At 67.7% G+C, this 57,202-nt stretch carries 48 protein-coding genes, 1 pseudogene and 1 riboswitch (2 of these 50 only partly in view); of the genes and pseudogenes, 22 read left to right on the top strand and 27 right to left on the bottom strand.

All coding sequences use genetic code 11. The features are described from left to right. Both BKE09_RS17395 and BKE09_RS17390 read left to right on the top strand, forming a co-directional pair. Positions 1-13, top strand: partial view of a murein L,D-transpeptidase gene (locus BKE09_RS17395; RefSeq protein ID WP_075676922.1) — the end only. The gene continues 944 nt to the left of window position 1, outside the view; the window shows 13 of its 957 coding nt (coding positions 945-957); the start codon falls outside the window, past its left edge; its stop codon occupies positions 11-13. A 4-nt stretch (positions 14-17) separates the two neighbouring features. Then, positions 18-698: a M23 family metallopeptidase gene (locus BKE09_RS17390; protein ID WP_075676920.1), complete on the top strand. Its 681-nt coding sequence runs from the start codon at positions 18-20 to the stop codon at positions 696-698. Here the strand turns inward: BKE09_RS17390 and BKE09_RS17385 are convergent. The 5 genes from BKE09_RS17385 to hflK form a co-directional block, all read right to left on the bottom strand. Then, on the bottom strand, positions 628-1,290 hold the full coding sequence (locus tag BKE09_RS17385; protein WP_075676918.1) for a hypothetical protein: 663 nt from the start codon (positions 1,288-1,290) through the stop codon (positions 628-630). The two genes, BKE09_RS17390 and BKE09_RS17385, sit on opposite strands and share 71 nt — an antisense overlap. A gap of 117 nt (positions 1,291-1,407) precedes the next feature. Then, positions 1,408-2,700: an adenylosuccinate synthase gene (locus BKE09_RS17380; RefSeq protein WP_075676916.1), complete on the bottom strand. Its 1,293-nt coding sequence runs from the start codon at positions 2,698-2,700 to the stop codon at positions 1,408-1,410. A gap of 293 nt (positions 2,701-2,993) precedes the next feature. Then, on the bottom strand, positions 2,994-3,179 hold the full coding sequence (locus BKE09_RS17375; protein ID WP_075676914.1) for a DUF2065 family protein: 186 nt from the start codon (positions 3,177-3,179) through the stop codon (positions 2,994-2,996). A gap of 67 nt (positions 3,180-3,246) precedes the next feature. Next, on the bottom strand, positions 3,247-4,110 hold the full coding sequence (locus BKE09_RS17370; protein WP_010482785.1) for a protease modulator HflC: 864 nt from the start codon (positions 4,108-4,110) through the stop codon (positions 3,247-3,249). Beyond that, positions 4,107-5,240 carry an FtsH protease activity modulator HflK gene (gene hflK, locus BKE09_RS17365; RefSeq protein ID WP_032127819.1) on the bottom strand — a complete coding sequence of 378 codons (1,134 nt, stop codon included), beginning with the start codon at positions 5,238-5,240 and terminating at the stop codon, positions 4,107-4,109. Before hflK ends, BKE09_RS17370 begins: the two co-directional genes overlap by 4 nt. 153 nt (positions 5,241-5,393) lie before the next feature. Between hflK and BKE09_RS17360 the strand changes: the two genes are divergently transcribed. Then, entirely contained in the window at positions 5,394-6,389 is a 996-nt protein-coding gene (locus tag BKE09_RS17360) for a YhdH/YhfP family quinone oxidoreductase (RefSeq protein ID WP_075676912.1), read from the top strand. Between the two features lie 88 nt (positions 6,390-6,477). Next, on the top strand, positions 6,478-6,849 hold the full coding sequence (pilH, locus tag BKE09_RS17355; protein WP_005410644.1) for a twitching motility response regulator PilH: 372 nt from the start codon (positions 6,478-6,480) through the stop codon (positions 6,847-6,849). Positions 6,850-6,947: 98 nt separating this feature from the next. On the opposite strand, the gene BKE09_RS17350 is transcribed toward pilH, so the two are convergent. Continuing rightward, complete coding sequence (locus BKE09_RS17350) at positions 6,948-7,835, bottom strand: DnaJ C-terminal domain-containing protein (protein ID WP_014038123.1); 888 nt, start codon at positions 7,833-7,835, stop codon at positions 6,948-6,950. Between the two features lie 261 nt (positions 7,836-8,096). Between BKE09_RS17350 and BKE09_RS17345 the strand changes: the two genes are divergently transcribed. Both BKE09_RS17345 and BKE09_RS17340 read left to right on the top strand, forming a co-directional pair. Then, positions 8,097-8,579, top strand: a complete 483-nt coding sequence (locus BKE09_RS17345) for a peroxiredoxin (RefSeq protein WP_075676910.1) — start codon at positions 8,097-8,099, stop codon at positions 8,577-8,579. A 29-nt stretch (positions 8,580-8,608) separates the two neighbouring features. Beyond that, the gene (locus BKE09_RS17340) at positions 8,609-9,184 is read left to right on the top strand and encodes a ferritin-like domain-containing protein (RefSeq protein WP_049443020.1); all 576 of its coding nucleotides are present in this window, start codon (positions 8,609-8,611) and stop codon (positions 9,182-9,184) included. 84 nt (positions 9,185-9,268) lie between these two features. On the opposite strand, the gene pbpC is transcribed toward BKE09_RS17340, so the two are convergent. From pbpC to prpB, 9 genes are all read right to left on the bottom strand, one after another. Continuing rightward, positions 9,269-11,650 carry a penicillin-binding protein 1C gene (gene pbpC, locus BKE09_RS17335; RefSeq protein ID WP_075676908.1) on the bottom strand — a complete coding sequence of 794 codons (2,382 nt, stop codon included), beginning with the start codon at positions 11,648-11,650 and terminating at the stop codon, positions 9,269-9,271. 64 nt (positions 11,651-11,714) lie between these two features. Beyond that, positions 11,715-16,622, bottom strand: a complete 4,908-nt coding sequence (locus tag BKE09_RS17330) for an alpha-2-macroglobulin (RefSeq protein WP_075676906.1) — start codon at positions 16,620-16,622, stop codon at positions 11,715-11,717. Positions 16,623-16,783: 161 nt separating this feature from the next. After that, positions 16,784-18,244 (bottom strand): bifunctional 2-methylcitrate dehydratase/aconitate hydratase, encoded by a 1,461-nt coding sequence (locus BKE09_RS17325; protein ID WP_075676905.1) that lies wholly within the window; start codon positions 18,242-18,244, stop codon positions 16,784-16,786. Between the two features lie 71 nt (positions 18,245-18,315). Next, positions 18,316-19,494 (bottom strand): 2-methylaconitate cis-trans isomerase PrpF, encoded by a 1,179-nt coding sequence (gene prpF / locus BKE09_RS17320; protein ID WP_075677357.1) that lies wholly within the window; start codon positions 19,492-19,494, stop codon positions 18,316-18,318. 23 nt (positions 19,495-19,517) lie between these two features. After that, entirely contained in the window at positions 19,518-19,844 is a 327-nt protein-coding gene (locus BKE09_RS17315) for a type II toxin-antitoxin system RelE/ParE family toxin (protein ID WP_075676903.1), read from the bottom strand. Beyond that, the gene (locus BKE09_RS17310) at positions 19,831-20,088 is read right to left on the bottom strand and encodes a type II toxin-antitoxin system ParD family antitoxin (protein ID WP_032127809.1); all 258 of its coding nucleotides are present in this window, start codon (positions 20,086-20,088) and stop codon (positions 19,831-19,833) included. Before BKE09_RS17310 ends, BKE09_RS17315 begins: the two co-directional genes overlap by 14 nt. Before the next feature lie 100 nt (positions 20,089-20,188). Then, positions 20,189-22,807, bottom strand: a complete 2,619-nt coding sequence (gene acnD / locus BKE09_RS17305) for a Fe/S-dependent 2-methylisocitrate dehydratase AcnD (RefSeq protein WP_075676901.1) — start codon at positions 22,805-22,807, stop codon at positions 20,189-20,191. 97 nt (positions 22,808-22,904) lie between these two features. Continuing rightward, positions 22,905-24,062, bottom strand: coding sequence for a 2-methylcitrate synthase (prpC, locus tag BKE09_RS17300; RefSeq protein ID WP_014038133.1), 1,158 nt, complete (start codon positions 24,060-24,062; stop codon positions 22,905-22,907). A gap of 36 nt (positions 24,063-24,098) precedes the next feature. Next, on the bottom strand, positions 24,099-24,992 hold the full coding sequence (prpB, locus tag BKE09_RS17295) for a methylisocitrate lyase (protein WP_075677355.1): 894 nt from the start codon (positions 24,990-24,992) through the stop codon (positions 24,099-24,101). Between the two features lie 154 nt (positions 24,993-25,146). On the opposite strand from prpB, the gene prpR reads away from it, so the two are divergent. After that, positions 25,147-26,730, top strand: coding sequence for a propionate catabolism operon regulatory protein PrpR (gene prpR / locus BKE09_RS17290; protein ID WP_075676899.1), 1,584 nt, complete (start codon positions 25,147-25,149; stop codon positions 26,728-26,730). Between the two features lie 47 nt (positions 26,731-26,777). On the opposite strand, the gene BKE09_RS17285 is transcribed toward prpR, so the two are convergent. The 3 genes from BKE09_RS17285 to pdxH all read right to left on the bottom strand — a co-directional run bounded on the left by BKE09_RS17285 (position 26,778) and on the right by pdxH (position 28,381). After that, complete coding sequence (locus BKE09_RS17285; RefSeq protein WP_075676897.1) at positions 26,778-27,251, bottom strand: DoxX family protein; 474 nt, start codon at positions 27,249-27,251, stop codon at positions 26,778-26,780. A 161-nt stretch (positions 27,252-27,412) separates the two neighbouring features. Beyond that, on the bottom strand, positions 27,413-27,772 hold the full coding sequence (locus BKE09_RS17280; RefSeq protein ID WP_075676895.1) for a hypothetical protein: 360 nt from the start codon (positions 27,770-27,772) through the stop codon (positions 27,413-27,415). Positions 27,773-27,781: 9 nt separating this feature from the next. Beyond that, positions 27,782-28,381, bottom strand: coding sequence for a pyridoxamine 5'-phosphate oxidase (pdxH, locus tag BKE09_RS17275; RefSeq protein ID WP_075676893.1), 600 nt, complete (start codon positions 28,379-28,381; stop codon positions 27,782-27,784). A gap of 40 nt (positions 28,382-28,421) precedes the next feature. On the opposite strand from pdxH, the gene BKE09_RS17270 reads away from it, so the two are divergent. Beyond that, positions 28,422-29,249, top strand: a complete 828-nt coding sequence (locus BKE09_RS17270; RefSeq protein ID WP_075676891.1) for a kinase — start codon at positions 28,422-28,424, stop codon at positions 29,247-29,249. A gap of 6 nt (positions 29,250-29,255) precedes the next feature. Here BKE09_RS17270 and BKE09_RS17265 read toward each other — a convergent pair whose 3' ends face one another. Further along, positions 29,256-29,459, bottom strand: coding sequence for a dodecin family protein (locus BKE09_RS17265; protein WP_075676889.1), 204 nt, complete (start codon positions 29,457-29,459; stop codon positions 29,256-29,258). Positions 29,460-29,557: 98 nt separating this feature from the next. On the opposite strand from BKE09_RS17265, the gene BKE09_RS17260 reads away from it, so the two are divergent. From BKE09_RS17260 to mdtD, 5 genes are all read left to right on the top strand, one after another. Then, the gene (locus BKE09_RS17260) at positions 29,558-30,100 is read left to right on the top strand and encodes a shikimate kinase (RefSeq protein ID WP_075676887.1); all 543 of its coding nucleotides are present in this window, start codon (positions 29,558-29,560) and stop codon (positions 30,098-30,100) included. Beyond that, on the top strand, positions 30,097-31,209 hold the full coding sequence (gene aroB, locus BKE09_RS17255; RefSeq protein WP_075676885.1) for a 3-dehydroquinate synthase: 1,113 nt from the start codon (positions 30,097-30,099) through the stop codon (positions 31,207-31,209). The genes BKE09_RS17260 and aroB overlap by 4 nt, the downstream gene beginning before the upstream one ends. Positions 31,210-31,351: 142 nt before the next feature. Next, the gene (locus BKE09_RS17250) at positions 31,352-31,591 is read left to right on the top strand and encodes a WGR domain-containing protein (protein WP_014038141.1); all 240 of its coding nucleotides are present in this window, start codon (positions 31,352-31,354) and stop codon (positions 31,589-31,591) included. 25 nt (positions 31,592-31,616) lie between these two features. After that, positions 31,617-32,699, top strand: coding sequence for a uroporphyrinogen decarboxylase (gene hemE, locus BKE09_RS17245; protein ID WP_014038142.1), 1,083 nt, complete (start codon positions 31,617-31,619; stop codon positions 32,697-32,699). Between the two features lie 92 nt (positions 32,700-32,791). Continuing rightward, positions 32,792-34,201 (top strand): multidrug transporter subunit MdtD, encoded by a 1,410-nt coding sequence (gene mdtD / locus BKE09_RS17240; protein ID WP_101766438.1) that lies wholly within the window; start codon positions 32,792-32,794, stop codon positions 34,199-34,201. 586 nt (positions 34,202-34,787) lie between these two features. On the opposite strand, the gene BKE09_RS17235 is transcribed toward mdtD, so the two are convergent. After that, on the bottom strand, positions 34,788-38,315 hold the full coding sequence (locus BKE09_RS17235; RefSeq protein WP_075676882.1) for a hybrid sensor histidine kinase/response regulator: 3,528 nt from the start codon (positions 38,313-38,315) through the stop codon (positions 34,788-34,790). 96 nt (positions 38,316-38,411) lie between these two features. After that, positions 38,412-41,958, bottom strand: a pseudogene (locus tag BKE09_RS17230) (ATP-binding protein). A 164-nt stretch (positions 41,959-42,122) separates the two neighbouring features. Here BKE09_RS17230 and BKE09_RS17225 point away from each other — a divergent pair. The 3 genes from BKE09_RS17225 to BKE09_RS17215 are packed head-to-tail and all read left to right on the top strand — an operon-like array spanning position 42,123 to position 43,912. Further along, positions 42,123-42,767 (top strand): YceI family protein, encoded by a 645-nt coding sequence (locus BKE09_RS17225; RefSeq protein WP_014038146.1) that lies wholly within the window; start codon positions 42,123-42,125, stop codon positions 42,765-42,767. Next, on the top strand, positions 42,764-43,336 hold the full coding sequence (locus BKE09_RS17220; protein ID WP_005418388.1) for a cytochrome b: 573 nt from the start codon (positions 42,764-42,766) through the stop codon (positions 43,334-43,336). The genes BKE09_RS17225 and BKE09_RS17220 overlap by 4 nt, the downstream gene beginning before the upstream one ends. Positions 43,337-43,339: 3 nt before the next feature. After that, the gene (locus tag BKE09_RS17215) at positions 43,340-43,912 is read left to right on the top strand and encodes a YceI family protein (RefSeq protein WP_014038147.1); all 573 of its coding nucleotides are present in this window, start codon (positions 43,340-43,342) and stop codon (positions 43,910-43,912) included. Between the two features lie 33 nt (positions 43,913-43,945). Here the strand turns inward: BKE09_RS17215 and BKE09_RS17210 are convergent, their stop codons facing one another. Next, positions 43,946-44,221, bottom strand: coding sequence for a glutaredoxin family protein (locus tag BKE09_RS17210; RefSeq protein WP_075676880.1), 276 nt, complete (start codon positions 44,219-44,221; stop codon positions 43,946-43,948). Positions 44,222-44,317: 96 nt separating this feature from the next. Between BKE09_RS17210 and BKE09_RS17205 the strand changes: the two genes are divergently transcribed. Continuing rightward, the gene (locus tag BKE09_RS17205; protein ID WP_049456519.1) at positions 44,318-45,700 is read left to right on the top strand and encodes an L-serine ammonia-lyase; all 1,383 of its coding nucleotides are present in this window, start codon (positions 44,318-44,320) and stop codon (positions 45,698-45,700) included. 127 nt (positions 45,701-45,827) lie between these two features. Next, positions 45,828-46,823 carry an alpha/beta hydrolase gene (locus BKE09_RS17200; RefSeq protein ID WP_075676878.1) on the top strand — a complete coding sequence of 332 codons (996 nt, stop codon included), beginning with the start codon at positions 45,828-45,830 and terminating at the stop codon, positions 46,821-46,823. Between the two features lie 56 nt (positions 46,824-46,879). Here the strand turns inward: BKE09_RS17200 and BKE09_RS17195 are convergent, their stop codons facing one another. From BKE09_RS17195 to BKE09_RS17185, 3 genes are read right to left on the bottom strand one after another with little or no spacing between them, the layout of a single operon-like run. Then, positions 46,880-47,947 carry a homoserine dehydrogenase gene (locus BKE09_RS17195; RefSeq protein ID WP_075676876.1) on the bottom strand — a complete coding sequence of 356 codons (1,068 nt, stop codon included), beginning with the start codon at positions 47,945-47,947 and terminating at the stop codon, positions 46,880-46,882. Further along, complete coding sequence (locus BKE09_RS17190; protein ID WP_075676874.1) at positions 47,944-49,179, bottom strand: O-succinylhomoserine (thiol)-lyase; 1,236 nt, start codon at positions 49,177-49,179, stop codon at positions 47,944-47,946. The genes BKE09_RS17195 and BKE09_RS17190 overlap by 4 nt, the downstream gene beginning before the upstream one ends. Continuing rightward, entirely contained in the window at positions 49,176-50,207 is a 1,032-nt protein-coding gene (locus tag BKE09_RS17185; RefSeq protein ID WP_075676872.1) for a homoserine O-succinyltransferase, read from the bottom strand. The genes BKE09_RS17190 and BKE09_RS17185 overlap by 4 nt, the downstream gene beginning before the upstream one ends. Positions 50,208-50,284: 77 nt before the next feature. Then, a riboswitch (SAM riboswitch) is annotated at positions 50,285-50,403 on the bottom strand. Between the two features lie 148 nt (positions 50,404-50,551). Between BKE09_RS17185 and BKE09_RS17180 the strand changes: the two genes are divergently transcribed. From BKE09_RS17180 to BKE09_RS17165, 4 genes are all read left to right on the top strand, one after another. Continuing rightward, positions 50,552-51,436, top strand: coding sequence for a M23 family metallopeptidase (locus BKE09_RS17180; RefSeq protein ID WP_075676870.1), 885 nt, complete (start codon positions 50,552-50,554; stop codon positions 51,434-51,436). A gap of 66 nt (positions 51,437-51,502) precedes the next feature. Next, positions 51,503-53,107, top strand: coding sequence for a peptide chain release factor 3 (locus BKE09_RS17175; RefSeq protein ID WP_014038155.1), 1,605 nt, complete (start codon positions 51,503-51,505; stop codon positions 53,105-53,107). A 177-nt stretch (positions 53,108-53,284) separates the two neighbouring features. Then, entirely contained in the window at positions 53,285-53,923 is a 639-nt protein-coding gene (locus tag BKE09_RS17170) for a hemolysin III family protein (protein ID WP_014038156.1), read from the top strand. Between the two features lie 82 nt (positions 53,924-54,005). Then, complete coding sequence (locus BKE09_RS17165) at positions 54,006-55,979, top strand: AsmA family protein (RefSeq protein ID WP_075676868.1); 1,974 nt, start codon at positions 54,006-54,008, stop codon at positions 55,977-55,979. A gap of 489 nt (positions 55,980-56,468) precedes the next feature. Here the strand turns inward: BKE09_RS17165 and BKE09_RS17160 are convergent, their stop codons facing one another. Both BKE09_RS17160 and BKE09_RS17155 read right to left on the bottom strand, forming a co-directional pair. After that, the gene (locus BKE09_RS17160) at positions 56,469-56,900 is read right to left on the bottom strand and encodes a CBS domain-containing protein (protein WP_075676866.1); all 432 of its coding nucleotides are present in this window, start codon (positions 56,898-56,900) and stop codon (positions 56,469-56,471) included. Beyond that, on the bottom strand, positions 56,860-57,202 hold the end of the coding sequence (locus tag BKE09_RS17155) for a glycosyltransferase family 2 protein (protein ID WP_075676864.1). It continues 677 nt past the right edge of the window; 343 of the gene's 1,020 nt are visible here — the last part of the coding sequence; its start codon lies beyond the right edge, outside the window — the gene reads right to left on this strand; the stop codon is at positions 56,860-56,862. The genes BKE09_RS17160 and BKE09_RS17155 overlap by 41 nt, the downstream gene beginning before the upstream one ends.

The following is a 57,202-nucleotide window of genomic DNA, read 5'->3' as shown; positions in this document are numbered from 1 at the left end:
GATGCAGGAGTGAGCCTATGCGTCTTTCGCAACTGATCGTGCTGGGTGTTCTGCTGGGGTTGGGTGCTGGTTGGTGGCTGCACCGCGGTGTGGATGAGCCGGTGGCCGCCTCGCTGCCGGCAGCGCCATCGACGGTAGCCACTGCGCCGGCGAAGGAATCTGTAGCGCCACCCGCAACCGCGCCTCCCGCCATCGCCGCGCCGTCAGCCTCGCAGGCTGCGGCTGCACCGCCCGGCCTGCTGTTGCCGGTGCAGGGCATCCAGGCCTCCCAGCTGCGCGATACCTTCACCGATGCACGCAGCCAGGGCCGCGTGCACGATGCCATCGACATCATGGCCGATGCCGGTACGCCGGTACTCGCGGTGGCTGATGGCACGGTGGAGAAGCTGTTCGACAGCGAGCGCGGTGGCCTGACGATCTACCAGTTCGAGCCCAGTGGACGCTGGTGCTACTACTACGCGCATCTGCAGCGCTATGCCGATGGCCTGGCCGAGAAGCAGGTCATCAAGCGCGGAGAGGTGATCGGTTACGTGGGCAGCACCGGCAACGCCAGTGCCGATGCGCCGCATCTGCATTTCGAAGTACACGTGCTGGGAGCGGAAAAACAGTGGTGGAAGGGAGAGTCGATCAATCCCTATCCCCTGCTGAAGTCGGCGGCGCTGATGCCCGGCGCTGCCAGCGCCGCAAAACCAGAGTGAAGACAGCCAACGCGGCCCCTGGAATCAGCAGGAACAGCGCCGCCATCTTCCAGAAGAAGAACGGCCACAGCCAGATGTAATCCAGGTCGGTCAGCTTCAGCAGGTCCAGCGGTGGCTGCAGCTCGATGTCTGCCGCGTGCCCGGCCAGGGCCGGGTCCACCTCCAGCACGGTTACCCGTAGCCATGAGCGGCCGCGTGGCAATGCGTCACCGCGGCCGTAGCCAAAGTAGAACGCCGTGAGGCCGCTGGACTCAACCGAAGCCAGCGCGCGATTGATGCCCTGCCCGGCCACTCCCGAACGTTCCCCTGCACGGAAGTCTCCCTGATCGGTCGGAGTTTCGATGCGCAGCAGCACCTCGGGGTCAGCCTCCGTACCGTCCGCGGCATAGCGCAGGCGCAGCCGCAGTTGGTCATCGATGAGGCGGTAGACGGTGATCTGGGCGGTTGCGCCAGGACTCAGCACCAGCGGCACCGTCTGCGTGCGCGAAGCCAGGGTATTGGCAGCCGCACCCAGCAGCAGTACCAGACAGGCGATGCCCCACAGGCTCCACAGCACCCACAGGGTGATCCGCACGACCGTCTCGCCCTTCACGCTGACATCCTGGTCATTGCGTCGCTTCCCCGCTGGCCCTGGCGACACAGTAACGAAAAAGCCCCGCTTGGGCGGGGCTTTTCCTGTCACCTACGCCGGGCAGCGCCCGGCGCTACCTCAGGCGAACGGATCCTGCAGGACCATGGTGTGGTCGCGGTCCGGGCCGGTGGAGACGATGCTGATCGGGCAGCCGGCCAGCTCCTCCAGCGAACGCAGGTAGGCACGAGCGGCCGGCGGCAGGTCGTCCCAGTTGGTGATGCCGTGGGTGTTCTCGCTCCAGCCCGGGAACTCCAGGTACACCGGGGTGCAGTCTTCCCAGCCCTGCGCGTCCAGCGGCGCGTACTCGGTACGCTTGCCGTTGTATTCGTAGGCGATGCAGACCTTCAGCTTTTCCATGCCATCGAGCACGTCCAGCTTGGTGATGCACAGGCCGCTGATGCCGTTGATGGCCACGGCGCGCTTCAGCGCGACGATGTCCATCCAGCCGCAACGACGCGGACGGCCGGTCGAGGCACCGTACTCGGCGCCGCGGTCACGGATGCCCTGGCCGACTTCGTCGTCCAGCTCGGTCGGGAACGGGCCGCCGCCGACGCGGGTGGCGTAGGCCTTGGCGATGCCCAGCACGTAGTCGATCGAATCGGCGCCGACGCCGGAACCGGCCAGCGCACCACCAACAGTGGTGTTGGAGCTGGTGACGTACGGGTAGGTGCCGTGGTCGATGTCCAGCAGTGCGCCCTGCGCACCTTCGAACAGCACGCGCTTACCCTGCTTGCGCAGGTCGTGCAGGATGCCGGCCACGTCGGACTTCATCGGCTGCACGTATTCGCCGAAGGCCAGCGCTTCGTCGAAGGTCTTCTGGAAATCGACCGCATCGGTGTTCAGATACTTGGTCAGCACGAAGTTGTGGTAATCCAGCGCGGTGCGCAGGAGCTCTTCCAGCTGCTTCGGGTAATGCAGGTCGGCGATGCGGATGCCGCGACGCGCCACCTTGTCTTCGTAGGCCGGGCCGATGCCTCGGCCGGTGGTGCCGATCGCCTTGCCACCGGCAGCGCGCTCGCGCGCCTGGTCCAGGGCGATGTGGTACGGCATGATCAGCGGCGCGGCCGGGGAGATCTTCAGGCGCGAACGCACTTCCACGCCGGAGGTTTCCAGCTCGGCGATTTCCTTCTGCAGCGCGGCCGGCGAGATCACCACGCCGTTGCCGATCAGGCACAGCGCGTCGTCACGCAGGATGCCCGACGGGATCAGGTGCAGGACGGTCTTCTTACCGTTGATGACCAGGGTGTGGCCGGCGTTGTGGCCGCCCTGGAAGCGCACGACGGCGCCGATTTCCTCAGTGAGCAGATCGACGATCTTGCCCTTGCCTTCATCGCCCCACTGGGCACCCAACACTACGACAGACTGACCCATGACGGGCTCCTCGATTTGTTGCGGCCATCGGGGCCGCGGACGGGTAAACCGTGGCGGGGCTGGCCAGCACCTGCAAGGCGGCTCCAAACGGGGAGCGGCCGGCGATGGAAGGCCCAGACACGGAAAAAGCCGAACGGGGAGGCCCGTCCGGCTTTTGTGCATTATCCGGGTTTCCGGGGTCCGCTGCCACCTTTCCGACGGACGGCTTCACCGGCCGGTCAGCCGCCCCGCCCGGTAGTGCCGGCCGCTGGCCGGCAATCCCGGGTTGCCGGCCAGCGGCCGGCACTACCCTTCTAGTGGCGCACCCACCACAGCAGGCTCAGGCCGGCCAGCAGCACCAGTCCGCCGAAGCTGCGCAGGGCCGGGCTGGGCAGGTCCAGCAGGCGTTCGGCCATGCGCTTCCAGGCGAGCGGCGCGACGAACAGGAACAGGCCTTCCAGCACCGCGACCAGGCAGACGGCGGCGAACAGATCTTTCATGGGGAACTCCGGAAAAAGCACGGGGCCCGGCAACTGGCCGGGCCCCGTGGGGTACTGCCCTGCGACCTCAGCGGTCGTTCTTCAGGTACTGCAGGAACGGGTCGTTCTTGTCGAGCACGATCACGCCGTTGCCGTCGGTCATGGAGCCTCGGTAGGCCTCCAGGCTGCGGTAGAACGCATAGAACGACGGGTCGGCAGAGCCGGCCTTGCCGTAGATGCGGGCCGCATCGGCATCGCCTTCACCACGCAGGCGCTGTGCATCACGCTCGGCCTCGGCGATCAGCACGGTGCTGTCACGGTCGGCCTGGGCACGGATGGTCAGCGACTGCTCCTCGCCCTCCGCACGCAGCTTGGCGGCTTCCTGCTTGCGCTGGGCGCGCATGCGCTCGTACACGTCGTTGATCACCTGGCTGTCGGTCGGCAGGTCCACCTGCTTGATGCGCAGGTCGATCATCTGCATGCCGAGGCCAGCCACCGCTTCGTTGATCCCCTTCAGCTGCTCGGCGATCAGCTCGCTGCGGTCGCCGGAGACCAGCTGCTGCAGGGTGCGCGAGTTGATCTGGTTGCGCAGCGAGTCGGTGATGATCGGTGCCAGGCGGGCGTTGGCGATGCGCGGATCGCCGCCGGTGGCACGGAAGTAGTCACCCACGTTGGAGATGTAGCCGATGGCGAAGAAGTCGACGCTGACGTCCTTCTGCTCGGCGGTGAAGTAGCGCGCCGGCGCGGTGTCGAGCACCTGGAAGCGGCGGTCGAAGACCTTCACCGTTTCCACCACCGGCACCTTGAAGTGCAGGCCCGGCTTGATGTCCGAACGCACCACCTTGCCCAGGTTCAGCACCATGGCGGTCTGGTCCTCACGGACCACGTACACCGAGCCGAGCAGGCCCAGCACCACCGCCACGATCACGGCGATCCAGATAGGACTCTTCATCGGCTGCCCTCCTCACGGCCGCTCGGTCGCCCGGTCGGGCGGCCCACCGGCCGGCCCGGATCACGGGAAGCTTCCACCGCTGCACCCGGCAGCGACGGCATCACCACGTCCGGGTTCGCCACTGCGGCCGGGGCCGAGGTGGTGGGACGGGTGTCGCCGGTCATCGGCACGTAGATCAGCTGGCGGCCATCGCCACCGATCACCTTGCGGTTCTCGCTCAGCACCTGCTGCACGGTCTCCAGCCACAGGCGCTTGCGGGTCACTTCCGGGGCGTCCTTGTACTGGGCCTGCAACAGGCTGAAGCGCTGCGCGTCACCCTCGGCCTTGGAGACCACAGCCTGCTTGTAGCCTTCGGCGGTGGTACGGGCGCGCGAGGCCTGGCCTCGGGCTTCCGGCACGACCTTGGCGGCGTAGGCCTGGGCTTCGTTGATCAGGCGTTCCTTGACCTGCTGCGCACCGTTGACCTCGTCGAAGGCCGGCTTCACTTCCTCCGGCGGACGGGCGTCCTGCAGGGTCAGACCGGTCACGGTCAGGCCGGTCTTGAACGCCTTCAGCAGCGCCTGCAGGCGCTCCTCGGCGGCCACGGCCAGCGGGCCACGGTTGTTCAGCACCGCGTTGAGGTCGGCGCGGCCGACTTCCTCGCGCACCGCACTCTGCGCCGACTGCTCCAGCACCTGGTTGGCATCAACCGTGCCGAACAGGTACTGCTGCGGGTCGTCGATGCGGTACTGGACGTTCAGCGAGACGTTGACGATGTTCTCGTCGCGGGTCAGCACCGGCACCTGGATCGAGAAGGTCTTGATCTCGGTGGCGTTGACCTTGGTGACCGATTCAATCGGCCACGGCAGCTTGAAGTTCGGGCCGGGCTGCAGGATGCGCGAGAACTGGCCGAAGCGCAGCACCACGCCACGCTGCTGTTCGCCGATCAGCTGGAAGCTGGAGAACAGCACCAGCAGCACCACGGCTGCCACCACCCAACGCATGATGCCGCCGTCGAACAGGTCCTTCAGCGGCCCGGGCAGTCCGCCCCAGCCACCACCATTGCCACCGCCGCGCGACCCGAACGGCCCGCGTCGATTGTCCTCGGGGCCTTGTCCGCCCTTGTTGCCGCCGGGTGTATTCCAGGCCATGCACGCTCCATCAAGATGTGGGCTGCGGCGCGGGCCCTTCCCGCGGCGCCAGCCGTGAAACCATTACCGATCATACAAGATGGGGCGGATCGGCAGGATCGAAAGGGGGGCGACGGGGTAAGGTGGCGTTTTCCTCGAAGTCAGGCAACGCCGATGGCCCCCACCACCCCGTTCACCGCCTTCCGCATCGAAAACGACGACGCCGGCTACCGCAGCGGCCTGGCCCAGCTCAGGGTGGACGACCTCAACCCTGGACAGGTGCTGATCCGCGCCCACTGGTCCTCGGTCAACTACAAGGACGCCCTGGCCGGCACCGGCAAAGGGAAGATCCTGCGCCGCTTCCCGCTGGTGGGTGGCATCGACGTGGCCGGCACCGTGGTCGCCAGCACCGACCCGGACTGGCGTGAAGGCGACGCGGTGCTGGCCACCGGCTGTGGCCTCAGCGAGACCCGTGACGGCGGTTACAGCCAGTATGTGCGGCTGGAGTCGCGTGCGGTGATTGCCCAGCCGGCCGGGCTGAGCCCGCGCGAGGCGATGGTGCTGGGCACCGCCGGCTTCACGGCCGCGCTGGCCCTGCTGCGCATGCAGGACAACCGGCAGACCCCGGAGCTCGGCCCGCTGGCGGTCACCGGCGCCAGTGGGGGTGTCGGCGCACTGGCGCTGTCGATCTTCAGCCGTGCCGGCTACGCCGTGCACGCGGTCAGTGGCAAGCCGGACCAGACCGGCTTCCTGCGCACCATCGGTGCCAGCGAGGTGCTGCCGCGCGAGGCGCTGGCCGACACCGGCCCGCTGCAGTCGGCGCGCTTCGGCGGGGGCCTCGACAATGCCGGCGGCGCCATGCTCGCCAGCCTGCTGGCGCAGACCGTGCCCTACGGCAGCGTGGTCAGCGCAGGCCTGGCGGCCAGCCCGACGCTGGACATGACGGTGATGCCGTTCATCCTGCGTGGTGTGTCGCTGCTCGGAGTGTCTTCGGCCAATGCACCGCGCCAGCTGCGCGAAGAAGTGTGGTCGCGCCTGGGCACTGAGTGGAAGCCGCAGCACCTGGACCGCATCTGCACCGCCGAGGTTGGCCTTGATGGCCTGCCGGCAGTGTTCGAGCGGATGCTGGCGGGTGGATCGCTCGGCCGCACCGTGGTGCGGATCGACTGAACGTCGCAGGCAGGCGACGGACGGCAGATGCCCCCCTCCCGCCGGTAATGAGCCCGCACTACACTGCGGGCATTACATGGGGAACAACATGGCACGCATTCTGATCGTCGACGACTCACCGTCGCAGCTGTTGGGGATACAGCGCATCGTCGAGAAGCTCGGGCACCAGATCCTGACCGCGACCGATGGCGCCGCCGGGGTCGAAACCGCCAAGGCCGAGCTGCCCGACCTGGTCCTGATGGACGTGGTGATGCCCAACCTCAACGGCTTCCAGGCCACCCGTACCCTCGCCCGCGACGAGGCGACCCGGCATATCCCGGTGATCCTGGTGACCACCAAGGACCAGGACACCGACCGCATGTGGGGCATGCGCCAGGGCGCCAAGGCCTACATCACCAAGCCGTTCTCGGAAGACGAGCTGTCCGAGGTGCTGGAGCGGGTGTTCGCCGGGCAGGGCTGAGATGCGCGCGGTAGTGCCGGCCGCTGGCCGGCAACCACGCATCACCGTTCCGGGTCATGAAATTGCCGGCCAGCGGCCGGCACTACCGCAAGGCGTGCTCAGATTGACTCGCCAAACGCCTTGGCCAGATTCCGGTACGCCTTCTTCTGCGCCTCGTCGGTCGCAGCCGGGGCCACGATCTCGATCTCGACGATCTGGTCGCCGTCCGGGCTGCCCGGCAGGCCACGGCCACGCAGGCGCAGCTTGCGGCCGGCATCGGAGTCGGCGGGAATCTTCAGCTCCACCGTGCCACCCAGCGTCGGGACGCTCAGGCTGGTGCCCAGCGCGGCCTGCCACGGCGTCACCGGCAACGTATAGAGGATGTTGCGGCCATCGACCTCGAACTGCGGGTGGGCGGCGTACTCGACTTCCAGCAGCAGGTTGCCGCCATGGTTGCCCTGCCCGGCCAGGCGGATCACCTGGCCCGGACGGATGCCCTTGGGCACGCGCACGTCCAGCTGCTTGCCGTTGACGGTAATGCGCAGGCTGTCGCCGCTGTAGGCCGCTTCCAGCGGTACCGACAGCTTGGCGCGGGTGTCGCGGTTGGGTGCGTGGCCCTGGCTGCTGAAGCCCGGGCCCGGACCGCCACCGCCACGCTGGCGCGCGAACAGGCTTTCGAAGAAGTCGCTGAAGCCGCCGTTGGGTCCACCACCGCCGAACACTTCCTCGAAATTGAAACCACCGGCGCCACCGTAGTTCGGTGGCACGTTGAACTCCTCGCCCGGGCGATAGCCCTGCGCGCGCAGCTGGTCGTAGGCCGCGCGCTTTTCCGGATCGCGCAGTGCCTCGTAGGCCTCGTTGACCGCCTTGAACTTGTCTTCCGCCCCGGCCTCCTTGCTGACGTCCGGGTGGTACTTGCGTGCCAGCCGGCGGTAGGCGGTCTTGATCTCCGCCTCGCCCGCGCTCGGTTCCACCCCCAGGGTGGCGTAGTAATCCTTGAATTCCATCCAGCTACCTCGATCTGCTTCGGCCGCGCCGGTGGCGCCGCCCCGGGTTCATTCTACGCGCCGGCGATGCTACGCCGCCCCTCGTGCGGCCCCGGTGAGGCCGACTGATCCTGCGCAATGCGGCTGCCATCCCGATGCCCCAGGCTGTGGCTGGAAGCCCCCGCCGCAAAGCCTGAAGATGGGGCCTGCACACGGGTTTTCCAATGTCTTGACGCCCCTGTCCCATCCGGCCCACTAGCCTGCCCCAGCAAGGAGTTCCCCATGACCATCCATGTCGGCGACCGCATTCCGGAAGTGACCCTCAAGCGCATCCGCGAGGGCATCGAAACGCTCGATACGCATTCGCTGTTCGACGCGCGCAAGGTGGTGCTGTTCGCCGTGCCCGGCGCGTTCACCCCGACCTGTTCGGCGCGCCACCTGCCCGGCTACGTCGAGAAGTTCCAGGCGTTCCGCCAGCGCGGTATCGACGTCTACTGCATGGCCGTCAACGACCCGTTCGTGATGAAGGCCTGGGCTGCCGACCAGAGCGTGCCCGACGGCCTGCTGATGCTGTCCGACGGCAATGCCGAACTGACCCGCGCGCTCGGCCTGGAGCTCGACGCCAGCACCTCGGGCATGGGCATCCGCTCGCGGCGCTTCGCGCTGTACGTGGTCGATGGCGTGGTGCGTGCGGCCTGGATCGAGCAGCCGGGCCAGTTCGAGGTGTCTTCGGCCGAGTACGTGCTGGAGCACCTGCCTACCTGATTCCCCACCGCAAGAGGAAACGGCCAGCCATGTCCAGCAAGCCAGCCAAAGCCGCAAAGCCCGCCGCCAGGGTTCCCGGCATCAGCGACCGCAAGACCCTGCGCGAACGCGCCCGGCGCAACATCGAAGACGGTGCTATCACCGACAGCTACAGCGCCGACCGCAAGGTGGTGATCAAGCTGCTCAACGATGCACTGGCCACCGAGTACGTATGCGTGCTGCGCTACTACCGGCATTACTTCATGGCCAAGGGCATGCTGGCCGACGCGGTCAAGGCCGAGTTCCTCGAGCATGCACAGCAGGAGCAGGCGCACGCCGGCAAGCTGGCCGAGCGCATCGTCCAGCTTGGCGGCGAGCCCGACCTCAACCCGGATACGCTGACCGCGCGCTCGCATGCCGAATACAAGGAAGGCAGCGACCTGCGCGACATGGTCCGCGAGAACCTGGTGGCCGAACGGATTGCCATCGACAGCTACCGCGAGATGATCAACTTCATCGGCGACCGTGATACCACCACCAAGCGCATCCTTGAAGAGATCCTGGCGCAGGAAGAGGAACACGCCGACGAGTTCGCCGACCTGCTGGACGGGTGGATCGGGGAATAGGCTTGTAACGCTCCCTGTAGAATCGAGCCATGCTCGACTCGGGAGAAGCAGTCGAGCATGGCTCGACTCTACAAGGGCCTGGCGCTAGCGGAGGACATTGAACTGCACCTGCGTCCACGCGCCATCTGCCGCCAGCGCGGTAAGGGTGTGTGCGCCCGGCTCGGCGAATTCGCGCTGCATCAGCTGCGCGCCGTGGGTCTGCGCGATCCAGCGTCCGTCCAGCAACCAGTCCACTGCCTGCTCGCTGCCCAGCGCGCGCAGTTGCAGGCGCACGCCATGCTCCGAATTCGGCGCACGCGCCAGCGTGGCGCCATCATTGAGGCCGTCCACATGCAGCGCGACACTGGCCTCGCGCCCATCGTCGCGGCAGTCCGGTGACAGCGCCGGCAACTGCGAAGCCTCGCGCGTGGCCTTGGGCAGCCACGGGGACAACAACGCCGGCCAGCGCGCGATCTCTCGCGCGACTTCCTCATGCGGCAAACGGCAATCAGCGGATACACGCAGACCGGTTCGCGCGTCGGCTAGGTAACGCTGCCGCCCCGGCTGCCAGCGCCGCGCCTCGCGCTCGGGGAAGGTCGGCGGCGCCGCGCCGTCCAGCAGATAGGCCGACATCCGACGTTGGCACAGCGCCGCCGGCAGGCCCTCGGCGCGTTCGCCGGTGGGCCAGCAGATGTCTTCCTGGCTGACACTGGCCGGCATCGGTGCGGCCGCAGAATCGCCGCGCTGGCGCGGCAGGCTGTCCACCACCTCGAACATCAGCGGCAGTGCGGTGACCGCGCCGTACTGGCCCGGCAACGGCGTGCCGTCCGGCCGGCCCACCCACACGCCCACGGTGTAATGGCGGGTACTGCCGATCGCCCACGCATCGCGATAGCCATAGCTGGTGCCGGTCTTCCACGCCACGCGCGGGCGGCCACCGACATCGAAGGTGCCGACGCTGTAGCCCGGGCGCGGGTTCGATTCCAGCATCTCGCGCACGATCCAGCTAGCGCCCGGCGAGGCCAGGCGCCGCTCGATCATCGGCTCGTCGTCGGTGTAGCGCACGCGGCCGGCAATGCCGTTGCGGTTGAGCGCGGCGAAGGCGCCGACCAGGTCCTCCAGGCGCGCACCGGTGCCACCCAGGATCAGCGACAGGTTGGGCGTGCTGCCCGGTGGGAAGCGCAGCTGGATGCCGGAGTGCGAAAGCCGCGCAGCAAAGCGCGCGGCCCCAACCCGCTGCAGCAGGTCCACCGAGGGCACGTTGAGCGACAGCCGCAATGCGCTGGAGGCGCCAATCGGCCCGTTGAAGGCCATGTCGAAGTTGCCGGGGCGGTAGCTGCCGAAACTCTGCGGCGCATCAACCAGCAGGCTTTCCGAATGGATCAGGCCATCGTCCAGCGCCATTGCATACAGGAACGGCTTGAGCGTGGAGCCCGGCGAACGCCAGGCCTGCACCATGTCCACGTGGCCCAGCCGCTGGCGGTCACCGAACGCCAAGGTGCCGACATAGGCACGCGCCTGCAGGGTCCGGTTGTCGACCACCAGCAAGGCGGCCGAGGTGCGCTCGGGCAGCGTCGAGAAATAGCTGGCCACGCGTTCTTCCAGCGTGCGCTGCAGGCCGATGTCGATGCTGCTCTGGATGCGTGCCTGGCCGGGGTACGCCGAGTGCAGTCGCTGCGCCAGCAGTGCGGCATGCAGTGGCGGCCGCAGCGAGCGCGCCACCACGTTCTCGATGCGCGCATCCTCCACTTCCTCCGGCGTCCACGCGCCCAGTTCGGCCATGCGTGACAGCACCTTGTCGCGCGCCTTCTGCGCGGCTTCCGGATGGCGGTCCGGGCGCAGCCGGCTCGGCGCCTGTGGCAGCACCGCCAGCAACGCGGCTTCGGCATGCGACAGCTGCGCCGCCGGCTTGCCCAGATAGGCCCAGCTGGCCGCTTCCACGCCCTCGATGGTGCCGCCATACGGCGCGCGCTCCAGATACAGGGCCAGGATCTGCTGCTTGCTCAGGTGCACTTCCAGCTGCACCGCGCGCAGCATCTGCTTGAGCTTTCCCCAGGGCGTGCGCGTATGCGGGTCGAGGATGCGGGCGACCTGCATGGTCAGGGTCGAGCCACCGGAAACAATGCGGCCGCCGCGCAGCAGCTGGCCGCTGGCACGCAGGATCGCCAGCGGGTTGATGCCCGGATGACGCCAGAACCAGCGGTCTTCGTAGGTCAGCAGCGCCTGCAGGTACAGCGGCGAGACACTGTCGATCGATGCCGGGTAGCGCCACACGCCCTCGGCATCGGCAAACGCGCGCAATGGCGTGCCGTCGGCAGCCACCACCAGGGTGCTGGTATCGCGCTGCTTCGGCAGCGGCGGCGGGAAGGCGAAATCCAGCACCAGCAGCAGCGCCAGCGCGGCGGCCGTGCCCCAGCGCAGCCACGGCCACAGCGGCCGCAGCCGGCGGCGCAGGGCCGCCAGCCGGGTCGTCGTCGTGTTTCTCATTGCAGCGTGCCGGATTGGAGCTTGCCAGCGGGACGGGCCGCGCCGTCGCGGCCCGTCCGCGCGGTCACGGCTGCACCACCGTGATCGTGGTCGGGTTGCTGCGGCCGACGCCACGCAGCTGCGGCCGGTACATGTCCTCCACCAGCGGCGGCGGCACCGAGTAGGTTCCCGGCGTCACCGCACGCACCAGGTAGAACACGTTGGCCTTGCTGCCACGCGAGAGCTTCAGCGCGGCCACGTAGCGGTCGTCGCGGAACTCCTCGTGCTTGGTATCGGCAGCTTCTCCGCGGTCGCTGATGGTGATGCCATCGACCACCACGTCGGCCCACTGCTTGGCGTCGCCCAGGTTGAAGTTCTCGATCTCCAGGCCGGCCGGCAGCAGGTCGGTCAGCAGTGCATCGGGCATCGTGGTGTCGGCGGTTACGGTCACGCGCACGATCAGTGCTTCGCCTTCCTTCAGCGGGCGCGGCGACCACGGCTTGCCATCGGTGCCGTAGTAGCTGCGTTCGACACCCAGCACACTGTTGTCCGGCGCCGGTGCGCTGCGCGGGATGCCCGCCACGTCGATGCTGGCGAACATCGGCGGCTGGCCCTGCGGGGTGAAGCGTACGCCGCTGGCCAGTTCGCTGGCGCTGAAGTTGCGGCCGAACAGCTTGCGCTCGCCGATGGCTTCGGTGTTGCCACCAATCACCAGCTCACCGGCCACCAGCGCCTTCTGGTTGGCGGCGAGCGCCTTGCCGAGGCGGGCAATCGCCACCTGTTCCTGCGTGCTCAGCCACATCCAGCCGGCATTGCGGCGGGCATCCAGGCCACGGCCGAGATCGACCGCACGCGCGTCCCACGCGGGCTTGGCCAGCTTGTTTTCGTGGGTCAGCGCGATCATCAGCGCGTCATCACGGATCGCACTGCCGTAGTCGCCGAAGTACGACGGGCGTTCGCTGCTGGACTTGGCGAAGGCCGCCGCCAGCGCGGCCTGGCCACGCTTGGCATCGCCCTGCAACGACAGCGCCACGCCCAGATGGACCAGCGACAGGCCACCGACCGCCTTGCTGCGCTCGTTGTCGTACAGCGTGCGCAGGGTACCCAGCGGCGCACGGTTGACCCGGGCCAGCACGTAGCCCGAATACGCCTGGTTGGCGAACTTCAGCTTCTCGCGGTCGTCCTGGCCGTAGAACTGGTTGCCACCGGACAGCAGGTCCTCGCTGAGCCGGTTCAGTGCCTTCTGCAGCACGTTGTCCGGCACCGCGAAACCGGCGTCCTTGGCATCGAGCAGGAACTCGGTGATGTACGGGGTCAGCCACGGGTTCACGTAGCCGTCGTCACCCCACATCGAGAAGTTGCCGTTGGCCACCTGCATCGACGCCAGGCGACCGAACGCACCTTCCATGCGTTCGCGACGGGTCTTGGCATCCAGGCCGTCGGCACCGAGCATCGACGATGTCGCCTGGTCCAGGATCAGCGCGGCGTAGCCCTTGCTGGTGGTCTGCTCGGCACAGCCGTACGGGTAGTTCAGCGCGCCCTGCAGCGCACTGGCGAACGGGATCGGCGGCAGCGGGCTGACCAGCAGGCGGGCATTCACCGACTCGGACATCAGGCCATCGGTCAGGCTGTTGTCGAGGCTGACCGCGGCCAGCGGATCGAGCGTGCGCACCTGCGAACGCAGCACCTGCGGCCACGCCGCACGCACCGGCAGGTCGTAGCGGCGATCGGCCTTGAAGCCGTTGCCATCCACCCGCACGCGCACCTTGGCCACGCTGTGGCCCTCGCGCGCCGACAGCGGGAAGCTCAGCGTGGTCTTGGCATCGGCATTCAACTGCACGCTGCGGCTGCCCTCGCCCAGATTCAACGGGCCTTCGCTTTCCACCTTCACGTTGAACTGGCCCGGCTTGCCGGTGAAGTTCTGCACGTCCAGGGTCACCGTGCTGCGGTCGCCCGGGGCCAGCACGCGCGGCATGCTGGCTTCGGCCAGGATCGGCGCGCGCACAATGGTTTCCACGTCGCGCTTGCCGTACTGGTCATCGCTGTAGACCAGCGCCGACACGCGCAGGGTGCCATTGAAGTCCGGCACCTTCAGGCGGATGCGGGCATTGCCCTTGGCATCGAGCTGCACCGGGCCGGAGAACAGGTCCACGGTCTGCACGCGCGCGGTGGGGCGCTTGGCCTGCGGCAATGCCTGCAGGGCCATGTCACCGCCGAACTTCAGCTTGCCCGCGCCACCGTCGAAGCTCTCGATCACCCGGCTGTAGATGTCGTAGGCATCAATGCCGAGACGACGCTGCGCGAAGAAGTGCGCGCCGGCGTCCGGCACCGGGAAGCGGGTGATGTTGAGGATGCCCACGTCCACCGCCGACACGGTGACGTGTGCGGTCTTGCCCGCCAGCTGCGGTGCGCTGACCGTTACCGGCAGGTCCTGCTCCGGGCGCATCTGCTTGGGCGCGACCAGGCCGACGGCCACGGTGCGGCCCTTGCGGTCCATCGGCACATGCACCACACCCACGGCACGGGCCGGAGTGATCTTGCTCGGCGCACTGCCGCCACGGAACACCAGCGCGGTGATGTAGACGTCGTGGCGTTCCCAGTCGGCGGTGACCGGAATCTTGAAGGTCGAGCCCGGCTTGGCCTCGATGTCCTGCACGTACAGCATGCGGTCGGTCTCGACCATCAGGATGCCCTTGCCGGCGTGCGGCGGGGTCACCGTCACCTCCAGGGTGTCACCGGCCTTGTAGCCGGTCTTGTCCAGGCCCAGCTTGACCTTGTCCGGGCGTGCATCCAGGCCACGGTTGTCATCGCCCCAGCTCCAGCCGGCGCGGAACGGGTAGCGGCTGGTCAGGCCGGTGGACGGATCGAACACGTCCACCCGGTACTCGCCCCACTCCACCGGGAAATCAAAGGCGACCGCGCTGCTGCCGGCATCGACGGTGCGGGTTTCCTTGTTCTCGAAACGGCGGGTGAAATCGTAATCCCAGCGATTGTCGTTGAAGGTCCAGTGGTAGTCGCGCAGTTCGCGTACCAGGGTGATCTTCAGGCCCTTGGCCGGTTGCGGTGTGCCGGCGGCATCCACGCGCATCAGTTCGAAGCGTGCGTTGCCATTGGAATCAGCACCATCGTCGGGGTTGAACAGCGGCCGCACGCCGACCAGCGCATTGGCCGGCCACATCACCCGCTTCAGGGTACGGGTGACAGTGCGGCCACCGGTTTCATACAGGCTGCCGGACAGCACCACGGCGATCGGTGCCTTGGCCTTGGCCGCCTCTTCCGGCAACGCCACGTCCTCACGCAGCTGGCCATTGGCCGGCAGCGTGGTATCGATCACGTCCTTGGCCTCGCGCGGCAGCTGCAGGGTCGGGTCACCGAAGAAATAGCCCGGCAGGCCGTCCACCGGCTTCTGCTCGGCGGCCACCGCCATGCGCGCGGTGAAGCGGTTGCCATCGGCCGGCGCGCCATACAGATAGGCGCCATTGGCCTGCAGGCGCAGGTCCTCACCCGGCTTCAGCGTCTTCTGCGCGCTGTCCAGGTCCAGCTTCATGCGCTCGGGCAGGAACTCCTCGATGCGCAGGGTCATGCCCTGGATCGCTTCCTTGCTGGCCGGGTCGGTGCGGAACTCGACCTGCCAGCGCCCGGTCGGCGCCTCGGCGGGGATCACCTGCTCGAAGTTGATGTAGCCCTGGTCACCCGGCTGCAGGCGGGTCTCGCGGAAGGTCTTGCCATCGGGCTGCTTCAGGCGCAGGAACACCGGCTGAGCCTTGACCGGCTTGCCGTCGTTGTCGCGCAGCAGCGCGGACAGGCGCACGGTTTCGCCCGGCCGGTACAGGTCGCGCCCGGACCAGGCATAGACGTCGAACCAGGCATTGTCACGGCCGGCCACGGCGAATTCGCTCAGGTCCAGCGCCGGCTGGTTGAACGGCAGGAAGCTGGTGTCCTTGCCACTGCTGGCGACCAGCACGTGGGTGGCATCCAGGGTGTAGTTCAGCAGTGCGTTGCCATTGCCGTCGGTGCTGCCCTTCAGTACCACCTCGCCCTTGGCGTCGAGCACGCGCAGGTCGATGCCCTTCAGCGGCGCACCGTCCTTGAGGCCGGCGGTGTGCACGAACAGCTTGTCCTTGTAGGCGCGGGTATGCAGGCCGATGTCGCTGACCGAGAAGAACGCGGTATCGAACTCGCCTTCGTAGTCACCGGTGCGCTTGAGCAGGGCGAAGTACAGGCCCGGCTCCTGCAGTTCCTTGATGTCCTGGGTCGGCAGGTAGGTCAGCACCCGCTCGTTCTTCTTGCCGCCGAGGATGAAGCGGTTGACGTAGACCGGCTCGGCCAGCTTGTTGATCGGGCTGCGTTCGTAGTCGCTGCTCAGTTCCCAGCTGCCACGGCGGCCGCCGCGCTGGTACTGGCTGAAGAAGGTCGGCAGGTCCTTCTCGCGCACGCGCAGGAATTCGACGTCGACTTCCGGCACGTTCACCGAGACCACGGGCAGGCCGCGGCTGTCCTTGGCCGGCAGCACGCTGCCCTGCGACGCGAAACCAACCACCGGCTTCAGTTCGCCGCTGAACACCTTCTGCTTCAGCTCCTTGCCCAGGCGGCTGCCATCGGCGGCCAGCAGGTCCGGCGAGACCACCAGGCTGAACTCCTTGCCGGCCTCTACGAACGGGTAACGCAGGGTCAGGCCGTCATCGGACAGCGTCCAGCTGCTGTCGTCGGTGCCGACCTTCTCCTCGAAGCGCACCAGTTTGTCGAAATCCTGGGTGCCGACCAGCGGGCGCGAGAACTCCAGCGCCAGCGACAGGCCGTCATTCTTCTGGTCCGGGTAGGCGCGCAGCAGGGTGAACTCCTTCACCTGCTCGGCCTTGGTGGTGATGGCTTCACCACTGGCCTTGGGCAGCTGCCCGCTGTCGTTGCGGCAGCCGGCCAGGCCCAGCAACAGACCTCCTGCCAGTATCGCCGCCGCCCATCCCCACCGCTTCCGCCGTGCCGGACCGCTCATGTCGTCACTCCTTGATCGAGGCGGCCATTATAGGCAGGCCGCGTCAAGGTGTTGACGCGAATCCGGCAATTGCCCGGGACGGGTAGTGCCGGCCGCTGGCCGGCAACCGGCATGGCAGGTTGAATGGAATTGCCGGCCAGCGGCCGGCACTACCGATTGCCTCACCCCGGCAGGTACAGGTCCACGTAGTCGGTCACCGGCATTGCCGCCAGCGCCACCGGGTCCAGCGATGCGGCCAGGATGCGCTGCTGCTGGGCGGTCGGGAAGCGGTGGGCCAGGTGCCGGCGGAACTTGTCCATCAGCAGTGGAATGCCTTCCTCGCGGCGTCGAGCGTGGCCGAGTGGGTACTCCACCAACACCTCCGGCAGCTCGGTGCCATCGGCGAAGCGCACGCTCAGGCCGTTGGCGATGCTGCGCTTGCCCGGGTCCAGGTAGTCGGCGCTGAGCTGCGGATCCTCATGGCAGGCCATCTTTGCGCGCAGTGCGTCGATGCGTGGATCCGCCGCCACGTCGTCCTCATAGTCCTCGGCCACCAGCCGCCCATGCAGCAGCGCGATGGCGACCATGTACTGCACGCAGTGGTCGCGGTCGGCCGGGTTGTGCAGCGGCCCCTGCTTGTCGATGATGCGGATGCAGGCTTCCTGGGTGCGGATCGCGATGTGCGCGATGTCCTCGACCCGCCGCCCCGTCGCACGCAGCTGCTGGTGCAGCGCGATCGCTGCCTCCACTGCGGTCTGGCCGTGGAACTCGGCCGGGTAGCTGATCTTGAACAGCACGTTCTCCATCACGTAGCTGCCCAGCGGTCGCCCCAGCGTCAGCCTCTGGCCACGCATGGACACCGCCTCGAAGCCCCAGGTCGGCGCGCTGAGCACGCTGGGATAGCCCATCTCGCCGCTGGCCGCCATCAGCGCCAGGCGCACGCCACGGCTGGTCGCGTCGCCGGCCGCCCAGCTCTTGCGCGAGCCGGTGTTGGGCGCATGCCGGTAGGTGCGCAGCGCCTGGCCATCGACCCAGGCCAGCGACAGCGCATTGAGCATGCGTTCGCGATCCAGCCCGAGCAGCTGCGCGACCACCGCGGTGGTGGCCACCTTGACCAGCACCACGTGGTCCAGCCCAACCCGGTTGAAGGAATTCTGCAGGGCCAGCACGCCCTGGATCTCGTGTGCCTTGATCATCGCCAGCAGCACGTCATGCAGGGTCGGCGCTGGGCGGTGCAGGGCCTGCGCGTTGCGTCCCAGCCAATCGCAGACAGACAGGATGCCGCCGAGATTGTCGGAAGGGTGGCCCCATTCGGCGGCCAGCCAGGTGTCGTTGAAATCCAGCCAGCGCACCATCGCGCCCAGGTTGAAGGCCGCCTGCACCGGGTCCAGCACGTAGTGCGTACCCGGCACGCGCGCACCGTTGACCACGCTGATGCCCGGCACCAGTGGACCGAGCAGCTTGCTGCAGGCCGGGAAGGACAGCGCTTCCAAACCGCAGCCCAGCGTGTCGAGCAGGCAGTGGTGCGCGGTCTGGAACGCCAGGGGTGAGTCGATGCGCGCGTCGCGCACGTAGTCGACGATATCCACCAGCAGCGCATCCCACGCTGCACGCTCGTTGGATGGAATGGGGTTGCTGGACATCGTCGATCTCCTCGTTGCGGTGCACGGTTGCCCGTGCACCCTGCCAACCAAGGTTGGCATCTACCAGAGCATTATTCGGCCGGTACCCGCACCTTGCCTTCCATCAGCACGCGGGCGCTGCGGCTCATGATGGCCTTGGTCACCGTCCACTGGCCGTCAACGAGGCCGGCCTGCGCGCCCACGCGCAGCGTGCCGGAGGGGTGGCCGAAGGTCACCGCTTCGCGTTCACCGCCACCGGCCGCGCGATTGACCAACGTGCCCGGAATCGCCGCGGCGGTACCGATCGCCACGGCGGCAGTGCCCATCATCGCGTGGTGCAGCTTGCCCATCGACAGTGCGCGTGCGTGCAGGTCGATGGCCGAGGCCGGAATGGCCTTGCCGCTGGAGGACACGTAATCCTGTGCCGGCGCCACGAAGGCCACCTTCGGCGTGTGCTGGCGGGTCGCTGCGTCTTCAAGTTTCGAGATCAGGCCCATGCGCAGCGCGCCATGTGCGCGGATGGTCTCGAATTTCTGCAGTGCGGCCTTGTCCTCGTTGATCGCCGGCTGCAGCTCGGTCCCGGTGTAGCCCAGGTCGGCGGCGTTGAGGAAGATGGTCGGGATGCCTGCGGTGATCATCGTCACCTCGAAGCTGCCCACGCCGGGGACATCGAGGGTGTCGACCAGGTTGCCGGTCGGGAACATCGCGCCCGCATCGCCGTCATCGGACGGATCGATGAATTCCAGCTGGATCTCGGCCGCCGGGAAGGTCACGCCATCCAGCTCGAAATCGCCGATCTCCTGTACTTCGCCATCGCGCATCGGCACGTGCGCGATGATGGTCTTGCCGATGTTGGCCTGCCAGATGCGCACGGTGCACAGGCCATCGCGCGGCACACGGGCCGGATCGATCAGACCGTTGGCGATCGCGAACGGACCGACAGCGGTACTGAGGTTGCCGCAGTTGCCGCTCCAGTCGACGAAGGCGGTGTCGATCGACACCTGGCCATACAGGTAGTCCACGTCGTGGCCAGGCACCGAGGCGGTGGAAATGATCACGCACTTGCTGGTGCTGGAGGTAGCGCCGCCCATGCCATCGGTCTGCTTGCCATATGGATCGGGCGAGCCGATCACGCGCATCAGCAGCGCATCGCGCGCGGCGCCGGGCATCTGCGCGGCTTCGGGCAGGTCCTGCAGGCGGAAGAACACGCCCTTGCTGGTGCCGCCGCGCATGTAGGTGGCGGGAATACGGAGTTGCGGGAGGAAGGTCATCATCGAATCCACGCGTTTGAATTTCAGGAAATGTCTTGCATCAGTGCGACAAGGCCACGATCAACGCACCACACACGCATGATGTCCACGCGGTCCGGTAGATCGAGGTAATAGACGAGGTAGCGTTCGAAGCCCGGAACCAGCATGAAGCGCAAAGGCACCGGCAGTTGCGCTGCAAGATCGGCGTGCCGGGTGGAACCCGAGCCTGGAAACACCGCGATGCGTTGAAGCGTGGCCTCCAACTCGACGAGAAAGCGCCGACCCAGTACCAGGCCACCCTGCCGTGCGAACCACAGCGCGGCATCGGCTGCGTCTGCTTCGGCCCGGGGCCTCCATTCAATCGCCTTCACGCTCCATCCTTTCGGTCAGTTCGCGACGCATCCGCTCGAATGTAGCCGCTGTCACCGGAACGGCAGGCCCCGACGCCAGCCCCTCGGCTATCAACTGCTTGAGCAGCGCTTCAGCCTTGCTGCGCTGACGCTGGCGGATCAGGTCACGCACGTAGTCAGACGTACTGGAGTAGCCGCCTTCGCGCACTTCTTCGTCCACGAACTGCTTGAGCGGATCGGTCAGCGAAATGTTCATGGTGGCCATGGAACTCTCCTTTGGCAGTTTTTGCCAAGTCAGTGTGCGCCCTGCCCTGGTGTCGGACAAGCCCGCCCCCGGCCGCCGGGGGCAGGCATTCAGCCCGGCATCACGCCACCTTGGCGCCTTCCAGGAAGTCCTGCGCGAAACGCTGCAGCACGCCGCCGGCCTCGTAGATCGCCACTTCCTCGTCGCTGTCCAGGCGGCAGGTGACCGGCACGATCACGTCCTGGCCGTCGCGGCGATGGATGACCAGGGTCAGGTCGGCGCGCGGGGTGCGCTCGCCGATCACATCGAAGATCTCGGTGCCGTCGATGCCCAGGGTCAGGCGGGTGGTCCCCGGCTTGAACTCCAGCGGCAGCACGCCCATGCCGATCAGGTTGGTACGGTGAATCCGCTCGAAGCCTTCGGCTACGATCGCCTCCACGCCAGCCAGGCGCACGCCCTTGGCGGCCCAGTCGCGCGAGCTGCCCTGGCCGTAGTCGGCACCGGCAATGATGATCAGCGGCTGCTTGCGGTCCATGTAGGTCTCGATCGCTTCCCACATGCGCATCACCTTGCCTTCCGGCTCCACGCGCGCCAGCGAACCCTGCTTCACGCTGCCGTCGTCGTTGCGCACCATCTCGTTGAACAGCTTCGGGTTGGCGAAGGTGGCGCGCTGCGCGGTCAGGTGGTCACCGCGGTGGGTGGCGTAGGAATTGAAGTCCTCTTCCGGCAGGCCCATTTTCGCCAGGTACTCACCGGCGGCACTGGACGCCAGGATCGCGTTGGACGGCGACAGGTGGTCGGTGGTGATGTTGTCCGGCAGCACCGCCAGCGCGCGCATGCCAGACAGCGTGCGCTCACCGGCCAGTGCGCCCTCCCAGTACGGCGGACGGCGGATGTAGGTGCTCTGCGGGCGCCAGTCGTACAGCGGGCTGACCGCCGCACCGTGCTCCACGCGCACGTTGAACATCGGGTTGTAGACGCGGCGGAACTGCTCCGGTTTCACCGAGGCCTTCACCACCGCGTCGATCTCGGCGTCGCTCGGCCAGATGTCCTTCAGGCGCACCTCGTTGCCGTCGGCGTCCACGCCCAGCACGTCCTTCTCGATGTCGAAGCGCACGGTGCCGGCGATGGCATAGGCGATCACCAGCGGCGGCGAGGCCAGGAAGGCCTGCTTCGCATACGGGTGGATGCGGCCATCGAAGTTGCGGTTGCCCGACAACACGGCGGTGGAATACAGGTCGCGATCGATGATTTCCTGCTGGATCTTCGGGTCCAGCGCGCCACTCATGCCGTTGCAGGTGGTGCAGGCGAAGGCGACGATGCCGAAGCCGAGCTTTTCCAGGTCCGGCAGCAGGCCGGCCTCTTCCAGGTACAGCTGCACCGCCTTCGAACCCGGCGCCAGCGACGACTTCACCCACGGCTTGCGCAGCAGGCCACGCTCGTTGGCCTTGCGCGCCAGCAGTGCGGCGGCGATCACGTTGCGCGGATTGGACGTGTTGGTGCAGCTGGTAATGGCGGCGATGATCACCGCGCCATCGGGCATCAGCCCCTGCGCCTGCTCGGCCTTGCCCGCTTCCAGCTTGGCTTCGTCGGCGATGCCGCGCTCGGCCAGCTCGGCGGTCGCCACGCGCTTGTGCGGGTTGGACGGGCCGGCCATGTTGCGCACCACGCTGGACAGGTCGAAGCGCAGCACACGCTCGTATTGTGCGGTGGCCAGGTCATCGGCCCACAGGCCGGTGGTACGGGCGTAGTTCTCCACCAGCGCCACCTGCGATTCCTCGCGGCCGGTCAGGCGCAGGTAATCGATGGTCTGCCCGTCGATGTAGAACATCGCGGCGGTCGCGCCGTACTCCGGGCACATGTTGGAAATGGTGGCGCGGTCACCGATGGTCAGTGCCGCAGCACCCTCGCCGAAGAATTCAAGATACGCACCGACCACGCGTTCCTTGCGCAGGAACTCGGTCAGTGCCAGCACCACGTCGGTGGCGGTAATGCCCGGCTGCGGCCTGCCGGTCAGCTCGACACCGATGATGTCCGGCAGGCGCATCCACGACGCGCGGCCCAGCATCACGTTCTCGGCTTCCAGGCCGCCAACACCAATCGCGATCACGCCCAGCGCATCCACGTGCGGGGTATGGCTGTCGGTACCCACGCAGGTATCCGGGAAGGCCACGCCGTCCTGCACGTAGACCACCGGCGACATCTTCTCCAGGTTGATCTGGTGCATGATGCCGTTGCCCGGCGGAATCACATCCACGTTCTCGAACGCCAGCTTGGTCCAGTCGATGAAGTGGAAGCGATCTTCGTTGCGGCGATCTTCGATGGCGCGGTTCTTCTCGAACGCCTGCGGATCGAAACCACCGCACTCCACCGCCAGCGAGTGATCGACGATCAGCTGCACCGGCACCACCGGATTCACCTTGGCCGGGTCACCGCCCTTGTCGGCGATCGCATCACGCAGGCCGGCCAGGTCAACCAGTGCGGTCTGGCCGAGGATGTCGTGGCACACAACGCGCGCCGGGAACCACGGGAAATCGAGGTCGCGGCGGCGCTCGATCAGCTGCTTCAGCGAATCGCCGAGCGTGGCCGGATCGCAGCGGCGCACCAGGTTCTCGGCCAGCACGCGCGAGGTGTACGGCAGGGTGGCATAGGCGCCGGGCTGGATCGCATCGACAGCGGCACGCGCGTCGAAATAATCCAGCGTGCTGCCGGGGAGGTTCTTGCGGTAATCGGTATTCATGGGCTGGCGGAGTGCTTGAGGCGGGCCGGGTGCCGGCGGTGCGGCGGCGAAAGCATCCGGCCGGCACGCGGCCGGCCGGATGGGGACAGCAGGTGGATCAGACGCGCTTGTCGATGGCGACGAAGTCGCGGTCTTCCGGACCGATGTAGTTGGCGCTCGGGCGGATGATCTTGCCGTCGATGCGCTGTTCGACGATGTGCGCGCTCCAGCCGGCGGTGCGGGCGATCACGAACAGCGGGGTGAACATCGCGGTCGGCACGCCCATCATGTGGTAGCTGACGGCGCTGAACCAGTCCAGGTTCGGGAACATCTTCTTGATGTCCCACATCACCGATTCCAGGCGCTCGGCGATGTCGTACATCTTCATGCTCGACTGTTCTTCGGACAGCTCGCGGGCCACGTCCTTGATCACCTTGTTGCGCGGATCGGAGACGGTGTAGACCGGGTGGCCGAAACCGATCACCACTTCCTTGCGCTCGACGCGGGCCTTGATGTCTTCCTCGGCTTCATCCGGGTTGTCGTAGCGCTTCTGCACTTCGAACGCCACTTCGTTGGCGCCGCCGTGCTTCGGGCCGCGCAGCGCGCCGATGCCACCGCAGATCGCGCTGTACATGTCGCTGCCGGTACCGGCGATGACGCGGCAGGTAAAGGTCGAGGCGTTGAACTCGTGTTCCGCGTACAGGATCAGCGAAGTGTGCATCGCCTTCACCCACGACTCCTGCGGCTTCTCGCCGTGCAGCAGGTGCAGGAAGTGGCCACCGATCGAGTCATCGTCGGTTTCCACGTCGATGGCGCGGCCGTTGTGGCTCCAGTGGTACCAGTACAGCAGCATCGAACCGAGGCAGGCCATCAGCTTGTCGGCGATGTCGCGTGCGCCCGGATGGTTATGGTCGTCCTTCTCCGGCGCCACGCAGCCGAGCACGGACACGCCGGTGCGCATCACGTCCATCGGGTGTGCCGACGGCGGCAGCTCTTCCAGCGCCGCCTTCACCGCAGCCGGAATGCCACGCAGCGACTTCAGCTTGGCCTTGTACGAAACCAGCTCGGCGCGGGTCGGCAGCTTGCCGTGCACCAGCAGGTAGGCGATTTCCTCGAACTCGCTGGTGTTGGCCAGATCCAGGATGTCGTAGCCACGGTAGTGCAGGTCGTTGCCACTACGGCCCACGCTGCACAGCGCGGTGTTGCCGGCAGCGGTGCCGGACAGGGCCACGGACTTCTTCGGCTTGAAGGTCGGGGTTGCGGTCGTATCGTTCATGTTTTCCCTCCGAAAACTGATGGTGCAGGGTACTGCTTATTTCTTGGCGGCGAACAGTGCATCGAGCTGCTGCTCGAAGGCGTGGTAGCCGATGCGGTCGTAGAGTTCTTCGCGGGTCTGCATGGTCTCCACCACATTGCGCTGATGACCATCGCGGCGCACCGCCTGGTAGACGTTCTCGGCGGCCTTGTTGGCTGCGCGGAAGGCCGACAGCGGGAACAGCTGGATGGCAACGCCGGCCGACGCCAGTTCATCGCGGCTGAACAGCGGGGTGGCGCCGAATTCGGTGATGTTGGCCAGCACCGGCACCTTCACCGCGTCGACGAAGCGGCGGTAGGTCTCCAGGTCGTAGGCAGCCTCGGCGAAGATGCCATCGGCACCGGCCTCGACACAGGCGATGGCGCGCTCGATGGCCTTGTCCACGCCATCCACCTGGATGGCGTCGGTGCGTGCGATCAGGAAGAAGTCCGGATCGGTCTTGGCATCGGCGGCAGCCTTCACGCGGTCGACCATTTCACCCTGCGAGACGATCTCCTTGCCCGGACGGTGGCCGCAACGCTTGGCGCCGACCTGGTCCTCGATGTGGCAGGCGGCCGCGCCGGCCTTGATCAGCGACTTCACGGTGCGCGCGATGTTGAACGCGCTCGGGCCGAAGCCGGTGTCGATGTCGACCATCAGCGGCAGGTCGCAGACATCGGTGATGCGGCGCACGTCAACCAGCACGTCTTCCAGGGTGTTGATGCCCAGGTCCGGCAGGCCCAGCGAGCCCGCGGCAACGCCGCCGCCCGACAGGTAGATGGCGCGGAAGCCGGCGCGCTTGGCCAGCAGGGCGTGGTTGGCGTTGATCGCGCCGATCACCTGCAGCGGCGATTCGGCAGCCAGCGCCTCACGGAAACGGGCACCGGCGGAGAAAGGGGCGGAAGCAGTCATGCGGCAATCCAGGTTGAAGAACGGATGGGTAGGCGCAAGCACCATGCCAAGCTGCAAGCGATTGATTTCACGGGGATGACCGGCATGCAACAGCGGAACATATGAAACACTGAAACAGATGTATCATGAAACACCCTGATCGCCCCTTACCGTCATGTACCTGCCCCGCTCGCCCCTGCGCCACGCCGATGCCGACCCCGGCCGCCCGGTGATCTGGACGGTCAGCGTCTCGCGGCTGACCGGCCTGCTCGGCGACGTCATTCCCGAGTTCGACCGCCGCGCGCGCATCGAGCAGATCAACCTCGGCTTCGAGGAAGCGGTGGAGGTGATCGGCCAGCGCCTGCGTCGCGAGCACTGCGACGTGGTGATCGCCGGTGGCTCCAACGCCGCCTGGCTGCGCGGCCGGCTGGAGTTGCCGCTGGTGCCGATCCAGGCCAACGGCTTCGACCTGATGGAGGCGCTGGCCCGCGCCCGCCGCATCGCCAGCCGCATCGGCCTGGTCACCCACGCCAGCGACGTACCGGTGTTCAGCAACTTCCAGCAGAGTTTCGGCCTGGACATCGAGCATCGCCGCTTCGTCACCCGCGAGGACGCACGCGACTGCATCGCCGACCTGCGCGCCAACGGCATCGAAGTGATCGTCGGCACTGGCATGGCCATCGACCACGCCGAGCAGGCCGGCCTGCCCGGGGTGCTGCTGTATTCGGCCGACTCGGTGCGGCAGGCGTTCGAACATGCGCTGGAACTGACCCAGACCCTGGCACGTTCCGGCAGCAACCGCCCTGCCCCGCGCCGGCGCCCAGCAACGCGTGCCGACGCGCATGAACTGCTCGGCGGCAGCGACGCGATGGCGCAGGTGCGCGCGCAGATCGCGCTCTACGCCCCACATGACAGCACCGTGCTCGTCAGCGGCGAAACCGGCACCGGCAAGGAGCTGGTGGCGCGCCAGCTACACGCCGCCAGCGGTCGTCGCGGACGCTTCGTGGCGTTGAACTGCGGTGCGATCAGCGAATCACTGCTGGAAGCGGAGCTGTTCGGCTACAGCGATGGCGCCTTCACCGGCGCACGCCGTGGCGGCCGCGTTGGCCTGGTTGAAGCCGCAGACGGCGGCACCCTGTTCCTGGACGAAATCGGCGAACTGCCGCTGCCGCTGCAGACCCGCCTGCTGCGCGTGTTGGAGGAACGTGAAGTGCTGCGCGTGGGTGCCACCGAACCGACGCCGGTGGACCTGCGCGTGGTCGCCGCCACCCTGCAGTCGCTGGAGCAGCGCGCGGCCGTCGGCAGCTTCCGCCGCGACCTCTACTATCGGCTGGCAGCACTGCGCATCGTGCTGCCGCCGCTGCGTGCGCGGCGCAGTGACATTCCTCTGCTGGCGCAGCACTTCTTCCGCCAGCTGCGTGGCATCGACGCGCCATTGGATGAGGATGCGCTGGCGGTGCTGACCGCCGCCAGTTGGCCAGGCAACGTGCGTGAGCTGCGTAATCTGGTGGATCGCCTGCGCATCCACTGGCAGCCAAGAGAAGGCCTGATTGATGCTGTGCGACTGCTGCAGTTGGCCCCCGAACTGGTGAATGAGGGCGCTGTAGCATTGCCGGTGGAAAGCAACGGCAAGCGTCCGCCGCGTGCGCAGCTGGAGACGCTGCTGCAGGAACATCGCAATGATCGCGAGGGGATGGCGCAGGCGCTGGGTGTCTCACGCACTACGCTGTGGCGCTGGCTGCGCGCGGAGAATCTGTAGCGTCGAGCCATGCTCGACTGCTTTCTGTAGTCGAGCATGGCTCGACTCTACAGATTGCGCGAGCGCGCCCAACGCGCCTCGATGGCGAACCGACCGCTCCCTACCGCCGCAAGCCATAGCAGCAGCACTCCAAGTGGCACTTCGCTCAGGTAGAAGAACCAGCTCAGCCAATCGGGCACGCTCAATCCCGCAGGAATGCGTGCGATGCCATCGGTCATTGCGGCCACCGCACAGATGCCCGCCAGCAGCAGCGCCGAGGGGCGACTCAACAGACCCAGCACCAGCAGGCCGCCGGCGATCCATTCGATCACACCGAGCACCGGCGCACTGAATACCGGGAACGGGATGCCTGCATCAACCAGCGTATGCACCATGCGCTCGCGCCCCGCGTCGGTGAACACCTTGTTCCAGCCGGATACGCAGAACATCACGCCGGCGACGATGCGAGCAAGCAGCAGCAGGAAGGCTTCCACGCCGCGGCGCGGTGGAGGCACGGCAAACAGGCAACGCCAGGAGGACATGGCGACTCCGGAAATCGAGGGCATTCGTTGGAGTGTGCCGGTTGGTTGCCTGCCCGCAGATGAAGCGCATGGGTCCGAATGCGACAATCCGCTCTTGTAGCGTCGAGCCTTGCTCGACTGCTTTACGCGCCAGAGCAAAAGCAGCCGAGCATGGCTCGGCTCTACAACAGCCGCCCGTCGGCCAGCAGCAGCTCGATTTCCTCCACCTGCACCACCGGCACCTGCCACGGGTGATGCGGCACGATGCCCTGTTCGAAGATGCGCTGCAGCCGCTGCGCATTCCGAGGCAGGCAGAATTCCAGGCGCACGCTATCGACCACCTCGGTGCGACCCGCCTCACCCTGCGCGGGCGACGCACCCACGCGCGGACGGAACTGTTCGAACCCCGGCGCCGACCACCACATCCCGTGCTCGTAGTCGCCGGCCGCCAGCGCGTCCACTGCGAGGATGCCCTGCCTCACCGCGTCCAGTGCTGCCGACGGCACGAACACCACCACGCGGTACAGCGGCAGGCGTTGCATCGGGCAGCCTTACGGGTACAGCAGGCGCTTGCTCCAGCGCCCTTCGGCACCGGTTTCATAGCACCAGCGTTCATGCAGGCGGAACTGCGCGCCGTACCAGAACTCGATGCGGTCAGGCACCACCCGCAGGCCGCTCCAGCCATCCGGGCGCGGTACGTCCTTGCCCTCGAAACGGGCTTCGATTTCGGCCACGCGCGCGTCGAACTCTTCGCGCGTTGCCAGCGTCTTCGACTGCTGCGAGGCCCATGCACCGATCTGGCTCATGCGCGGGCGGCTGGCGAAATAGGCATCGGCCTCGGCGTCTGCCACCTGCTCGACACGGCCTTCGATGCGCACCTGGATGCCAGCCTCGCGCAGGCTGCGCCACAGGAACAGCAGTGCGGCCTGCGGATTGGCCTGCAGTTCCTGGCCCTTGTGGCTGTCCAGGTGGGTGTAGAAGACGAAGCCGCGCTCGTCGAAGGCCTTCAGCAACACGGTGCGCGCCGAGGGACGGCCCTGCGCATCGGCGGTAGCCACGGTCATCGCGTTCGGCTCGACCTCGCGGCTCTGTTTGGCCTCTTCGAACAGGCCGGCAAACGTGGACAGGGCTTCGGCGTACAGGTCGCTCATGATTGCGTTCTTCTCACACGGATTGGGCTATTGTGGCTGCATGGCCGCTGCTGCGTATATGCCCCAGGTGAAAGGATTCCCCGAAACATTGGCCGAACAGGCGCTGGACGATGCGCTGACCAGCGGTGCAGCGGTTCCAGTATTGGCGATCAGCGGCCTGCAGGGGAGCGGCAAATCGACGCTGGCTGCGCAGGTGGTGGCGCGCGCCCAGGCACGCGGCCTGAACGCGGCCACGCTGTCGATCGATGACGTCTACCTGACCCGCGCACAGCGCCAGCGACTGGCCCGCCAGGTGCACCCACTGCTGATCACCCGCGGCCCACCCGGCACCCACGACCTGCCGCTGGCCCACGCCGTGCTGGACGCGGTGGCCGCACGCCAGCCCTTCGCGATGCCGCGCTTCGACAAGCTGGCCGATGAACGCCTGCCCGAAGCGCAATGGCCGCAGCTGCAACAACCGCTGGACCTGCTGGTGTTCGAAGGCTGGTTCCTCGGCACGCCTGCACAGGATGACGTTGCGCTGGACAGCCCGCTGAACGCACTGGAGCGCGAGGCCGACACCGATGGCCGCTGGCGTCGCTGGTGCAACCAGGCGCTGGCCCGCGACTACCCGGCACTGTGGCAGCGCTGCGACCGCCTGTGGTTCCTGCAGCCGCCAGACTTCTCGGTGGTGCCACGCTGGCGCTGGCAGCAGGAGCAGAACCTGCAGGCCGCGCAGCCGGGCCGGCACGGCATGAGCCGGCCACAGCTGGAGCGTTTCGTGCAGTACTACGAGCGGGTCAGCCGGCAGGCGCTCCACGCCCTGCCCGCCCTCGCCGACCATGTGGTGGTGCTGGACGGCCAGCGCCAGGTGCAGGACGTGCGCTGAGCGCGCCTACTCCACCAGGAAGGTCACCCGCAGGTTGACCCGCCATTCGGTGATCTCGCCGCTGCCGCTGGTGACCACCTTGGTCTCGTTCACCCAGGCGCCCTGGATGCCCTTGACCGTCTCGGAGACCTTCTTCAGCCCGCTGCGTACGGCGTCTTCCACGCTCTTCGGCGAGGAGGCGGTGATTTCAATGACCTTGGCGACCGTCATGGCCTGTACTCCGACTGGCGCGGGAGACCCCGCAGGAACGCCTACCCTGACGTGAAGAACGTAAAGGCCGGGGCACGGAGGTGTTAGCATCAGAGGGCATGAATCCTGCTCCGAACCTGATCCTGATCGGCCCGATGGGCGCCGGCAAAACCTGCATCGGCCGCCGCTTGGCCGAGCGCTTCACGCTGGACTTCGTCGATGTCGACCAGGCCATCGTCGATGCCGCCGGCGCCAGCATTCCGACCATCTTCGAGCACTCCGGCGAAGCCGGCTTCCGCAGCCATGAACGCCAGGCGCTTGCGCGGGTGCTGGAAGGCCACGGCCAGCTGGTCTCCACCGGTGGTGGCGCCGTACTGGATCCGGACAACCGCGCACTGATCGCCCGGCGCGGCTTCGTGGTCTATCTGCGGGTCAGCGTGGCCGAACAGCTGGAGCGCCTGGCCCGCGACAAGGGCCGGCCGCTGCTGCAGCGTCCGGACCGCGAGCAGGTGCTGCATGATCTGGCCGCACACCGCGACCCGCTGTACCGCGAACTGGCCGACCTCACCCTCGACACCGACCCGTATACCGCTGCCGATGCGACCGCCCAGCTGGTGGTCAAGCTGGCCACGCAATGGCAGCGCCAGGACCTAACCGCATGACCTCCCCCGCCCTGCTGCAGGTCGCCGTTGGCGGCGACCGCCCCTACTCCATCACCATCGGCGCCGGTGCCCAGGCCGACGGCACCGCGCTGGCCTCGCACGTGCGCGGCCGTCATGTGCTGCTGCTCAGCGACAGCGAAGTCGCCCCGCGCTATCTGGCGTCGCTCAAACAGACGCTGCTGGCCACACGCCCGGACCTGATCATCGGCGAGCACGTGCTGGCCGCCGGCGAAGCCTCCAAGACCCTGGCCGAGTTCGGCCGTGCGATCGAAGCGCTGGCCGCGCTCGGTGCCACCCGCGACGCCTGCGTGTTCGCCCTCGGCGGCGGCGTGGTCGGTGATCTTGCCGGTTTCGCTGCCGCCTGCTGGATGCGCGGGGTGGACTGCGTGCAGCTGCCGACCACCCTGCTGGCAATGGTCGATTCGTCGGTGGGCGGCAAGACCGCCGTCGACATCCCGGCCGGCAAGAACCTGGTCGGTGCCTTCCATCCGCCGCGTGCGGTCATCGCCGATACCCGCGTGCTGGCCACCCTGCCGCCTCGCGAGCTGCGCGCCGGCCTGGCCGAAGTGGTGAAGTACGGTGCATTGGGTGATGCGGTGTTCTTCGAGTGGCTGCAGCAGCATGCCGATGCGCTGCTGGCCGGCGAGGATGCGGTGCTGGCCGAGGCCATCGCGCGCAGCTGCCGGCACAAGGCCGCCATCGTCGAGCGCGACCCGTTCGAGAAGGGCGAGCGTGCCCTGCTCAACCTCGGCCACACCTTCGGCCACGCCATCGAGACTGAGCAAGGCTATTCGGCCCCGGGCCGTGATGCGCTGAACCACGGCGAGGCGGTGGCGGTGGGCATGGTGCTGGCGGCGAAGCTGTCCACCAACCTGGGCCTGGCCGACGATGCCGACCGCGCACGCCTGCAGGCCCTGCTGGAACGCCTCGGCCTGCCGGTGGCGATCCCGGCCGGGCTGGACCCGCAGGCCCTGCTCGGCCGCATGCGCCTGGACAAGAAGAATGTGGCCGGCCGCCTGCGCCTGGTGCTGTGGCGTGGCATGGGCCGCGCTGAAGTGGTGCCGGACGTGGATGAAGCGGCGGTGCTGAAGGTGCTGTCGACCCGGTAGTGCAGACCGCTGGCCGGCAATCCTGCCGCGCAGCCTGGTAGTACCGGCCGCTGGCCGGCTCCCCATTGATGACATTGCCGGCCAGCGGCCGGCACTACCACGTTGCGGCAGGGGTCACCCGTGCCCCGCTACAATCGGCGCCATGCACGTCTACCTGCAACATCCCGACGCCGGTGCACAGGCACCGCGCTTCCTGCGCCTGAGCCTGCTGCCGGACCTGTTCGGCGGCTGGGAGCTGCTGCGCGAGAGCGGCCGCGTCGGCAGCCGCTCGCAGCTGCGGCGCGAGCTGTTCCTGCAGGCCGACGAAGCCCGCCACGCCTTCGAGAAGGCCCGCGATGCCGAACTGCATCGCGGCTTCCAGATCCTTTCGCACGGCGACTGACGCCGCTGCTCCTCCCGTCCAAGGAATGCCCATCGTGACCAGCCCTCTCCGCAACGATCGCCTGCTGCGCGCCCTGCGCCGCGAACCGGTGGACTGCACCCCTGTCTGGCTGATGCGCCAGGCCGGCCGCTACCTGCCTGAATACCGCGCGACCCGGGCCAAGGCCGGCAGTTTCCTGGCCATGGCCAAGACCCCGGAGATCGCCTGCGAAGTCACCCTGCAGCCGCTGCGCCGGTTCCCGCTGGACGCGGCCATCCTGTTCTCGGACATCCTCACCATTCCCGATGCGATGGGCCTGGAGCTGTACTTCGTCGAAGGCGAAGGCCCGAAGTTCCGCCATCCGGTACGTGATGAAGCGGCCATCGCCAAGCTGGCGGTGCCGGACATGGAACAGGACCTGGGCTACGTGATGGATGCGGTACGCCTGATCCGCCGCGAGCTGGACGGCCAGGTGCCGCTGATCGGCTTCTCCGGCAGCCCGTGGACGCTGGCCTGCTACATGGTGGAAGGCGGCGGCAGCAAGGATTTCGCGCGCATCAAGGCGATGGCGCTGAACCATCCGCAGGCCCTGCACCGCCTGCTGGAAGTCACCACCGACGCGGTGATCGCCTACCTCGGCGCGCAGCGCGCGGCCGGCGCACAGGCGCTGCAGGTGTTCGACACCTGGGGCGGCGTGCTGTCGCCGGCGATGTACCGCGAGTTCTCGCTGCGTTACCTGCAGCGGATTGCGCAGGGCCTGGACCGTGGCGAGGGCAGCGAGCGCACCCCGCTGATCCTGTTCGGCAAGGGCACCGGCCTGCACCTGGAAGCGCTGTCGCAGACCGGCGCCGATGCACTGGGCCTGGACTGGACGCTGGACCTGGACGAAGCGATGCGCCGCACCGGTGGCCGCGTCGCCCTGCAGGGCAACCTCGACCCGACCACGCTGTACGCCTCACCGGATGCGATCGCCGCGGCCGCCGCGCGCGTGCTCGACACCTATGCGGCCGGCAACGGCGGTTCGCGCGAGGGCCATGTGTTCAACCTCGGCCATGGCATGTCGCCGGACATGGACCCTGCGCATGTACAGGTGCTGGTCGACGCCGTGCACGCGCACAGTCAACGCTGAGCATTCCGCATGCAGGTACGGCGCGACCTTGATCGCGCCGTGACCCGCATTGCGCGATCATGGCAGCCCCCACGCTGCACCGGCCGCACGCCATGCCTACATCGTCATCGACCTACAACCGCCACCGCCCCCTGCTGTGGCTGGTGTCCTTGGCGATTTTCATGCAGATGCTCGACTCGACCATCGTCAACACGGCGTTGCCGGCGATGGCGGCCAGCCTGGGCGAGAGCCCGCTGCAGATGCAGTCGGTGGTGTTCAGCTATGCGCTGGCGGTCGCCACCTTCATTCCCGCCTCGGGCTGGATCGCCGACCGCTACGGCACCCGGCGCACCTTCCTGGTGGCGATCATCCTGTTCACCCTCGGCTCGCTGGCCTGCGCGCTGGCCCAGCACCTGCACCAGCTGGTCGGTGCGCGCGTGCTGCAGGGCATCGGCGGTGCGATGCTGCTGCCGGTCGGTCGGCTGGCGGTGATGCGTTCGGTGCCGCGCGAGGATTTCCTGCGCGCGATGAGCTTCATCGCCATCCCCGCGCTGGTCGGTCCGCTGATCGGCCCGACACTCGGCGGCTGGCTGGTCGAGATCGCCTCATGGCACTGGGTGTTCCTGATCAACCTGCCAATCGGCGTGATCGGTTTCATCGCCGCGATGAAGATCATGCCCGACCATTACGCCAGCCATCGCACCCGCTTCGACCTGCGCGGCTACATCATGCTGGCCTTTGCGATGGTGGTGCTGTCGCTGGCACTGGACGGCATCTCCGGGCTCGGCACGCCACACGCACTGGTGATGCTGATGACCGTGGCTGGCCTGGCCGCGCTGGTGGGTTATTGGCTGCACGCCGCCAACTCGACTGCGCCGTTGTTCTCGCTGGCACTGTTCCGCGTGCCCAGCTACCGCATCGGCATTCTCGGCAACCTGTTCTCGCGCATCGGCAGCAGCGCCATGCCGATGCTGATCCCGCTGCTGCTGCAGGTCGGCCTCGGCCTGGGCCCGATGCATGCCGGCCTGATGATGGTGCCGGTGGCGGCCGCCGGCATGGTCTCCAAGCAGCTGGCGGTGAAGCTGGTCGAGCGCTACGGTTACCGCCGCGTGCTGATGGTCAACACCGTGCTGGTCGGCCTGGCGATGGCCAGCTTCATCCTGATGACACCCGGCCAGCACCTGGCCTGGCGCCTGATGCAGCTGGCGTTCTTCGGTGCGGTCAATTCCCTGCAGTTCACCGTGATGAACACCGTGACCCTGCGCGATCTCGATCGCGAATTCGCCAGTTCCGGCAACAGCCTGCTGTCGATGGTGATGATGCTGGCCGCCGGTTTCGGCGCCGCAGCCGCCGGCAGCCTGCTGGCCGCGTTCGGCACCCACCTGGACAGCACCGACGCCACTGCGGCGTTGCATGCCACGTTCCTGTGCGTGGGCGCGATCACGCTGACTTCGACGATGATCTTCTGGCAGCTGCCCGATACCAAGCCGGAGCCACGGCAGGTCGAGCACGTCGCGGAGTGAGGGGTTCGGCAGGGCCTGCGGCCCTGCACCTGCAGAGGCCGAAGCCGAAGCAACAGCAACAGCGAGCATTCCGTGGGTTGGCGAGGCGGTGTCGCAGCGCGGGGACGCCGCAAGTACGTCCCTGTAGGCTTGGCAGCCGCATCCATGCGGCTGACACCCCGCACTGCGACACCGCCCCACCTCTGACAGATGGTCGCTGCTGTTGGTGGGTGTCGACCTTGGTCGACACATCTGTCAGATATCGAAATACATCTGGGGTCAGATCCGTTTTCCTTCGGAAAACGGATCTGACCCCGAGCGTCGTTCCGACAGATCGCGGAAAACTGTCGAAGGCGGGGTGGGTCCGGTTGCGGGAGTGTCCGCGGCATGGATGCCGCGGCCAAGCCCCCATGGGTGAGGGTGCTTTGCTTGCGAAGCACCGCTTCGCAAGCGCCCGAACGCACAGCCGCCAGCGGCTGGGCCGGACCGCGGAGCGGGGTTTACGGCGTCTCCCGCAACCGGATCCACCCCGCCATCCCACGGAATGCAGGCTCTTGACGTTGACGTTGATTCTGCAGGTGCAGGGCTGCAAGCCCTGCAATAATCCCTACCTGCCCATCACCCTGGCAATCGCTTCCACCAGCAGTTCGCCGGTCACCGGCTTGCGCAGGAAGCCGCCGATGCCGGCCGCTTCCACCTGCTGCTGAAGGTCCGGATCGGTGCGCGCGGTCACCGCCAGCAACGGCAGCATGTAGCCCTGGTTGCGCAGGTGCTGGGCCAGTTCGAAGCCGCTCAGGCCCGGCAGATCCAGATCCAGCAGGCCGACGTCGAAATCGCCGGCACTGATCTCGCGCAGCGCCGCCAGCGCATGGCCGGCATGCACCACCTCGTGGCCGCGTGCGCTCAACAGCCCCCGCACCACATCGGCCACGGTGGCATCGTCCTCGACCAGCAGCACCCGCAGCGGTGGCATGTTCGCCGCCTCGTCGCGATGCCCCTCGGCGGACGCCTCGGCATCACTGTCCACCACCAGCGGCAACGGCAGGGTCACGCCGAAACAGGTGCCTCGGCCCAACTGGCTCTCCACCTGGATCCGCCCCTGCATCGCATGTGCCAGTTCGCGGCAGATCGCCAGGCCGAGGCCGCTGCCACCGTACTGCGCTGCGGTACGTGCACCATCGGCCTGCTCGAAGCGGCGGAACAGGCGCTGCTGCTGTTCCTGGCTGATGCCGGGGCCGGTATCGCGCACTTCGAAATGCAGCGCGCGCAGCTCGCCATCGCAACGTGCGTGCAGGGTGATGGTGCCGCGGCTGGTGAATTTCACTGCGTTCGACAGCAGGTTCAGCAGGATCTGCCGCACGCGCATGGCATCACCGGTGGCCTGCAGGCCCGGCGGCAGCTGGTTGTCGAGGGTGAAGCGCAGGCCCTTCTGGGCGGCCAGCGGGCCCATCAGCGCCGCCAGATCCTGCAACAGGCCATTCAACGCAAACGACTGCGACTGCAGTTCCAGGCGCCCGGACTCGATCCGCGCCAGGTCCAGCGCATCGTTGACCAGGTGCAGCAGGTGTTCGCCAGCATGCCGGATCGACTGCGTGTAGCCGCGCTGCTGCGGATCCAGTGGCGATGCCAGCAGCAACTCGCTCATGCCCAGCACGCCGGTCATCGGCGTACGGATCTCATGGCCAAGGTTGGCCAGGAAGCGGGTCTTGGCCGCCGAGGCCTGCTCGGCCAGTTCCTGCTTGTGCAGCGCCAATTGGTAGGCATGGCGCCGCTGCAGGCGGCGTCGGTACAACCAGGCGAACCAGCTGGTCAGCAGCAACCCGACCGACGCCAGCACCAGCAGGCCGGACAGGCTGCGCCACCATGGCGGTTGCACGCGGAATTCCAGGCTCTGCACCCGCGACCAAACATGGTCGGCCGAGCGTGCCTGCACTTCCAGCCGGTAGCTGCCCGGCGCCAGGCGCGAGAACAGGCGCTCGCCGGCCGGGCCGACTTCGACCCAATCCGGGTCGTAGCCGGCCAGGCGGTAACGGTAGGTATTGGACGCCGAGTCGGCGAAGGACAGCAATCGCGCGACGATGCGCAGGTCGCGGTCGCCATCGGCGATCTGCAACGGTGCATCGTGGGTCATGTCCAGCACCTGCTCGTTGCGGCGCACTTCCACCCGCTCGATCACCAGTGGCGCGCGGCGTACTGAAGGCCGCACCTGCTCCGGGTCGAACACCACTGCGCCTGCCGCCGTTCCGGCCACCAGGTGGCCATCGGCGGCTGCGATCAAGGTGTGTTCGCGGAATTCCTGGCTGGGCAGGCCGTCGTGCACGCCGTACAAGCGCACGCTCTGCCCATCGGCACTGACACGGACCAGGCCGCGTGCGCTGGTCGCCCAGGCCACGCCCTGCGCGTCCACCACCAGGCCGGAGGCGGAAATCGCCGGATAGCCCTGTTCGGCACCGACCACCGCCTGCCGTTCCAGGCGCCCCTGGCTCCAGCGGTATCGCGACAGGCGCCCATCCTCGGACAACCAGACCTGGCCATCGCGGCCCACGTGCAGCGCATGGATGGCCGTTGCCGGCGCACCCGGCACCGGCTGGAAGCGCTCGCTTTCCGGCAGCCACTGCAGCAGGCCACGGCTGCTGGCCAGCCAGATATGGTCCTGCGGACCGCATTCCACATCGAGGTTGAGCTGGCCCTGCTGCAGGCCACGCTGGCCATTGTCCAGCTCGCGTCGCACGCGCCCGTCGAGGTCGCGCTGCTGCAGGCCCGCGGGCAGCATCAGCCAGAGGCTGTCGCCGTCGCAGGTCATCATCGCTTCGATGACCCCTTCCATCGCTGCATCGGCACCGGCGTCACGCCCCCAGCGACGCAGCTCACGCCGTTGCGGGTCGTAGCGCACCAGTGCATCGGTCGATCCGATCCAGACCTGGCCACGCCGGTCCTCGCGCACCGACGACAGCCAGTGCATGCCGTTGACCCAGGTACGGTGCTGCTCGATCTTGCCGGTTTTCGGATCGAAGCGATCCAGTGCGCCATGGCTGCCCACCGTCCAGACGCCGCCATTGCTGGATGGGCTGGTGCCCAGCACGAGCGCATTGCGCAGCGAGCTGGGGTCGTCCTCCAGGCGCGACAGCACCGAGAACTGCCACCAGCGTGGCAGCAGGTGCCACAGCCCGGCATTGGTGCTGGCCAACCAGATGCCACCTTCGCGGTCCTCGTAGGCACCGGTCCAGTTCGGCCGCACCGGACCGCGCGCGATCGCGCTGTACAGCGGCACGGTCTGGTACTGGCCATCGACCGCGCGCCCCAGCCCGGTCCGCGTGTCCAGCCAGTGCCCGCCCTGCTCGTCGCGCAGCATCATGCCCAGTACCTGCTCGCCCGGCGGCAGCTTCCAGGGTGGTGCCTCGAAGCGGCCATCCGGGCGACGCACGGTGGCCCCGGCCATCGTGCTGATCCACAGGCTGCCATCCGGTTCGGCGGTCAAGCCGTTGATCAGCAGGCTGGGAATGATGTCCGTACCGACGCGCTCGAAGTCGGTCCCGGTCCAGCGCGCCACGCCATGCGTGGTGCCGATCCACAGGCTGCCATCGGCCAGCGTGGCCAGGTAGGGCACCGACGACGAGGGCAGGCTGCGCGGATTGTTCGGCTCGGGCAGGAAGCGCTGCAGGCGGTCCTGGCTGTCCAGGCGGTACAGGCCGCCCTCATGGGTACCGAACCAGATCGAGCCATCGGGCGTGCTGGCCAGGCTCCAGACCGTGTTGGTGCCCATCAACGGCTGGCTGCTGCGGTCGTAGAAGTGCAGCTGCCGGCGGTCGGCGGACATCCGCACCAGGCCGGCATTCTCGGTGCCTATCCACAGCTGGTTGCGGGCATCGACCAGCACCGTCCAGATGCGGTTGTCACGCAGCCCGTCCTCCGAGCGCCACACCCGGTAGGTGCGACCGTCATAGCGGGCCAGGCCATCGTTGGTGGCGATCCACAGGTAGCCGTACCGGTCCTCGGCCATGCGGTTGACGGTATTGGACGGAAGGCCATCGAACACCGTCACCTGCCGCGGGCTCGGAGGCACCGGCTGTGCCGCAGCGGGCAACGCGCAGCACAGGAGGACCAGCAGCAGCATCGCCGCCCGCAGATACACCACCGATTGCCTCCTCACGCTGGTCCTGATGATTCCCGCGCTGCGGGCGTCGGCATGGTAAACCGAAAGTCGCGCCGTTCACGCCCGGCGCCGGCACAGTCACGCAGTCGCCTGCCGTTTCGCACGCGCCTGGGCGATGGCCGCCACCAGCAGATCGCCGGTCACCGGCTTGCGCAGGAAGCCATCGAAGCCTGCGGCCAGCACCTGGGTTTCGGCGTAGGCATCGGAACGGGCAGTCACTGCCACCAGCGGCAGTTCATAGCCCATGGTGCGCAGCTGGCGGGCGATGGCCGTACCGTCCAGCGCGGGCAGATCGAGATCGAGCAGGCCGACGTCGAAACCATCGGTGGCGATCTCCGACAGCGCGCCCAGGCCATGCAGCACGTGGACCACCTCATGCCCGCGCACCCGCAGCAGGCCGGCGATGACCTCGGCCACCGTGGCATCGTCCTCGACCAGCAGGATGCGCAGCGGCGGCAGTTCCGGCAGGGCCGCCACCTCGCCCGCGGTGCTGGCGGCCTGGCGCGTCCAGGGCAACGGCAGGCGCACGCGGAACCGCGCGCCCTTGCCCGGCTGGCTGTCTACTTCGATGCATCCGCCCATCGCCATCGCCAGCTCCTGGCAGATCGCCAGCCCCAGCCCGCTGCCACCGTAGCGCGACGCAGTGCGCGGGCCGTCGGCCTGTTCAAAACGATGGAACAGGCGCTGCTGCTGCTCGGCATTGATGCCCGGGCCACTGTCATGCACTTCGAAACACAGCCCGCCCTTTTCTTCCAGGCGCACGGCCAGGCCGACGTGGCCACGCTCGGTGAACTTGATCGCGTTGCCGAGCAGGTTCAGCAGGATCTGGCGTACACGCATCTCGTCGCCGCTGACGCTGATCGGCCCGGGCGGGTCTTCGCCGCGCAGGAACTGCAGCTGGCGCTGCTGCGCCATCGGCTGCATCAGGCCCTGCACCTGGTCGAGCAGCTCCCCCAGATCGAACGGACGCAGGTCCAGCTCCAGCCGCCCGGCTTCGATCCGGGCCAGGTCGAGGGCATCGTTGACCAGCCGCAGCAGATGGCTGCCGGCCTGCTGGATCGACCCCGCATAGCCGCGCTGCACCGGATCCAGCGGGGTGGCCAGCAGCAGCTCGCTCATGCCCAGCACACCGGTCATCGGCGTGCGGACTTCGTGGCCCAGCGTGGCCAGGAAACGGCTCTTGGCCTGCGAGGCCTGCTCGGCCAGCTGCTGCTTGTGCACCGTCAGCTGCCATTGCTGACGACGGCGCAGCCGCGCGCGGACCGACCAGACAAGGACCACCAGCAGCAGCGACCCCAGCAGGATGTAGCCGAAGATCGCCATGCCGCTGCGCCACCACGGTGGCAGCACCTTCACCTGCAACTGCTGCGAAGGCGTCCATGCGCCCCGGGCAGTCGCTGCCTGCACCTCGATGACGTAGCTGCCGGTCGGCAGCCGCGACAGGGTGCGTTGGCCATCCCCGCCCTGCTCCACCCAGTCCTGGTCGTAACCCTGCACGCGGAAGCGGTAACGGTTGCCCTGCGGACTGGCATAGGACAGCAGCCGCGCATCGATCTGCAGGTCGCGGTCATCCGGTCCCAGCAACAGGGTGCCGGTGAGCGGCAAGGGCTGCCAGCCGCGTGCATCGTCGCGGCGCACCCGCACTTCGGCGATCACCAGCGATGAAGTCGGCAGCACGGTGTCGTCTGCATTCACGTCAAAGGCGACCAACCCGGTCTGGGTGACGGCCAGCACACGGCCATCGGCGTTGACCGCCGGTGGCCGGCCGGTGAACTCCGCATCGGACAGGCCATCGCGTTCGTTGAACTGCTGCAGGCGCCGCGTCTTCGGGTCCCACCGCAGCAGGCCGCGCGGCGTCGTGGCCCACAGCTGGCCGTTGTCGGCCAGCGCCAACCCGCCCATGGTGACCGGCGGCACACCCGCGCTGCCGTCGATGCGCTGGATCAGGCGCAGGCTCATGCCATCCCACTGGTAGCGCTCGAAGGCGCCTTGGCGCGCCAGCCACAACTGCTGCGGATCGATCCACACCAGATCGTAGATCGGGCCACGCGAAACGCCCGACACCGCCTCGAAGCGTCCGGCCTGCTCACGCCAGATGCCCATGTCGCCCATCACCCAGGGCCGGCCGTGGGCGTCGAAACGGATCTGCTCGATCGGCGCATCGGCCGTCCCGCGGAAGTGCTCCAGCGGATAGCTGTGCAGCAGCCGGCCCTCTGCATCGCGCTGCTGCAGGTCCAGGCCCATCACCGACACCCACACCGTGCCGTCAGGCGCCTGCCGCATCAGGTCGATGCGCTGGCGCAGGTCGGCACTGCCATCGATCCGCAGATCGCGCAATGCGCTGGTGGCCGGATCGTAGACGGTGATGCGGCCGCCGCGTCCCAGCCACAGGCGACCGTCCGGGCGCGGCAGCACCGACCACACACACCACACCGTTGCCAAGCTGCCGGTCGCTGGCCAGCAGGCGCAGGGTACCCTGCGCATCCAGCTGGTACACCCCTCGCGCCGAGCCGACGTAGTAGTTCTTTCCGTCGCTGGCTGCGCTCAACAGGTACTGGCTGTCCAGTGGCTTGCCGTCGAGCTGGTTCCAGATCGAGAAGCGCCGCCAGTCCGGTGGCAGATAGGCCAGGCCCTGGGTCAGCAGTGCCACCCATAGTCCGCCCTCGTGGTCCTGCAGCAGATCGAGCACACCACTGTGCGCGGTCAGGAAGCCGCTGCCGCGGTCGCCCTCCAGCCGGCGCAGCGTCGCTGCATCCCCTCGCAGCAGACCGTCAGAGGTGCCAGCCCAGTAGCCCCCCTGGCGATCGGCCAGGACCAGGGCCGAGCGCAACTGGGCACTGTCGGCCCATCGCGGGCGACTGACCCGGTCCTGCCCATCGATGCGGTACAGCCCATCGTTCTGGCTGCCTACCCAGATCGAACCCTCCGCATCACGGCTCAACCGGAGCACGCTCAGCGTGCCCAGTTCCCGCGCGGCCACCGGCTCGAACCCGCTGCCGTTCCAACGCGCCACGCCGGCTTCGGTGCCCACCCACAGGCGGCCCCGCGTATCGACCAGGCTGGTGAAGATGCTGTTGCTGGGCAGGCCACCCGGCTGCGCTGGATCATGGGTGTAGAGGCGCACGCTGCCGTCTTCGCCAAGCCGGCAGACGCCATGGTTGTTGGTCCCGATCCACAAGGCATCGTCGACATAGGCCAGTGCCCAGAACTGCCCCTGGCAGGTGGAATTGACCGTGTCGAAGGTCCGGAAGCGCTCGCGGTCGGCATCCAGGCGGGCCACGCCCTTGCCGTTGATGCCCACCCAGACCCGGTCCAGCGGATCGATCAGCAGGGTCTCGATCTCGTTGCCAGGCAGCGAGCCCGGCTGTTCCGGATCGTGCTCCCAGACTCGCAGGCTGTTGCCGTCATAACGGGCGAGCCCACCATCGGTGGCGGCCCAGATGTGGCCCTGGCGGTCCTCGGCCAGCGCCACCACCATGCGCGACGGCAAGCCTTCGGCGGCACCGAAGCGGCGCAGGCGTGGTGTTTCTGCCATGTCCAGGGTCGCAGCCGCCGTGGCCATCGCCATCAGCAGCAGTCCCATACCTGCGATGCCACGGCACCACCGGCGCCAGCCGCTCGTCATCCTGAACCCCCTGTCCTGGGCCGATTGTCACACAGGGCCGGGTTCATGGCTGCAACAGGCTGTTTCCAGCGGTGGCACCACCACGAACTGTTGCAGCCATGCACGCAACGTTGGCAGGGGGCTGTGCGTATGATCACAGCGTCCCCTTCCGGAGCCCGCCATCGATGCGTCCCTGCCTGGCCCTGCTGCCGATGCTGCTCGCCACCGCCCCTGCCTGGGCGGCCGCTGACACCTATCGCCTCGATCCGGTGCACACGCGGGTGCTGTTCTCCATCGACCACGCGGGCTACTCGCAGGCCATGGGCACGGTGTCCGGCAGCGAAGGCCGCGTGCTGTTCGATCCCGACAACTGGCGCGACGCCACCCTGGAGGTGGACATCCCGGTGTCGCGCCTGGACCTCGGCGACGCCAAGTGGAACCAGGCCACGCTGGCCCGCAGCCTGCTCGACGGCGAGCGATTCCCGACCGCGCGTTTTGTCTCCAGCCGGGTCGAACCGATCGACGCCAAGCATGCGCATGTGATCGGCACGCTGACCCTGCGCGGGGTCAGCCAGGAAGTCACCCTGGACGTGACCCTCAACGCGCTCAAGCGCTACCCGCTCCCTCCCTTCCGACGCACCGCGGGGTTTTCCGCCAGCACGACGCTGAGCCGGCGCGCGTTCGGCATCACCGCCTGGCCGGGCGTCATCGGTGACGCGGTACAGGTGCGGATCGAGGCTGAGGCCACCCTCGACCGCAGCGACGCCCCGGGAACTCCCGCTCCCGTCCCACACTCCGACCACACGACGGCCCCCAAGGACCCTTCATGACCGCCAAGAACACCCCCGCCGCCTGGGGGAGTGTCAGCCAGATCCTGCACTGGTTGATCGCACTGCTGATCCTCGCCTTGGGCGTGGTTGGCCTGACCATGGGCGAACTGCCCAAGACGCCCAAGTACTTCTGGGTCTACACCGCGCACAAGTCGATCGGCATCACCGTGCTGGCGCTGGTGCTGTTCCGTCTCGGCTGGCGCCTGTATGCCGGTGCACCGAAGCCGGTGCCGGGGGTGCCCAGCTGGCAGGAGCGCATCGCCAGTGCCACCCATGTGCTGCTGTATGTGCTGATGTTCGCCATCCCGCTGTCGGGCTGGCTGTACGATTCGGCCAGTGGCCTGCGCCCCTTCCGTTGGTTCGGCCTGGTCGACGTGCCCAAGCTGAGCGGCCCCGACCCGCAGGTCGTCGCGGTGTCCCATGCCCTCCACGAATACGGCTTCTGGCTGTTGATCGCGGTGGTGCTGGCGCATGCCGGCGCTGCTTTCTACCACCACCTGTTCCAGCGCGATGCAACGCTGTCCCGCATGTTGCCGCGCGGCTGGCTCGCCTCCCCTCAGAAGGACTGACCGATGAACCTGAAACTGACCACTCCGGCCGCCGTGGCCGCCGCCCTGGCCGGCATGCTGGCCACCGCCCCGGCGCTCGCTGCGGACTATGCGCAGGCCCCGGGTGCCGGCTCGATCCTGGTGTTCGCCACCAAATACGACGGCGAAGTGTTCACCGGCAGCTTCCCGGGCTTCGCCACCAAGCTCAGCTTCGACCCGGCCAACCCGGCCGCCGGTTCGCTGGACGTGGTGATTCCGCTGGCGGGCGCCAAGAGCGGCAACAGCGACCGTGACTCGACCCTGCAGGGCGCCGACTTCTTCAATGTCGGCAAGTTCGCTACTGCGCGTTACACCGCCAAGGGCTTCCGCGCCGTGGGCAACGACCAGTTCGCCGCCGATGGCACCCTGGAACTGCGCGGCGTCAGCAAGCCGGTCACCCTGACCTTCACCTGGAAGCCGGGCACCCAGCCGGTGCTGACCGGCAAGGCCACGGTCAAGCGCCTGGACTTCGGCGTCGGCGGCGGTGACTGGGCTGACACCAAGACCATTCCGGACGACACCGCGATCAGCACGATCGTGAAGTTCGACGCGAAATAAGACGCTTCCGGTAGTGCCGGCCGCTGGCCGACATTAACGGATATCGGGTGGTTGCCGGCCAGCGGCCGGCACTACCTGACCGCCTTCGGCCAACCACGCCTGCACCGTGGCCGCATCGAACGGCCAGTCCAGCTCGCGCTCGCCGCGCTCGTCGCGCAGCACCGGCACCCGCGCGCCATAGCGCGCTTCCAGCGCCGGCTGGTCATCCAGGAACACCGATTCAAACTCCGGCGCCCGCGCTTTGGCCAGTTCGGCCAGGGCCAGGTCGCACAGGTGGCAATCGTCACGCTGGATCAGGGTCAACACCAGTCAGGCTCCCATGGCGGAAATGCTGCGCCGCAGCCATCGGATGGCCCGGCAAGCCGCTAGAATAGCCGCTTGTCCGGTACCCGCAGTTTGGCATCCATGGCTGTCAGCACGTTCGACGTTTTCAAGATCGGCATTGGTCCGAGTTCCTCGCACACCGTCGGGCCGATGAAGGCCGCCGAGCGATTCATCCATCGCTGGCTGCTCGATCCGGGCCGCCTGCACGAGGTCGCGCGCATCCGCGCCGATGTCTATGGCTCGCTGGCGCTGACAGGCCGCGGCCACGGCACCGACAAGGCGATCCTGCTGGGCCTGGAAGGCCAGCGGCCGAACCTGATCGACCCGGACATCATCCCGGCCACCCTGGAGCGCATCCGCAGCAGCAAGCGCATCCAGCTGATGGGCCAGCACGAGATCGCCTTCGACGAGAAGCGCGACCTCGGCATGAACAAGCGCCAGAAGCTGCCGTACCACACCAACGGCATGCGCTTCACCGCGTACAACGCCGACGATGAAGTGATCGCCACCCGCGATTACTACTCGGTCGGTGGTGGCTTCGTGGTCAACCAGGACGACGCGGCCGATGACCGCATCGTGCCCGACGAGACCCCGCTGCCCTACCCGTTCAAGAGCGGCGACGAGCTGCTGGCGCAGACCGCGCGCAGCGGCCTGAGCATCGCCCAGCTGATGTTCGAGAACGAGAAGTGCTGGCGCAGCGAAGACGAGATCCGCGCCAACCTGCGTGAGATCTGGAGCGCGATGCAGTCGTGCGTCGCGCGTGGCATCCGCGAGGAAGGCGTGCTGCCGGGTGGACTGAAGGTCGGCCGTCGCGCACCGGCGCTGTACCGTGAGCTGTCGTCGAAGCCGGAAGCGGCGATGCGCGATCCGCTGACCACGCTGGACTGGGTCAACCTGTACGCACTGGCGGTGAACGAGGAAAACGCGGCCGGTGGCCGCGTGGTGACCGCACCGACCAACGGCGCCGCCGGCGTGCTGCCGGCGGTGCTGCATTACTTCGACCGCTTCTGCCCCGGCGCCAACGAGCAGCGCGTGTTCGACTTCCTGCTGACCTCGGCGGCGATCGGCATCCTGTACAAGGAAAACGCTTCGATTTCCGGCGCCGAAGTGGGCTGCCAGGGCGAAGTGGGCGTGGCCTGTTCGATGGCGGCCGGTGGCCTGGTCGCGGCGCTGGGTGGCAACCCCAGCCAGATCGAGAACGCCGCGGAAATCGGCATGGAACACAACCTCGGCCTGACCTGCGACCCGATCGGCGGCCTGGTGCAGATTCCGTGCATCGAACGCAATGCGATGGGCGCGGTGAAGGCGATCAATGCCTCGCGCATGGCGATGCGTGGCGACGGCAAGCACAAGGTGTCGCTGGACAAGGTCATCAAGACCATGCGCGATACCGGCCGCGACATGCAGGACAAGTACAAGGAAACCAGCCGCGGTGGCCTGGCGGTGAACGTCATCGAGTGCTGAGGTGTAGCGCCGAGCCCATGCTCGGCTGATCGGGTGGGAGTAGCCGGGCATGAGCCCGGCTCTACATCGGACGACGTCGTCACCACGTTCCGGTTAGGCTCGGGGCTTCCCCACCCCGGATTGCCCCATGCGCGTGATCGCTGCCGCCCTGCTTGCCTGCCTTCCGCTGGCCGCCCTGGCCGCCCCCACCTACGGGCCGCGGCTTGAGGGTTTCGACTACGGCTATCCGGTGAAGACCTTCGCGCTGGAGTCGCAGCGGCAGCCGCTGGAGATGGCCTACCTGGACATCGCGCCGAAGAAGGCGCCCATCGGCGTGGTGGTGCTGCTGCACGGCAAGAACTTCTGTGCCGCCACCTGGAAGGAATCGATCAAGCCACTGGTTGCCGCCGGCTACCGGGTGATCGCCCCGGATCAGGTGGGTTTCTGCAAGTCCAGCAAGCCGGAGCGCTATCAGTACACGTTCGCGCAGCTGGCCGCCAACACCCATGCCCTGTTACAGCAACTGCAGCTGGGTGATGTACCGGTGCACCTGGTCGGGCACTCGATGGGCGGCATGCTGGCGGTGCGCTACGCGCTGATGTTCCCGCAGGACCTGCGCAGCCTGTCGCTGGTCAACCCGATCGGCCTGGAAGACTGGAAGGCGCTGGGCGTCCCCTGGCGCAGCGTCGACGCGTGGTACGCCGGCGAAATGAACATCAGCTATGACAGCATCCGCCGCTACCAGCTGGAGGTGTACTACGACGGCAAATGGAAGCCGGCCTACGAACCGTGGGCGCGGATGCAGTCGGGCATGTACGAAGGCCCGGGCAAGCAGGCCGTTGCATGGAGCCAGGCGCTGGCCTCGGACATGGTGTTCAACCAACCGGTGGTGTACGAACTGAAGCACCTGCAGGTGCCGACCACACTGTTCATCGGCCAGAAGGACCGCACCGCGATCGGCCGTGACCAGGCACCGCCTGCGGTGAAGGCGGCGCTGGGCAACTATCCGGCACTCGGCAAGGCGGCGGCCGCAGCGATTCCCGGCGCGACGCTGGTCGAGTTCGCCGAACTGGGCCATTCGCCGCAGGTGCAGGACCCGAAGCAGTTCAACGCCGCGTTGTTGAAGGCGTTGAAGTCCCGCTGACTGACGGCCGCTTCTGTAGAGCCGAGCATGGGCTCGGCTCTACAAGAACGGTGTGATCAGCCCACGATCCGCAGCACGTCATCCAGCAACGCGGCCGCAGTGACTTCCGCGCCGGCGCCCGGCCCCTGGATCAACAACGGCTGGTGGCGGTAGCGATCGCTGTGGATGGCCACGCGGTTGTCGGTGCCCGCGCCCTGCGCCAAGGGATGATCGGCCGGCAGCTCACGCAGGCCCACCTGCGCACCTTCGCCGTCAACACGACCAACGAAACGCAGCACGCGACCGTTGTCACGTGCCTGCTGCCAACGCGCCTGCAGCGGCGCATCCAGCTGCTCCAAGGCAGCCACGGCATCTTCCAGCGGCAACGCAGCCAGCGCATCAGGCACCAGTGAATCCACCTGCACCTGCGACGCATCCAGTGCCAGTCCGCTGCTGCGCGCCAGGATCAACAGCTTGCGGCGCACGTCCTCGCCGGACAGGTCCAGGCGCGGATCCGGTTCGGTATAACCGGCCGCCAGTGCCTCGCGTACCGCAGCGGAAAACGGCGACTGGCCGTCATAGCGATGGAACAGCCATGCCAGCGAACCGGACAGCACGCCTTCGATGGCGTGGATGTGATCGCCACCGGCCACCAGCGCGCGCAGGCTGCTCAACAGCGGCAGGCCGGCGCCCACGGTGGCGCTGTCGCCATAACGCGCACCACTGTCGGCACAGCTTTCGGCAATGGCCTGCGCGCGGGCGAGCTGTGCGCCTCGGCCCAGCTTGTTGGCGGTCACCACGTGCACGCCGCGCACCAGCCATTGCACGTGGCGGGCGGCCACGTCTTCACTGGCCGTGGCATCGACCACCACGTCGCCACGCTCCAGTCCTTCGGCGCTCGCCCACGGTGGCGAACTGTGGCCATCGCGTGGTGCCCGGCGTGCCAGTTCCAGGGGCAGCGCCAGGTCGCGATCGATCTCCAGCGCCGTGCGCGAGTTGGCCAGCCACTGCACGCTGGGCAGCTCCAATCCGCGTGCCTGCAGCACCTGGTAACGCTGCACGAAGGCCGAACCGACCGTACCGGTGCCGAGCAATGCCAGGCGTCCCGCGCCCAGCGCAGGAATGTCAGCGGCGAGTGCGCTCATGCGTCCACCACCTGTTTGCGGCGCGCGGCCGCATCGATCACCGCTTCGGCGCGCTGCAGCGCGGCACCGAGATCGGCCAGCAGGTCACGTTCGGCCTCGATACCGACCGACAGGCGCAGCAGTCCTTCGCTGATGCCGGCCGCCGCGCGTGCTTCGGCCGTCATCGCTGCATGGGTCATGGTGGCCGGATGCGCGATCAGGCTTTCGACGCCGCCCAGCGATTCGGCCAGGGTGAAACAGCGCAGCCCGTCGACAAACGCACGCACTGCCGCGTGAGGATCATCGCCTTCGCAGTCGGCCAGTTCGAACGACAGCATCGCGCCGAAGCCGTTCTGCTGGCGCGCGGCGATGGCATGGCCGGGGTGATCGGCCAGGCCCGGGTAGTACACCGCGCCGACGGCCGGATGCCGGTCCAGCAGGGCAACGATCGACGCAGTGTTTTCCTGGTGCACGCGCAGGCGTGCATCCAGCGTGCGCAGGCCGCGCAGGGTCAGGAAGGCATCGAACGGTGAACCGGTCAGGCCCAGCGCATTGCCCCACCACACCAGCTGCTCGTGCAGCGCCGGATCGCGCGCGACCACCGCACCGCCGACCACATCGCTGTGGCCATTGATGTACTTGGTGGTGGAATGCAGCACCAGGTCCGCACCAAACGACAGCGGCTGCTGCAGCGCCGGCGACAGGAAGGTGTTGTCGACCACTACGAGTGCACCGGTCTTGTGCGCGGCCTCGATGACGAAGCGCAGGTCGGTGATGCGCAGCAGCGGGTTGGACGGCGTTTCCACCAGCACCAGCTTCGGCTGCGCGGCCAGCGCCTGTGCCAGCGCGCGCGGATCGGTCAGGTCAGCGGTGACCAGTTCGAAGTGGCCCTTCTTCGCCAGCGCATTGAACAGCCGCCAGCTGCCGCCGTAGGCATCGTGCGGCACCACCAGCGTGTCGCCCGGCTGCAGCAGCGCGTTCAGCACCAGGTTGATCGCGCCCATGCCGGTCGCGGTGATGACGCCGCCGGCGCCGCCCTCCAGTTCCGCCAGCGCTTCACCCAGCAGGTCGCGGGTGGGGTTGCCACTGCGCGTGTAGTCGTACTGGCGCTTGTTGCCGAAGCCTTCAAAGCTGAAGTTCGACGACAGTACGATCGGCGGCGTGACCGCGCCATGCGCGGTGTCCCGATCGATGCCCGCACGGACGGCGGCAGTGGTGCGACTACAGGACGGTTCGTTTGCGTGCAGGCTCATGCGGACTCTCCAGAAGTGCGGAAGGCGGTGGCGAGGATCGCGTCGATGCGATCGGTTTCTTTGAGGAAGGCGTCGTGGCCATAGGGCGAGCGCAGCACGCGCAGGCTGCCACGCGGGCCCAGGCCTTCGACCAGGCCGACCAGGTCGGCCAGCGGCACCAGGCGGTCGCCCTCCACGGCCACCACCACGGTCGGCGGCAGGATCGCGGTGGGATCGACGCGGTGCAGGTCGATCGATTCGGACAGGCGCAGGTAGGCGGTCACCGGCGTGCGCGCGACGTACTGCGCACCGGCCGCGTCGAGATAGTCTTCGGCAGCCACGCGCACGCGGCCATTGATGACCTCCGGCGCAGCATCGAAGCGCTCGCCGAATTCCTCCGGCGTGCGATAGCTGAGCATGGCGAACTGCCGGGCCAGGGCCAAGCCGTGGTCTTCGCCGCACTGCAGCTGGCCGAGCGCGACTGCGCGGCGCTGCAGCGCACGCCAGGCGGCGGCATACGGATGCGGGCGATGCGCACCGCTGGCCAGCACCAGCTGGCGCACGCGGGCGCGGTGGCGGACCGCGAACTGCTGGCCGACCAGCGCGCCATAGGAGTAGCCCACGAATGCCTTCAGCGCGCGGATACCGAGGTGATCCAGCAGCAGCGCCAGTGCATCTGCCTGGTCAGCGGTATCGATCGGCACGTCCAAGGCACCGTCGGCCCCGATGAAATCGAAGGCCAGTACACGCAGCTGCTGCGGATCCAGCGCGCGCCCGCTGCCGACCAGGTCCTCGGCCCAGCCGTTCTCGCTGAACTGTGCGTTGGACGCCACATGGCGGTGGGCGGAAATGCCACCGGCCAGCACCACCACCGGTGCATTGGCCGGGCCGACCCACTCATAGCGCAGGCGCACCGGGCTGGGGCCGGCGTGGCGCATCGACAGCACCGCGGCGAACTCACCGCGCTCGGCATGCACGCGGTCTTCGACCGGCACGCTGACGGGGACAAAGGGTTCGGGGCGAAGCGCGGTACTGGCGGCGAAGCTCATGGCGGGATCCGGTTGGGGAATCGGCCATCGAGCCTTCGCGGGGCCCGCGTTCGAGATGCACGTGTGGTGCATGGTTCGAACCATCTTTCGGTGGACGCCACGGTCCCCGCAGGATTTGGCACCTACGCAGACGCTTGCGCGCCTGCGGGCTGCCCCGGCTTCAAAGGGCCTGTCCCTCTGCCGGTCTCGATGGTGGGGCCACGATGCCAGCCCTTTCCGGCGCTGTCAATCCCTTCATGCGGATAAAGCGATGAATATTTTTGGGGCCGCTATGCGAAGGCCGTCCCGGTCGTTCGGTTCAGGATCCGCTACAGTCCCGGCGGTCCTTTTCGCTGGAAACACCGATGCCGCGCCTGCCCCTGTCCTGCCTGCTGCTGCCCCTGCTGGCGAGCGCGACCGCACACGCCGGCGACTGGCGCCAGGGCTGGGGACTGGCTGCCTCGCCTGCCTCGGCAACCCGCCCAGGCAGCGCCGGGGGCGCCGCCCCCATGGCCCAGTTGCGCCTGCAGCCTGTTGGTACGCAATGGCAGGCCCGGATCGACAACGGGCTGGCAGGGCCGCTGCAGATCCAGCTGCGCGCCGCCCCCGGACACCCGGTCGAAGGCCTCCCGGTCGAGTCGCTGATCCAGGGCGACAGCAGCCTGGTGGTCGGCCACCTGCCCGCCCCGATCGATGGCCGCATGCTCGATCTGCGCCTGCAGTCGGTGCCGGGCAACCCGGCCGCACAGGCCGAAGATGTCGCCTACCGCCTGCCATTCGATGCGGCCCGCCTGCGCGTGGACCAGGCGCCGCGGGGACGCTTCAGCCATGACGACGAGGAGAACCGCGACGCGGTCGACTTCGCGCTGCCGGAGGGCACCCTGGTGCTGGCCGCGCGCGAGGGCACGGTGATGCAGATCCAGGATGGCTTCCGTGGCAACGGCCAGGACCGCGAACGCGATGGTACCCGCGCCAACTTCATCCGCGTGCTGCACAGCGACGGCAGCATGGCCCTGTACGGCCACCTGCAGGCCGGCGGCATGCGCGTGCGTCGCGGCCAGGCGATAGGGGCCGGACAGCCGATCGGCCTGTCCGGCAACAGCGGCTACAGCAGTGCCCCGCATCTGCACTTCGTGGTGCAGGTCAACCGCGGCATGGGCCTGCGCTCGGTGCCGGTGCGCATCTTCGCCGAGCAGGGCCAGCTGCAGTTCGCCCGCCAGGGCGAGGCCGAAGGCGGTACCGGGCGCTGACCGGCCCCGGCCGGTATAATCGGGCGCTTATCTCTTTGAAAAGCGCCCCGGGCGGGCGCCACTGCCATGTCCGAAGTCGCCAACGAAGCGTCGCGTCGCCGCACCTTCGCCATCATTTCCCACCCTGACGCCGGCAAGACCACGCTGACCGAAAAGCTGCTGCTGTTCGGAGGCGCGATCCAGATGGCCGGTTCGGTCAAGGGCCGCAAGGCCGCCCGCCACGCCACGTCCGACTGGATGGCGCTGGAAAAGGAGCGCGGCATCTCCGTCACCTCCTCGGTGATGCAGTTCCCGTACGAAGGCAAGATCGTCAACCTGCTCGACACCCCCGGCCACGCCGACTTCGGCGAAGACACCTACCGCGTGCTGACCGCGGTGGACTCGGCGCTCATGGTGATCGACGTGGCCAAGGGCGTGGAAGAGCGCACCATCAAGCTGATGGAAGTCTGCCGCCTGCGCGACACCCCGATCATGACCTTCATCAACAAGCTCGACCGCGAGGGCAAGGACCCGATCGAGCTGCTGGATGAAGTGGAAACCGTGCTCGGCATCCAGTGCGCGCCGGTCACCTGGCCGATCGGCATGGGCCAGCGCCTGAAGGGCGTGGTTCATCTGCTGACCGGCGAAGTGCACCTGTACGAACCGGGCCGCAACTTCACCCGCCAGGACTCGACCATCTTCCCGTCCATCGATGCACCGGGCCTGGCCGAGAAGATCGGTGCACAGATGCTGGCCGACCTGCGCGACGAACTGGAACTGGTGCAGGGCGCCAGCCACCCGTTCGACCTGGACGCCTACCGCGCCGGCAAGCAGACCCCGGTGTTCTTCGGTTCCGGCGTGAACAATTTCGGCGTGCAGCCGCTGCTGGACTTCTTCGTCGAGCATGCACCGTCGCCGCAGGCACGCTCCACCACCGGCCGCGAGATCGCCCCGGAAGAAAACAAGCTGACCGGCTTCGTGTTCAAGATCCAGGCCAACATGGACCCGCAGCACCGCGACCGCGTGGCCTTCATGCGGGTCTGCTCGGGCCGCTTCAGCGCCGGCATGAAGACCTTCCACGTGCGTACCGGCAAGGAAATGAAGCTGGCCAACGCGCTGACCTTCATGGCCAGCGACCGCGAGATCGCCGCCGAGGCGTGGCCGGGCGATGTGATCGGTATCCACAACCACGGCACCATCTCCATCGGCGACACCTTCACCGAAGGCGAAGCGGTGACCTTCACCGGAATCCCCAACTTCGCCCCGGAACTGTTCCGCCGCGCCCGCCTGCGCGATCCGCTCAAGCTCAAGCAGCTGCAGAAGGGCCTGGCCCAGCTGTCCGAGGAAGGCGCGACCCAGTTCTTCCGCCCGCTCACCAGCAACGACCTGATCCTGGGTGCGGTCGGCGTGCTGCAGTTCGACGTGGCCGCCTACCGCCTGAAGGACGAGTACGGCGTGGAAGCCACCTTCGAGCCGGTCAGCGTGACCACTGCGCGTTGGGTCCACTGCAGCAACGAGAAGAAGCTGGAAGAGTTCCGCGAGAAGAACGCGCTGAACCTGGCGCTGGATGCGGCCGGCCACCTGGTCTACCTGGCACCGACCCGGGTCAACCTGCAGCTGGCCCAGGAACGCTCGCCGGACGTGCGCTTCTCGGCTACCCGCGAAGCGGCGCATACCGTTTCGGTAGGCTGATGCCACGGGGTCGGATCCCTTTCCGGCAGGAAAGGGCTCTGACCCCAGCCGTCGCGGGCGGTTCATCCACGCAACGCAGGGATTCACCGACCATACGGTGACGGGCGTGCACATGTCGCCCATCGCGGCGATGATAGGGGGGTGCGGGTCCCCCTCCCCGCGAACGATGCCTACGTCATGTCCACGACTTCCGTTGCTTCGATCCGCGAAGAAATCGCCAGCGCTCTGACCCACGGCCTCGGTGCCGTGTTCGCGCTGGGTGCCGGCGCGGTGCTGATCACCCTGGCCGCCATCTACAGCGATGGCTGGCAGCTGGCCGGCGCCATTGTGTTCGGCATCGCGCTGCTGCTGCTGTACACCGCCTCCACCCTCTACCACGCCATCCAGCACCCGGTCGCCAAGGGGCGGCTCAAGGTGTTCGACCACTGCGCGATCTACGTGCTGATCGCCGGCACCTACACCCCATTCACCCTGATCGGCCTGCGCGGCCCGTGGGGCTGGGGCCTGTTCGCCGCGATCTGGACCCTGGCCTTGGCCGGCGTGGTGTTCAAGCTGTTCTACACCGGCCGTTTCAAGCGCCTGTCCACCGCCATCTACGTAGCCATGGGCTGGCTGGTGATCGTGGCGGTCAAGCCGATGCTGGCCTCGATCGACGGCTGGACGCTGGGTTGGCTGCTGGCCGGCGGCCTGTCGTACACGCTGGGCACCTATTTCTACCACCGCGAATCGATCCCCTACTCGCATGCCATCTGGCACCTGTTCGTGATCGGTGGCAGCGTCTGCCACTTCGTCGCGGTCACCATGCAGGTGCTGTAGCACCTGCCCGCGCATGGCGTGTGCACGCCGCGCACATGGACGCTTCGCGCCCCGTCCACGATGAGGGGGCAACCATGGCAACGTGAATGCTGCCGCCTCCCCTGCTGCAAAGCGCACGCCCCGCTGGCGCCTCCGCCGCCCCGGCCCGCGAGGCCAGCGCTGGTTGGCCCTGCTCACCTTCCTGCTGGCCGCGCTGCTGGTACTGATCGCGCTGTGGGACTGGAACTGGTTCAAGGGCCCGGTCGAGCGCGCAGTGCAGGCCCGCACCGGCCGCGCACTGCACATCGGCCACCTGGATGTCGACCTCGGCCGTACCAGTACGATCCGCGCCGATGCGATCACCTTCGCCAACGCAGGCTGGGCGAAGCAGCCGAACATGGCCAGCGCCGACCGCGTCGAGATCGACGTGCGGGTCTGGCCCCTGCTGCGCGGCAGCGTGCAGCTGCCCGAAGTGCGCCTGACCCGGCCGGACGTGCTGCTGGAAACCGCCCCGCGCAAGGGCGAACCGGGCAACTGGGATTTCCTCGGTGACAGCGCCGGCGGGGCAAGCCCGCAGCTCAAACGGCTGCGCATCGATGACGGTCGCCTGCAGTTCCTCGATGCGCTCGGCCGCACCGATATCCGCGTGGACGTGCGCAGCGGGCAGCCGAAGCAGGCCGACGCCGCGCCACCGCTGCTGGTGCAGGGCAAGGGACACTGGCAGGGCAATCCATTCACCCTGCGCGGTGGCACTGAATCACCGCTGGAACTGACCGACAGCGATCACCCGTTCCGCATCCACCTCGACGGCCGCGCCGGCGCCACCCACGCCGTCGCCAGCGGCACATTGACCAACCCCTTCCAGCTGCGCGTATTCGACCTGCAGTTCGCGCTCAGCGGCCAGGACCTGGCCGACCTCTACCCCTTGCTCGGCATCGCCATTCCGCCGTCCCCGCCCTATGCGTTGAACGGTCGGCTCAAGCGTGACCACAACCTCTGGCGTTATGAGCAGTTCACCGGCAAGGTCGGCGACAGCGACCTCGGCGGCAACCTGCAGTTCGAAGTGGGCGGCGCGCGCCCGCGACTGACGGCCATGCTGGAATCCAGACGCCTGGACTTCGATGACCTGGCCGGCTTCGTCGGCGCCCCACCGAAAACCGGCGGCGGCGAAACCGCCAATGCGCAGCAGAAGGCCGAGGCCGCACGGGTGGCTGCCCGTGCGCGCGTGCTGCCCGACACGCCCTACAACCTCGGCAAGCTGCGTGCGATGGATGCCGACGTGCGCTGGAAGGCCCATCGCATCAACGCGCCCTCGTTGCCATTGGACGACATGGATGCCCATCTGCTGCTGGATGACGGTGTGCTGCGGCTGGACCCGCTGAACTTCGGCGTCGCCGGCGGCGACATCCGCAGCACGATCCGCATGGACGCGCGCCAGCCGCAGATCAGTACCGCGCTGAAGGCCAGCGTGCGCGGCGTGCAGCTCGGCCAGTTGTTCCCCGACGCCAAGCTGGCCGAACAGGCCAAGGGCGGCATCGGCGGCGAGGTGGACCTGAGTGGCCGCGGCAATTCGATCGCCGCGATGCTCGGCAGCAGCAGCGGCAAGGTCGGCCTGGCGATGGGCCGCGGCCATGTCGGCAACCTGGTGATGGAGCTGGCCGGTCTGGACATCACCGAGTCGCTGAAATTCCTGGTGACCGGCGACAAGCAGATCCCCCTGCGCTGCGCCTTCGCCGACTTCGGCGTGCGCGACGGCCTGATGACCAGCCAGGCGCTGGCGGTGGATACCACCGACACGATCATCATCGGCGAGGGCACGGTCAGCCTTCGCGATGAGACCCTGGACCTGCTGTTGAAGCCACGGCCGAAGGACAAGAGCATCCTGGTACTGCGCTCGCCGCTGCACATCGCCGGCACCTTCAAGGACCCGTCATTCCGCCCGGACTTCAAGGCGCTGGGCATCCGCGGCGCGGTGGCCCTGGCATTGGGCAGCATCGCCCCGCCGGCGGCGTTGCTGGCGACCATCGAACTGGGGCCAGGCAAGGATGCCGACTGCGGTGGGCAGTATGCGAAGTAGGAGCGGGTGTTCGCGGCGCCTCGTTTTTCCGCGCGTAGAGCCGGAGCAAGGCGACAGGCAGGACACGCCGTAAATACGTCCCTGTAGGCTCGGTCGGCGCATCCATGCGCCTCACGGTCCTGCCTGCCGCCTTGCTCCGGCTCCCGACAGTTTCCCGCGCGCGCGGAACGAGAGCGGAAATTCAAAGTCAAAAGAAAAAACAAAGTCAAAAGCTGTTGCCAACCAAGGTTGGCAGCTACCAAAAGCAGATCGCCTGCAACAAAGCTCACCGCGCTCGCGGCAATGTATCCAGAGGCTGAGGGCATGGGCGTGCAGGACCGTTGGCGCCATGGATGGCGCCATCGAGCCTACAGGGACGTACTTGCGGCGTGTCCTGCACGCCCATGCCCTCAGCCTCCCCCCGCATCAGGAAGGCGCTGCTTTGGCTTTGGCTTTGGCTTTGAGCTTCAAAAAGCGGGCCGGCGGGCCGCAGGCCCGCCAGCGAACAACTCACCCTGCCACGATGTACTGCTGCAGCTGGTCCAGCTCGCGCCGCTGCGCATCGATCACCGACTTCACCAGGTCGCCGATGGAGATCACCCCCAGCACCTGCGCGCCCTCGACCACCGGCAGATGGCGGATGCGGTAGTCGGTCACCAGTTGCAGGCAGTGCTCCACCTTCTCGCCCGGCGACACGGTCACCACCTGCGCCGTCATGATCTCCGCCACCGCGGTATCGCGCGACGAACGATCACGCAGCACGATCTTGCGCGCGTAATCACGCTCGGACAGGATCCCGACCAATCGCGGCCCGTCCATCACCAGCACCGCACCGACGCCCTTTTCCGCCATCAACCGGATCGCGTCAATCACCGCCGCATCCGGCGCGACCGCATGTACTTCAGGAGACTTGCCGTCCAACAGTTGCCGTACCGTCGTCATCTGCCTGCCCTCCGAGGGTGGGTTGCAGGGCCGAGTCTGCCACGGCGGATGCTAGCCACGCGTCAACCAGGTACAACGGCCGCTGCTTGGATTCCTCGTACAGCCGTCCCAGGTACTCGCCGATCAGGCCCAGCGCGATCAGCTGCACCCCGCCCAGGAACAGGATCACCGCCATCATCGTCGGCCAGCCCGCCACCCGGTCGCCATACAGCGCCGCCTTCACGATCACCCACAGGCCGAACACGAACGCGACCGCTGCGGTTGCCAGGCCCAGGTAGGTGGCGGCCCGCAGCGGCACGGTC

The sequence above is a fragment of the Stenotrophomonas sp. TD3 genome (genome assembly GCF_001939825.1).
Taxonomy (GTDB): Bacteria; Pseudomonadota; Gammaproteobacteria; order Xanthomonadales; family Xanthomonadaceae; genus Stenotrophomonas.
The sequence above is the reverse complement of the archived record's forward strand: the minus strand, read 5'-3'. Positions and strand labels throughout refer to the sequence as shown.

Bases quoted from the DNA above. Each gene is read 5' to 3' on its own strand.
- BKE09_RS17390 (WP_075676920.1), top strand. From the start codon at position 18: ATGCGTCTTTCGCAACTGATCGTGCTGGGTGTTCTGCTGGGGTTGGGT.
- BKE09_RS17380 (WP_075676916.1), bottom strand. From the start codon at position 2,700: ATGGGTCAGTCTGTCGTAGTGTTGGGTGCCCAGTGGGGCGATGAAGGC.
- BKE09_RS17375 (WP_075676914.1), bottom strand. From the start codon at position 3,179: ATGAAAGATCTGTTCGCCGCCGTCTGCCTGGTCGCGGTGCTGGAAGGC.
- BKE09_RS17370 (WP_010482785.1), bottom strand. From the start codon at position 4,110: ATGAAGAGTCCTATCTGGATCGCCGTGATCGTGGCGGTGGTGCTGGGC.
- hflK (WP_032127819.1), bottom strand. From the start codon at position 5,240: ATGGCCTGGAATACACCCGGCGGCAACAAGGGCGGACAAGGCCCCGAG.
- BKE09_RS17360 (WP_075676912.1), top strand. From the start codon at position 5,394: ATGGCCCCCACCACCCCGTTCACCGCCTTCCGCATCGAAAACGACGAC.
- pilH (WP_005410644.1), top strand. From the start codon at position 6,478: ATGGCACGCATTCTGATCGTCGACGACTCACCGTCGCAGCTGTTGGGG.
- BKE09_RS17350 (WP_014038123.1), bottom strand. From the start codon at position 7,835: ATGGAATTCAAGGATTACTACGCCACCCTGGGGGTGGAACCGAGCGCG.
- BKE09_RS17345 (WP_075676910.1), top strand. From the start codon at position 8,097: ATGACCATCCATGTCGGCGACCGCATTCCGGAAGTGACCCTCAAGCGC.
- BKE09_RS17340 (WP_049443020.1), top strand. From the start codon at position 8,609: ATGTCCAGCAAGCCAGCCAAAGCCGCAAAGCCCGCCGCCAGGGTTCCC.
- pbpC (WP_075676908.1), bottom strand. From the start codon at position 11,650: ATGAGAAACACGACGACGACCCGGCTGGCGGCCCTGCGCCGCCGGCTG.
- BKE09_RS17330 (WP_075676906.1), bottom strand. From the start codon at position 16,622: ATGAGCGGTCCGGCACGGCGGAAGCGGTGGGGATGGGCGGCGGCGATA.
- BKE09_RS17325 (WP_075676905.1), bottom strand. From the start codon at position 18,244: ATGTCCAGCAACCCCATTCCATCCAACGAGCGTGCAGCGTGGGATGCG.
- prpF (WP_075677357.1), bottom strand. From the start codon at position 19,494: ATGACCTTCCTCCCGCAACTCCGTATTCCCGCCACCTACATGCGCGGC.
- BKE09_RS17310 (WP_032127809.1), bottom strand. From the start codon at position 20,088: ATGGCCACCATGAACATTTCGCTGACCGATCCGCTCAAGCAGTTCGTG.
- acnD (WP_075676901.1), bottom strand. From the start codon at position 22,807: ATGAATACCGATTACCGCAAGAACCTCCCCGGCAGCACGCTGGATTAT.
- prpC (WP_014038133.1), bottom strand. From the start codon at position 24,062: ATGAACGATACGACCGCAACCCCGACCTTCAAGCCGAAGAAGTCCGTG.
- prpB (WP_075677355.1), bottom strand. From the start codon at position 24,992: ATGACTGCTTCCGCCCCTTTCTCCGCCGGTGCCCGTTTCCGTGAGGCG.
- prpR (WP_075676899.1), top strand. From the start codon at position 25,147: ATGTACCTGCCCCGCTCGCCCCTGCGCCACGCCGATGCCGACCCCGGC.
- BKE09_RS17285 (WP_075676897.1), bottom strand. From the start codon at position 27,251: ATGTCCTCCTGGCGTTGCCTGTTTGCCGTGCCTCCACCGCGCCGCGGC.
- BKE09_RS17280 (WP_075676895.1), bottom strand. From the start codon at position 27,772: ATGCAACGCCTGCCGCTGTACCGCGTGGTGGTGTTCGTGCCGTCGGCA.
- pdxH (WP_075676893.1), bottom strand. From the start codon at position 28,381: ATGAGCGACCTGTACGCCGAAGCCCTGTCCACGTTTGCCGGCCTGTTC.
- BKE09_RS17270 (WP_075676891.1), top strand. From the start codon at position 28,422: ATGGCCGCTGCTGCGTATATGCCCCAGGTGAAAGGATTCCCCGAAACA.
- BKE09_RS17265 (WP_075676889.1), bottom strand. From the start codon at position 29,459: ATGACGGTCGCCAAGGTCATTGAAATCACCGCCTCCTCGCCGAAGAGC.
- BKE09_RS17260 (WP_075676887.1), top strand. From the start codon at position 29,558: ATGAATCCTGCTCCGAACCTGATCCTGATCGGCCCGATGGGCGCCGGC.
- aroB (WP_075676885.1), top strand. From the start codon at position 30,097: ATGACCTCCCCCGCCCTGCTGCAGGTCGCCGTTGGCGGCGACCGCCCC.
- BKE09_RS17250 (WP_014038141.1), top strand. From the start codon at position 31,352: ATGCACGTCTACCTGCAACATCCCGACGCCGGTGCACAGGCACCGCGC.
- hemE (WP_014038142.1), top strand. From the start codon at position 31,617: ATGCCCATCGTGACCAGCCCTCTCCGCAACGATCGCCTGCTGCGCGCC.
- mdtD (WP_101766438.1), top strand. From the start codon at position 32,792: ATGCCTACATCGTCATCGACCTACAACCGCCACCGCCCCCTGCTGTGG.
- BKE09_RS17225 (WP_014038146.1), top strand. From the start codon at position 42,123: ATGCGTCCCTGCCTGGCCCTGCTGCCGATGCTGCTCGCCACCGCCCCT.
- BKE09_RS17220 (WP_005418388.1), top strand. From the start codon at position 42,764: ATGACCGCCAAGAACACCCCCGCCGCCTGGGGGAGTGTCAGCCAGATC.
- BKE09_RS17215 (WP_014038147.1), top strand. From the start codon at position 43,340: ATGAACCTGAAACTGACCACTCCGGCCGCCGTGGCCGCCGCCCTGGCC.
- BKE09_RS17205 (WP_049456519.1), top strand. From the start codon at position 44,318: ATGGCTGTCAGCACGTTCGACGTTTTCAAGATCGGCATTGGTCCGAGT.
- BKE09_RS17200 (WP_075676878.1), top strand. From the start codon at position 45,828: ATGCGCGTGATCGCTGCCGCCCTGCTTGCCTGCCTTCCGCTGGCCGCC.
- BKE09_RS17195 (WP_075676876.1), bottom strand. From the start codon at position 47,947: ATGAGCGCACTCGCCGCTGACATTCCTGCGCTGGGCGCGGGACGCCTG.
- BKE09_RS17190 (WP_075676874.1), bottom strand. From the start codon at position 49,179: ATGAGCCTGCACGCAAACGAACCGTCCTGTAGTCGCACCACTGCCGCC.
- BKE09_RS17185 (WP_075676872.1), bottom strand. From the start codon at position 50,207: ATGAGCTTCGCCGCCAGTACCGCGCTTCGCCCCGAACCCTTTGTCCCC.
- BKE09_RS17180 (WP_075676870.1), top strand. From the start codon at position 50,552: ATGCCGCGCCTGCCCCTGTCCTGCCTGCTGCTGCCCCTGCTGGCGAGC.
- BKE09_RS17175 (WP_014038155.1), top strand. From the start codon at position 51,503: ATGTCCGAAGTCGCCAACGAAGCGTCGCGTCGCCGCACCTTCGCCATC.
- BKE09_RS17170 (WP_014038156.1), top strand. From the start codon at position 53,285: ATGTCCACGACTTCCGTTGCTTCGATCCGCGAAGAAATCGCCAGCGCT.
- BKE09_RS17160 (WP_075676866.1), bottom strand. From the start codon at position 56,900: ATGACGACGGTACGGCAACTGTTGGACGGCAAGTCTCCTGAAGTACAT.